Origin of the sequence: Nonomuraea sp. NPDC049607 (assembly GCF_040675375.1) — a bacterium.
Lineage (GTDB): Bacteria > Actinomycetota > Actinomycetes > Streptosporangiales > Streptosporangiaceae > Nonomuraea.
The window spans coordinates 557,006-610,517 of sequence record NZ_JBFAOV010000001.1; the positions used below are offsets into that span (position 1 = coordinate 557,006).

General features: G+C 70.5%; 60 protein-coding genes, 2 tRNA genes and 1 other RNA gene (2 of these 63 cut by a window edge). 31 read left to right on the forward strand and 32 right to left on the reverse strand.

The window, feature by feature from the left end:
• From AB0J97_RS02885 to upp, 4 genes are all read right to left on the reverse strand, one after another.
• Positions 1-24: the 5' end (the start) of a PH domain-containing protein gene (locus AB0J97_RS02885; RefSeq protein WP_125640563.1), read on the reverse strand. The gene continues 510 nt to the left of window position 1, outside the view; the window shows 24 of its 534 coding nt (coding positions 1-24); its start codon is at positions 22-24; its stop codon lies off the left edge, out of view.
• The gene (locus tag AB0J97_RS02890) at positions 21-179 is read right to left on the reverse strand and encodes a hypothetical protein (protein WP_352318444.1); all 159 of its coding nucleotides are present in this window, start codon (positions 177-179) and stop codon (positions 21-23) included. Before AB0J97_RS02890 ends, AB0J97_RS02885 begins: the two co-directional genes overlap by 4 nt.
• 97 nt (positions 180-276) lie before the next feature.
• Positions 277-501 (reverse strand): hypothetical protein, encoded by a 225-nt coding sequence (locus AB0J97_RS02895; RefSeq protein ID WP_352318442.1) that lies wholly within the window; start codon positions 499-501, stop codon positions 277-279.
• Between the two features lie 210 nt (positions 502-711).
• Positions 712-1,350 (reverse strand): uracil phosphoribosyltransferase, encoded by a 639-nt coding sequence (upp, locus tag AB0J97_RS02900; RefSeq protein ID WP_357693404.1) that lies wholly within the window; start codon positions 1,348-1,350, stop codon positions 712-714.
• Positions 1,351-1,499: 149 nt separating this feature from the next.
• Between upp and AB0J97_RS02905 the strand changes: the two genes are divergently transcribed.
• The 4 genes from AB0J97_RS02905 (at position 1,500) to AB0J97_RS02920 (ending at position 3,092) form a co-directional block, all read left to right on the forward strand.
• Positions 1,500-2,015 carry a tRNA adenosine deaminase-associated protein gene (locus AB0J97_RS02905; protein WP_364083668.1) on the forward strand — a complete coding sequence of 172 codons (516 nt, stop codon included), beginning with the start codon at positions 1,500-1,502 and terminating at the stop codon, positions 2,013-2,015.
• Between the two features lie 18 nt (positions 2,016-2,033).
• Complete coding sequence (locus AB0J97_RS02910; RefSeq protein ID WP_357693408.1) at positions 2,034-2,510, forward strand: tRNA adenosine deaminase-associated protein; 477 nt, start codon at positions 2,034-2,036, stop codon at positions 2,508-2,510.
• Between the two features lie 11 nt (positions 2,511-2,521).
• The gene (gene tadA, locus AB0J97_RS02915) at positions 2,522-2,992 is read left to right on the forward strand and encodes a tRNA adenosine(34) deaminase TadA (protein ID WP_357693410.1); all 471 of its coding nucleotides are present in this window, start codon (positions 2,522-2,524) and stop codon (positions 2,990-2,992) included.
• Positions 2,993-3,002: 10 nt separating this feature from the next.
• Positions 3,003-3,092 (forward strand) — tRNA-Ser (locus AB0J97_RS02920).
• 40 nt (positions 3,093-3,132) lie between these two features.
• Here the strand turns inward: AB0J97_RS02920 and AB0J97_RS02925 are convergent.
• The 4 genes from AB0J97_RS02925 to AB0J97_RS02940 all read right to left on the reverse strand — a co-directional run bounded on the left by AB0J97_RS02925 (position 3,133) and on the right by AB0J97_RS02940 (position 5,773).
• A complete protein-coding gene (locus AB0J97_RS02925) occupies positions 3,133-3,447 on the reverse strand; it encodes a hypothetical protein (protein ID WP_357693412.1) in 315 nt (104 codons plus the stop codon).
• A gap of 109 nt (positions 3,448-3,556) precedes the next feature.
• Positions 3,557-3,853, reverse strand: coding sequence for a type II toxin-antitoxin system VapB family antitoxin (locus tag AB0J97_RS02930; RefSeq protein ID WP_357693414.1), 297 nt, complete (start codon positions 3,851-3,853; stop codon positions 3,557-3,559).
• 45 nt (positions 3,854-3,898) lie between these two features.
• Positions 3,899-4,756, reverse strand: a complete 858-nt coding sequence (locus AB0J97_RS02935) for a neutral zinc metallopeptidase (protein ID WP_357693416.1) — start codon at positions 4,754-4,756, stop codon at positions 3,899-3,901.
• 54 nt (positions 4,757-4,810) lie between these two features.
• Positions 4,811-5,773: a neutral zinc metallopeptidase gene (locus tag AB0J97_RS02940; RefSeq protein ID WP_364083674.1), complete on the reverse strand. Its 963-nt coding sequence runs from the start codon at positions 5,771-5,773 to the stop codon at positions 4,811-4,813.
• An 88-nt stretch (positions 5,774-5,861) separates the two neighbouring features.
• Here AB0J97_RS02940 and AB0J97_RS02945 point away from each other — a divergent pair, with 88 nt between their 5' ends.
• A complete protein-coding gene (locus AB0J97_RS02945) occupies positions 5,862-6,503 on the forward strand; it encodes a LysE family translocator (RefSeq protein WP_364083677.1) in 642 nt (213 codons plus the stop codon).
• A 6-nt stretch (positions 6,504-6,509) separates the two neighbouring features.
• Here AB0J97_RS02945 and AB0J97_RS02950 read toward each other — a convergent pair whose 3' ends face one another.
• Together AB0J97_RS02950 and AB0J97_RS02955 are read right to left on the reverse strand one after the other, a co-directional pair.
• The gene (locus tag AB0J97_RS02950) at positions 6,510-6,986 is read right to left on the reverse strand and encodes a hypothetical protein (RefSeq protein ID WP_364083680.1); all 477 of its coding nucleotides are present in this window, start codon (positions 6,984-6,986) and stop codon (positions 6,510-6,512) included.
• A 55-nt stretch (positions 6,987-7,041) separates the two neighbouring features.
• Positions 7,042-7,965, reverse strand: coding sequence for a hypothetical protein (locus AB0J97_RS02955; protein ID WP_364083683.1), 924 nt, complete (start codon positions 7,963-7,965; stop codon positions 7,042-7,044).
• Positions 7,966-8,000: 35 nt separating this feature from the next.
• Here AB0J97_RS02955 and AB0J97_RS02960 point away from each other — a divergent pair, with 35 nt between their 5' ends.
• Positions 8,001-8,828 (forward strand): aldo/keto reductase, encoded by an 828-nt coding sequence (locus tag AB0J97_RS02960; protein WP_364083686.1) that lies wholly within the window; start codon positions 8,001-8,003, stop codon positions 8,826-8,828.
• Between the two features lie 80 nt (positions 8,829-8,908).
• Positions 8,909-9,328, forward strand: a complete 420-nt coding sequence (locus AB0J97_RS02965; protein ID WP_364083689.1) for an SRPBCC family protein — start codon at positions 8,909-8,911, stop codon at positions 9,326-9,328.
• 1 nt (position 9,329) lies between these two features.
• Here the strand turns inward: AB0J97_RS02965 and AB0J97_RS02970 are convergent, their stop codons facing one another.
• Both AB0J97_RS02970 and AB0J97_RS02975 read right to left on the reverse strand, forming a co-directional pair.
• Entirely contained in the window at positions 9,330-10,112 is a 783-nt protein-coding gene (locus AB0J97_RS02970; RefSeq protein ID WP_364083692.1) for a class I SAM-dependent methyltransferase, read from the reverse strand.
• A 101-nt stretch (positions 10,113-10,213) separates the two neighbouring features.
• Positions 10,214-10,301 (reverse strand) — tRNA-Ser (locus AB0J97_RS02975).
• Between the two features lie 106 nt (positions 10,302-10,407).
• Here AB0J97_RS02975 and ffs point away from each other — a divergent pair.
• Positions 10,408-10,503, forward strand: an RNA gene (gene ffs / locus AB0J97_RS02980) — signal recognition particle sRNA small type.
• A 31-nt stretch (positions 10,504-10,534) separates the two neighbouring features.
• Positions 10,535-12,847, forward strand: coding sequence for a DNA polymerase III subunit gamma and tau (locus tag AB0J97_RS02985; protein WP_364083695.1), 2,313 nt, complete (start codon positions 10,535-10,537; stop codon positions 12,845-12,847).
• A gap of 25 nt (positions 12,848-12,872) precedes the next feature.
• Here AB0J97_RS02985 and AB0J97_RS02990 read toward each other — a convergent pair whose 3' ends face one another.
• On the reverse strand, positions 12,873-14,129 hold the full coding sequence (locus tag AB0J97_RS02990; protein WP_364083698.1) for a GAF domain-containing protein: 1,257 nt from the start codon (positions 14,127-14,129) through the stop codon (positions 12,873-12,875).
• A gap of 491 nt (positions 14,130-14,620) precedes the next feature.
• Here AB0J97_RS02990 and AB0J97_RS02995 point away from each other — a divergent pair, with 491 nt between their 5' ends.
• The 5 genes from AB0J97_RS02995 to AB0J97_RS03015 all read left to right on the forward strand — a co-directional run bounded on the left by AB0J97_RS02995 (position 14,621) and on the right by AB0J97_RS03015 (position 18,513).
• Positions 14,621-14,971 carry a YbaB/EbfC family nucleoid-associated protein gene (locus tag AB0J97_RS02995; RefSeq protein ID WP_125640519.1) on the forward strand — a complete coding sequence of 117 codons (351 nt, stop codon included), beginning with the start codon at positions 14,621-14,623 and terminating at the stop codon, positions 14,969-14,971.
• A gap of 2 nt (positions 14,972-14,973) precedes the next feature.
• Entirely contained in the window at positions 14,974-15,573 is a 600-nt protein-coding gene (gene recR / locus AB0J97_RS03000; RefSeq protein ID WP_357693436.1) for a recombination mediator RecR, read from the forward strand.
• Complete coding sequence (locus AB0J97_RS03005) at positions 15,566-16,096, forward strand: DUF5063 domain-containing protein (RefSeq protein ID WP_352362187.1); 531 nt, start codon at positions 15,566-15,568, stop codon at positions 16,094-16,096. Before recR ends, AB0J97_RS03005 begins: the two co-directional genes overlap by 8 nt.
• A gap of 87 nt (positions 16,097-16,183) precedes the next feature.
• Complete coding sequence (locus AB0J97_RS03010) at positions 16,184-17,458, forward strand: aspartate kinase (RefSeq protein WP_357693438.1); 1,275 nt, start codon at positions 16,184-16,186, stop codon at positions 17,456-17,458.
• The gene (locus AB0J97_RS03015; RefSeq protein WP_357693440.1) at positions 17,455-18,513 is read left to right on the forward strand and encodes an aspartate-semialdehyde dehydrogenase; all 1,059 of its coding nucleotides are present in this window, start codon (positions 17,455-17,457) and stop codon (positions 18,511-18,513) included. The genes AB0J97_RS03010 and AB0J97_RS03015 overlap by 4 nt, the downstream gene beginning before the upstream one ends.
• Before the next feature lie 127 nt (positions 18,514-18,640).
• On the opposite strand, the gene AB0J97_RS03020 is transcribed toward AB0J97_RS03015, so the two are convergent.
• Positions 18,641-19,549 carry a hypothetical protein gene (locus AB0J97_RS03020; protein WP_364083704.1) on the reverse strand — a complete coding sequence of 303 codons (909 nt, stop codon included), beginning with the start codon at positions 19,547-19,549 and terminating at the stop codon, positions 18,641-18,643.
• Between the two features lie 157 nt (positions 19,550-19,706).
• Here AB0J97_RS03020 and AB0J97_RS03025 point away from each other — a divergent pair, with 157 nt between their 5' ends.
• The 4 genes from AB0J97_RS03025 to AB0J97_RS03040 all read left to right on the forward strand — a co-directional run bounded on the left by AB0J97_RS03025 (position 19,707) and on the right by AB0J97_RS03040 (position 23,244).
• Positions 19,707-20,375: a TetR family transcriptional regulator gene (locus AB0J97_RS03025; protein WP_364083707.1), complete on the forward strand. Its 669-nt coding sequence runs from the start codon at positions 19,707-19,709 to the stop codon at positions 20,373-20,375.
• A 66-nt stretch (positions 20,376-20,441) separates the two neighbouring features.
• Complete coding sequence (locus tag AB0J97_RS03030; RefSeq protein WP_364083710.1) at positions 20,442-21,407, forward strand: LLM class F420-dependent oxidoreductase; 966 nt, start codon at positions 20,442-20,444, stop codon at positions 21,405-21,407.
• On the forward strand, positions 21,407-22,825 hold the full coding sequence (locus AB0J97_RS03035) for an amidase (protein WP_364083713.1): 1,419 nt from the start codon (positions 21,407-21,409) through the stop codon (positions 22,823-22,825). The genes AB0J97_RS03030 and AB0J97_RS03035 overlap by 1 nt, the downstream gene beginning before the upstream one ends.
• 65 nt (positions 22,826-22,890) lie before the next feature.
• Positions 22,891-23,244, forward strand: a complete 354-nt coding sequence (locus tag AB0J97_RS03040; RefSeq protein WP_364083716.1) for a YkvA family protein — start codon at positions 22,891-22,893, stop codon at positions 23,242-23,244.
• Here AB0J97_RS03040 and AB0J97_RS03045 read toward each other — a convergent pair.
• From AB0J97_RS03045 to AB0J97_RS03060, 4 genes are all read right to left on the reverse strand, one after another.
• Positions 23,241-24,437, reverse strand: coding sequence for an amidohydrolase family protein (locus tag AB0J97_RS03045; RefSeq protein WP_357693452.1), 1,197 nt, complete (start codon positions 24,435-24,437; stop codon positions 23,241-23,243). The two genes, AB0J97_RS03040 and AB0J97_RS03045, sit on opposite strands and share 4 nt — an antisense overlap.
• Before the next feature lie 157 nt (positions 24,438-24,594).
• Complete coding sequence (locus AB0J97_RS03050; RefSeq protein WP_364083720.1) at positions 24,595-25,338, reverse strand: tyrosine-protein phosphatase; 744 nt, start codon at positions 25,336-25,338, stop codon at positions 24,595-24,597.
• Between the two features lie 9 nt (positions 25,339-25,347).
• The gene (locus AB0J97_RS03055; protein WP_357693456.1) at positions 25,348-26,151 is read right to left on the reverse strand and encodes an SURF1 family protein; all 804 of its coding nucleotides are present in this window, start codon (positions 26,149-26,151) and stop codon (positions 25,348-25,350) included.
• A 49-nt stretch (positions 26,152-26,200) separates the two neighbouring features.
• Positions 26,201-26,680 (reverse strand): helix-turn-helix domain-containing protein, encoded by a 480-nt coding sequence (locus AB0J97_RS03060; RefSeq protein ID WP_357693457.1) that lies wholly within the window; start codon positions 26,678-26,680, stop codon positions 26,201-26,203.
• A 58-nt stretch (positions 26,681-26,738) separates the two neighbouring features.
• Between AB0J97_RS03060 and AB0J97_RS03065 the strand changes: the two genes are divergently transcribed.
• Genes AB0J97_RS03065 through AB0J97_RS03075 form a run of 3 tightly spaced genes read left to right on the forward strand, consistent with a single transcriptional unit; the run spans position 26,739 to position 28,858 of the window.
• Positions 26,739-27,251, forward strand: coding sequence for a GNAT family N-acetyltransferase (locus AB0J97_RS03065; RefSeq protein WP_364083725.1), 513 nt, complete (start codon positions 26,739-26,741; stop codon positions 27,249-27,251).
• The gene (locus AB0J97_RS03070; RefSeq protein WP_364083728.1) at positions 27,248-27,847 is read left to right on the forward strand and encodes a TetR/AcrR family transcriptional regulator; all 600 of its coding nucleotides are present in this window, start codon (positions 27,248-27,250) and stop codon (positions 27,845-27,847) included. Before AB0J97_RS03065 ends, AB0J97_RS03070 begins: the two co-directional genes overlap by 4 nt.
• Before the next feature lie 33 nt (positions 27,848-27,880).
• Positions 27,881-28,858, forward strand: coding sequence for an NAD(P)-dependent oxidoreductase (locus tag AB0J97_RS03075; protein WP_357693463.1), 978 nt, complete (start codon positions 27,881-27,883; stop codon positions 28,856-28,858).
• Here the strand turns inward: AB0J97_RS03075 and AB0J97_RS03080 are convergent.
• Entirely contained in the window at positions 28,830-29,132 is a 303-nt protein-coding gene (locus AB0J97_RS03080) for a hypothetical protein (protein ID WP_357693465.1), read from the reverse strand. The genes AB0J97_RS03075 and AB0J97_RS03080 overlap by 29 nt on opposite strands.
• 124 nt (positions 29,133-29,256) lie before the next feature.
• Here AB0J97_RS03080 and AB0J97_RS03085 point away from each other — a divergent pair, with 124 nt between their 5' ends.
• A complete protein-coding gene (locus AB0J97_RS03085) occupies positions 29,257-30,669 on the forward strand; it encodes a methyltransferase (RefSeq protein ID WP_364084239.1) in 1,413 nt (470 codons plus the stop codon).
• Between the two features lie 257 nt (positions 30,670-30,926).
• On the opposite strand, the gene AB0J97_RS03090 is transcribed toward AB0J97_RS03085, so the two are convergent.
• The 3 genes from AB0J97_RS03090 to AB0J97_RS03100 form a co-directional block, all read right to left on the reverse strand.
• On the reverse strand, positions 30,927-33,926 hold the full coding sequence (locus AB0J97_RS03090; RefSeq protein WP_364083733.1) for a BTAD domain-containing putative transcriptional regulator: 3,000 nt from the start codon (positions 33,924-33,926) through the stop codon (positions 30,927-30,929).
• Positions 33,927-34,180: 254 nt separating this feature from the next.
• Positions 34,181-34,825: a GNAT family protein gene (locus tag AB0J97_RS03095; RefSeq protein ID WP_352318377.1), complete on the reverse strand. Its 645-nt coding sequence runs from the start codon at positions 34,823-34,825 to the stop codon at positions 34,181-34,183.
• 141 nt (positions 34,826-34,966) lie between these two features.
• Positions 34,967-36,253, reverse strand: a complete 1,287-nt coding sequence (locus tag AB0J97_RS03100; RefSeq protein ID WP_364083736.1) for a pyridoxal phosphate-dependent aminotransferase — start codon at positions 36,251-36,253, stop codon at positions 34,967-34,969.
• 79 nt (positions 36,254-36,332) lie between these two features.
• On the opposite strand from AB0J97_RS03100, the gene AB0J97_RS03105 reads away from it, so the two are divergent.
• The 3 genes from AB0J97_RS03105 to AB0J97_RS03115 are packed head-to-tail and all read left to right on the forward strand — an operon-like array spanning position 36,333 to position 38,947.
• Complete coding sequence (locus AB0J97_RS03105; RefSeq protein ID WP_357693473.1) at positions 36,333-37,268, forward strand: LysR family transcriptional regulator; 936 nt, start codon at positions 36,333-36,335, stop codon at positions 37,266-37,268.
• A gap of 9 nt (positions 37,269-37,277) precedes the next feature.
• Positions 37,278-37,949, forward strand: a complete 672-nt coding sequence (locus tag AB0J97_RS03110; RefSeq protein ID WP_364083740.1) for a ribonuclease HII — start codon at positions 37,278-37,280, stop codon at positions 37,947-37,949.
• A 17-nt stretch (positions 37,950-37,966) separates the two neighbouring features.
• Entirely contained in the window at positions 37,967-38,947 is a 981-nt protein-coding gene (locus tag AB0J97_RS03115) for an LLM class flavin-dependent oxidoreductase (RefSeq protein ID WP_364083743.1), read from the forward strand.
• A gap of 35 nt (positions 38,948-38,982) precedes the next feature.
• Here AB0J97_RS03115 and AB0J97_RS03120 read toward each other — a convergent pair whose 3' ends face one another.
• From AB0J97_RS03120 to AB0J97_RS03130, 3 genes are all read right to left on the reverse strand, one after another.
• Positions 38,983-39,369 carry an SCO5389 family protein gene (locus AB0J97_RS03120; RefSeq protein WP_357693479.1) on the reverse strand — a complete coding sequence of 129 codons (387 nt, stop codon included), beginning with the start codon at positions 39,367-39,369 and terminating at the stop codon, positions 38,983-38,985.
• Positions 39,370-39,446: 77 nt separating this feature from the next.
• Positions 39,447-40,376 carry an ArsA-related P-loop ATPase gene (locus AB0J97_RS03125; RefSeq protein ID WP_364083747.1) on the reverse strand — a complete coding sequence of 310 codons (930 nt, stop codon included), beginning with the start codon at positions 40,374-40,376 and terminating at the stop codon, positions 39,447-39,449.
• A gap of 100 nt (positions 40,377-40,476) precedes the next feature.
• A complete protein-coding gene (locus AB0J97_RS03130; RefSeq protein WP_364083750.1) occupies positions 40,477-41,808 on the reverse strand; it encodes an LCP family protein in 1,332 nt (443 codons plus the stop codon).
• A 178-nt stretch (positions 41,809-41,986) separates the two neighbouring features.
• Between AB0J97_RS03130 and AB0J97_RS03135 the strand changes: the two genes are divergently transcribed.
• Together AB0J97_RS03135 and AB0J97_RS03140 are read left to right on the forward strand one after the other, a co-directional pair.
• Positions 41,987-42,715, forward strand: a complete 729-nt coding sequence (locus AB0J97_RS03135) for a class I SAM-dependent methyltransferase (protein ID WP_364083753.1) — start codon at positions 41,987-41,989, stop codon at positions 42,713-42,715.
• Between the two features lie 41 nt (positions 42,716-42,756).
• The gene (locus AB0J97_RS03140; protein WP_357693487.1) at positions 42,757-44,187 is read left to right on the forward strand and encodes an MFS transporter; all 1,431 of its coding nucleotides are present in this window, start codon (positions 42,757-42,759) and stop codon (positions 44,185-44,187) included.
• Here the strand turns inward: AB0J97_RS03140 and AB0J97_RS03145 are convergent.
• From AB0J97_RS03145 to AB0J97_RS03155, 3 genes are all read right to left on the reverse strand, one after another.
• Positions 44,165-44,725, reverse strand: a complete 561-nt coding sequence (locus AB0J97_RS03145) for a hypothetical protein (RefSeq protein WP_364083756.1) — start codon at positions 44,723-44,725, stop codon at positions 44,165-44,167. The two genes, AB0J97_RS03140 and AB0J97_RS03145, sit on opposite strands and share 23 nt — an antisense overlap.
• Before the next feature lie 48 nt (positions 44,726-44,773).
• The gene (locus tag AB0J97_RS03150) at positions 44,774-45,448 is read right to left on the reverse strand and encodes a hypothetical protein (protein WP_357693491.1); all 675 of its coding nucleotides are present in this window, start codon (positions 45,446-45,448) and stop codon (positions 44,774-44,776) included.
• A gap of 84 nt (positions 45,449-45,532) precedes the next feature.
• A complete protein-coding gene (locus tag AB0J97_RS03155) occupies positions 45,533-46,516 on the reverse strand; it encodes a polyprenyl synthetase family protein (RefSeq protein WP_364083759.1) in 984 nt (327 codons plus the stop codon).
• Between the two features lie 129 nt (positions 46,517-46,645).
• Between AB0J97_RS03155 and AB0J97_RS03160 the strand changes: the two genes are divergently transcribed.
• Positions 46,646-47,596, forward strand: a complete 951-nt coding sequence (locus AB0J97_RS03160; protein ID WP_364083762.1) for a serine hydrolase domain-containing protein — start codon at positions 46,646-46,648, stop codon at positions 47,594-47,596.
• A 5-nt stretch (positions 47,597-47,601) separates the two neighbouring features.
• Here the strand turns inward: AB0J97_RS03160 and AB0J97_RS03165 are convergent, their stop codons facing one another.
• The gene (locus AB0J97_RS03165) at positions 47,602-48,555 is read right to left on the reverse strand and encodes a zinc-binding dehydrogenase (protein WP_364083764.1); all 954 of its coding nucleotides are present in this window, start codon (positions 48,553-48,555) and stop codon (positions 47,602-47,604) included.
• 83 nt (positions 48,556-48,638) lie between these two features.
• Between AB0J97_RS03165 and AB0J97_RS03170 the strand changes: the two genes are divergently transcribed.
• Positions 48,639-49,226 (forward strand): helix-turn-helix domain-containing protein, encoded by a 588-nt coding sequence (locus AB0J97_RS03170; RefSeq protein WP_364083767.1) that lies wholly within the window; start codon positions 48,639-48,641, stop codon positions 49,224-49,226.
• A 348-nt stretch (positions 49,227-49,574) separates the two neighbouring features.
• Here the strand turns inward: AB0J97_RS03170 and AB0J97_RS03175 are convergent, their stop codons facing one another.
• On the reverse strand, positions 49,575-50,162 hold the full coding sequence (locus AB0J97_RS03175) for a helix-turn-helix domain-containing protein (protein ID WP_364083770.1): 588 nt from the start codon (positions 50,160-50,162) through the stop codon (positions 49,575-49,577).
• Between the two features lie 95 nt (positions 50,163-50,257).
• Here AB0J97_RS03175 and AB0J97_RS03180 point away from each other — a divergent pair, with 95 nt between their 5' ends.
• Positions 50,258-51,181 carry an NADP-dependent oxidoreductase gene (locus tag AB0J97_RS03180; protein ID WP_364083773.1) on the forward strand — a complete coding sequence of 308 codons (924 nt, stop codon included), beginning with the start codon at positions 50,258-50,260 and terminating at the stop codon, positions 51,179-51,181.
• Between the two features lie 321 nt (positions 51,182-51,502).
• Here the strand turns inward: AB0J97_RS03180 and AB0J97_RS03185 are convergent, their stop codons facing one another.
• Positions 51,503-52,372, reverse strand: coding sequence for a LysR family transcriptional regulator (locus tag AB0J97_RS03185; RefSeq protein WP_357693502.1), 870 nt, complete (start codon positions 52,370-52,372; stop codon positions 51,503-51,505).
• A gap of 71 nt (positions 52,373-52,443) precedes the next feature.
• On the opposite strand from AB0J97_RS03185, the gene AB0J97_RS03190 reads away from it, so the two are divergent.
• Entirely contained in the window at positions 52,444-53,322 is an 879-nt protein-coding gene (locus AB0J97_RS03190) for a 4-hydroxy-tetrahydrodipicolinate synthase (RefSeq protein WP_364083777.1), read from the forward strand.
• Here the strand turns inward: AB0J97_RS03190 and AB0J97_RS03195 are convergent.
• Positions 53,284-53,512, reverse strand: partial view of an NAD(P)/FAD-dependent oxidoreductase gene (locus AB0J97_RS03195; protein WP_364083780.1) — the end only. It continues 917 nt past the right edge of the window; the window shows 229 of its 1,146 coding nt (coding positions 918-1,146); its start codon lies off the right edge, out of view; the stop codon is at positions 53,284-53,286. The two genes, AB0J97_RS03190 and AB0J97_RS03195, sit on opposite strands and share 39 nt — an antisense overlap.

A 53,512-nucleotide genomic window follows, 5' to 3' on the forward strand; every position in this document is an offset into this window, starting at 1 on the left:
GTCCCCGTGGGTCACCAGTCTCATGCGAGATTGTTCACAAATTGGGCCAGAGAGTCGGCCGCGTTGAACACCGTGTCGAACGCTCCCTTCACCGCGTCTGCGGCATCAGCTGGTCGCGCGAACAGGTAGTACGCCACAAACGCGATACCACCGTATGTGAGGACTTTTTTGACCTGCACTGTCGCCTCCGTGCCACTAACCCACTCCACCCGCCGTATACATTACCCACCCGCTAGCCGGGGTAAAGGTAACTTGGCGGGTTAGTTTTGATCTTGCTTAGCCACGTTCGCTGGCGACCAGCGCCAGGACGTGAAGGTGCTTCCGGGCGATGCGTTCCACAAGGCTCGGATGCGCATAACCGGTGACTTCCAGCGCGCCGTAGTGCGCTGCTTCCACACAGCGCGTTACGGTGGTCGAGGAGTGCACGCCGGCGAACTCGTCGCGGAGTGCGGCCTCCACCTCCGCGTACGGAGTCGGGTCCGCCTCGGTGTGCTCGCTCATGCGCCCTCCTGTGCTGGTCGCATGAGACGGGGCACTGCTGTTGCCGGGTGCTCGCTCATTCACGAGGACCCCTTGACACCGGGCATGTCGCTCATCGTGCTTCCCCCACGCGCATGCGGAAGTTCCCTTCCTGTCTCTTCGTACCCACCCAACCACAGTATGTAACGAAGTGACGACCCAGCGTAAGGAGAAGGGGAGCCGATGGAAGGGTCAGACCACGCCGTAGAGGCGGTCGCCGGCGTCGCCGAGGCCGGGGACGATGTAGCCGTTCTCGTTGAGCCGCTCGTCGAGGGCGGCGGTGACCACGCGGATGGGCTTGCCGGAGTTGGCGAACACCTTGTCCATGTACGCCAGGCCCTCGGGGGCGGCCAGCAGGCAGATGGCGGTGACGTCGACCGCGCCCCGGTCGAACAGGAACTGCACGGCCGCGGCGAGCGTGCCGCCCGTGGCGAGCATCGGGTCGACGACGAAGCACTGACGCCCGGACAGGTCGTCGGGCAGGCGGGTGGCGTACGTCTCGGCCTGGAGGGTGGACTCGTTGCGGATCATCCCGAGGAAGCCGACCTCGGCGGTGGGCAGCAGCCGCGTCATGCCGTCGAGCATGCCGAGCCCGGCGCGCAGGATGGGCACGACCAGCGGCTGCGGCTTGGCCAGGCGCACGCCGTGGGCGGGGGAGACCGGGGTCTGGACGGTGACGTCGGTGACCCGTACGTCGCGCGTCGCCTCGTACGCCAGCAGCGTCACCAGCTCGTCCGCGAGCCTGCGGAAGGTCGGCGAGTCGGTGCGGACATCGCGCAGCGTGGTGAGCTTGTGGGCCACGAGCGGATGGTCGACGACGAGGGTTTCCATAGAGGCCAACGGTATCCGGTGGACGGAGTGGTGGCATCTCGGGCCTTTGGTTTTGATCACAATTTGGTCGGAGAGGCACACGCCGCGTGGCCTGTTCTGGAACGATTGGGGCCTGGTGCGAACCTGTCGTGTCAGAGGCTCGGGTGGGGATGACGATGACAGACGAAGATGCGCTCGACTTCGCCATCGTGATTTATCGCGAGGACGAGCGGTGGCACGCGGAGTTGTTGCCCGTCACGCTCACGTCCGACCTCCAGGGCCTGATCCAGGCCCTCAGGCAGCAGCCGAGCGAGAGCGGCACGATCGGCCTGGTCGCGGTCGGCGACGAGTTCTTCGTGGCGCTGCGCGTCCTCGGTGACCGGGTCGACGTCTTCCTGTCCGACATCGCCGCCTCCTGGGACTTCCCGCTCGCCCGCCAGGTGCTGCGCTACCTCGACGTGCCGGTCCCCGACGAGGAGGAGCTCGACGAGATCCTCCAGGACGAGGAGACCGTGCTGCCGGCGGGAGATCTGTCGATCTTCGCCGATCTCGGGTTGGACGAGATGGAGCTGGGCATCCTCTCCGGCGACATCGATCTCCTCCCCGAAGATGTGCTGTCCAGCATCGCCGCGCGGCTCGGCTTCTCCGAGCCGTTCGAGCGTGCCATCGAAACGGTCTTCGGCTGACCCCCCTGGAGTGCGGGCATGGCGTCCAACACCTTCTCTGCGGCTTTTGTCAGGACTTCCGACGGCTGGACCGGTGCAGAGGTCGACCTGCGCCACGCGGAGATCGTCGACGACTTCGGCGATGCCGTCATCGAGGCCCTGGGCCTGACGGGCGACGAGCTGGCCCTGCTCTGCGTCGAGGTCGAGGACGAATGGTTCGCCATCGCCCGCTACCGCGGCGAGGACGAGCCCCGGGTGTTCCTGTCGGACGTGCACGCGATCACCTCCAACGGCATGGGGGAGCTGTTCGCCGAGTTCGCCGGCGTGGCCCCCGACAAGGAGGGCAACGGCCTCGGCATCCGTCCCGCCGGTGACTTCGAGCTGCTCAGCGACCTCGGCGTGAGCTCGGAGGAGCTGCTGGAGCTGAGCATGGAGGAGGGCCTGCTGCCCGCCGACGTCCTCTCGGTGATCGCCGAACGGCTGTCGTTCGCCGACGAGCTCGACCGGTTGCGTTGACCCACGAGAAAGTGACCCACGAGGAAGCGGCCCACGAGGAAGCGATGCGCCTGGCCCTGGCCGAGGCCGTCGCGGCCGGGGGCAGGGGCGAGATCCCCGTCGGCGCCGTCGTCCTCGGGCCGCTCGGCGAGGTGCTGGCCGCGGCGGGCAACGATCGCGAGTCCGCCGCCGATCCCACCGCGCACGCCGAGGTGCTCGCGCTCAGGCGGGCCGCCGCGCTGCGCGGGCAGTGGCGGCTGGCCGGCTGCACACTGGTGGTCACCCTGGAGCCCTGCACGATGTGCGCGGGCGCGGCCGTGCTCGCCCGGGTCGACCGGATCGTGTACGGCGCCGTGGACGAGAAGGGCGGCGCCGTGGGCTCGCTCTGGGACGTCGTACGTGACCGGAGACTCAACCACCGGCCCGAGGTCGTCATGGGTGTCTTGGCCGAAGAGTGCTCCGCTGTCCTTAAGGAGTTCTTCGCCACTCGCAGAATCCGGTAAGCTCGTCCGCGGTGGTGTCGCCTAGTGGCCGAGGGCGCACGCCTCGAAAGCGTGTGATGGGGCAACTCATCCGTGGGTTCAAATCCCACCACCACCGCCATCGGGCCTCCGACGACCTCGGAGGCCCTTTTCTTTTGCCCTCAGGGCTGCTGGGTGGGCCCGTCGGACGGCGGGTTCAGGTTGAGCTGGATGTCGGGCGGGCTGTCCTCGACGACCTGCGTCTGGACCGTCTCGCCGGCGCGGGACTCCGGGCGGCCGTCGTCGGTCAGGACGAAGAACAGGGCGCCGCAGGCGCTGAGGAGCAACAGCGGCAGCCCGATCGCCAGCAACACGATCAGGTTGCGATTGTCGATGGGCCCCGGCTCCTCGAAGTACTCCTGGACCGGCTGGTGGGAGTAGTGCGGCGGGCCGTATCCGGGTGGCGGCCACGGCCCATGTGGCGGTGGATACGACACGGCATTCTCCAAAGGATGTCGAAAGACGCGGACGTGACGCACGGCACGTCGATCAGGTTGACACATGAAAAAGGGAGCCGCGAATGACGGCTCCCTTTTCCGGCGCGTTTCAGCTGGGCAGATCCAGGACTCTGGCGTGCAGGATCGACCGTTGGTGCAGGGCCGCGCGCAGGGCCCGGTGGAGGCCGTCCTCCAGATAGAGCTCGCCCTTCCACTGCACCACGTGCGGGAACAGGTCGCCGTAGAAGGTGGAGTCGGCGGCGAGCAGCGAATGCAGGTCCAGCATGGCCTTCGTGGTGATCAACGAGTCGAGTCGGACCTGCCTGGGAGGGATCTGCGCCCACTCTCGGTTCGTCAGACCGTGTTCGGGATAAGGGCGTCCGTCGCCGACGAGCTTGAAGATCACCCACCTCATTTTAGGAGAGAATTCGACCCCGTGCGTTCTCCGGGGCTATCGGCCCAGCTCAGACTGTTCACAGTCGCCGGGCCGGCCGTTTTGGTAGCCGCGCTGGAAGGCGTTGACGCGTTGCTCGGACGAGCCGTGCGTAAACGATTCGGGATCGATTCTGCCGCTCGTGCGTTGCTGGATTCTGTCGTCGCCCACGGCGGCCGCGGCGTCCAGGGCCTCGGCGATTTCCGACTGGGTGAAGGGCTTTTCGTAGAAGCCCGTCTTGACCGCGTTCTGCGCCCAGACGCCGGCGTAGCAGTCGGCCTGGAGCTCGACGGGGACCGAACTGCCGGTGTCGGACTGGAGGGCGCCGCGCAGGTCCTGGACGTGGTGGCCGTATTCGTGGGCGATCACGTAAGCCTGGGCGAAGGGGCCGCCCTTGGCACCGAACTGGCTGTGGAGCTGGTCGAAGAAGCTCAGGTCGAGGTAGACACGCTGGTCACTGGGGCAGTAGAACGGGCCGACGGCGGAGCTGGCCGCGCCGCAGCCGGTACGGAGGCTGCCGGAGTACAGGACCGTCTTCGACGTCCGGTAGCCGGAGATCTCCTGCTTCCAGTAGTCCTGGATGCTGTTGACCACGCCCACGACGCGGCACTTCTCCGACTGATCGGCGTCCTTGCCCGTCTTGCACTCCTGGGAGAGCTTGGCCGGAGGCTGCTTCTGCGCGGGCTCGCCGTCGCCACCGCCGCCGCCCAGGTTGTTGAGCACGAACACCAGCACTAAGGCGATCAGGCCGACGATCCCGCCGCCCCCGAGGACCATGCCGCCGGGGAAGCCGCCGCCCGAGAACCCACCGCCACCGCGACCACCGACGTCCTCGACCTGCGACGAATCGAGGTTGACGTCGTCCTTGAAATCCATATCTGACGTCCCTTCTGGGGTGCTGCCCGCTACAGAGCTTCCCCAACTGGCCGCCTAGATGCCATTCGAGAAGGTGTCACATCTCTCCGGGACGCCGGTGTCGTACCCGACGCCGAACCACTTCTCGCGTTGCTGCGAGGTGCCGTGGGTGAAGGCGTCGGGGGTGACGCGGCCCTGGGAGCGGCGCTGGATGCTGTCGTCGCCGACCGCCGCGGCGGCGTCGAGGGCCTGGTTGATGTCGGCCGGGGTGAAAGGTTCGCGGTAGAAGCCGGTCTTGACCGCGTTGTGCGCCCAGACGCCGGCGTAGCAGTCGGCCTGCAGTTCCAGGCGCACGGACGCGCTGTTGGCGCCCGGCCTGCTGTTGTTGCCGACCTTGTCCATGGTGCCGAACAGGTTCTGGACGTGGTGGCCGTACTCGTGGGCGACCACGTACGCCTGGGCGAACGGGCCGCCCTCGGCGCCGAAGTCGCGCTGGAGGGTGTCGAAGAAGGCCAGGTCCAGGTAGACCTTGCGGTCGCTCGGGCAGTAGAACGGGCCCACGGCCGAGTCGGCCGGACCGCAGCCGGTGTTCACGGCCCGCGAGAACAGCACGGTCTTGGCCGGCGTGTACTCCTTGTCGCGCTCCTTGAACGCCTGCCGCCAGTAGGACTGGATGCTGTTCACCGTGCCGACGATCCGGCAGTCCTCCGCCTGGTCGGCGTCGGCGCCCGTACGGCAGCGTTCGGCGAGGTTGCCGCTGGGGGAGAGCTGGCCGGGGGCGCTCGGGTAGCGTCCGCCGCCCTGCTCGCCGCCCTCGTCGCCGCGGAAGGGCGAGGGGGCGAGCTTGAACAGGAACAGCCCGGCCACGGCCAGGACCAGCAGCAGGCAGCCGCCGCCACGGCCGCCGATGGGCAACATGCAGCCGCCGCCCGGCATCCCGCCCCAGCCACCGCCGCCGCCGCGGCCGGGCTGGGAGCCGGAGGCCCGGACGTCCTCGACCTGTGAGGGGTCGAGTGGGGTGTCATCGTCGAACTGCATACCCTGCTTCATCCCCCGTAGTCAGGTGATTACGCAGAGCACTATGTGCGAGCGTGATTTTTCCGCATTTGTCGGTTAATCTGCCGCCATGACGGGTGGGTTGATCGGGATCGCGCTGGTGTCCCTGGGCATGGTTCTGACGCCGGGGCCGAACATGATCTATCTGGTGTCCCGCTCGATCAGCCAGGGGCCCCGCGCCGGGCTGATCTCGCTCGTGGGCGTCGCGCTGGGGTTCATGACGTACCTGACGGCGACGTGCCTCGGACTGACGGCCGTGTTCGCGTACGTGCCGGTGGCCTACACGGCGCTGAAGCTGGCCGGGGCCGCGTACCTGCTCTGGATGGCCTGGAACGCGATCAGGCCGGGCGGCGCGTCGGTCTTCCAGCCACGGGAGCTGGAGGTCGAGCGGCCGCGGAAGCTGTTCGCCATGGGCTTGCTCACCTGCCTGCTGAATCCCAAGATCGCGATCCTGTACCTGTCGCTGCTCCCGCAGTTCATCGACCCGGCCTTGGGTCACGTGCTGCTGCAGAGCCTCGCGCTCGGCTCGGTGCAGATCGCGATCGGCACGCTCGTCAACGCACTGATCGCGGTCTCGGCCGGCGGCCTCGCCGCCTTCCTCGCCAGTCGTCCGGTGTGGCTGCGGGTGCAGCGGTACGCGATGGGCACGGTGCTCGGCGTCTTCGCCGTACGCATGGTCGCCGACCGCTCGAAGGCCCTCGTGCCGGCCTGACGGGCTCTACCGGCTCACCTGGGCCCTGAAGCGTTCGTGGGCCGCCTGTTTGGAGATGCCCATGGCCTCGCCGATCTCCGTCCAGGAGGCGCCGTTCTCGCGCGCTCCGGCGACGGCCTGGTCGAGCAGTGTGCGCTGCCAGCTCTCCAGCTGGGACAGCAGGGTGAGCGCGGCCAGCGGACGATCAGCGGAGAGCTTCACGACCTGCTCGCACAGCAGGTTCGACTTGGTCACCAGCCAGGCGGGCGGGGCGGCGGCGAGCAGTGGCGGCGTGTGCCTGCTCCACCACCGGTACTCCGCCTCCTTGGCCCCCTCGGGCGTCGCCGGATACCGCCGCCGATCGGCCCACCCGCACGAACACGCGGCCTGGTATCCGACGTACGACCTGGTGAAGGCGCTGGACGTCGAGGCCAGCTCCCCGTCGGGCAGGACGGGCGCGGCGAAGCCCTCGTGGCCGGGAAGATCGGCGATGCTCAGAGTCATGACCGTCAAGATATCCTGACGAATTCCGTTCTTGCCACCCGTTCCGAGGATCGCGTCATTCCGTCCAGGTTTCCTCGGCGCAGACGACCCGGGCGGCCTCGTGGGGTTCGGCGTCCCGGACGTGGCGACGCCCGTCCTCGGTGTGGAGCACCGTCACGATGCCCGAGGCCAGCACCCGGCCCTCGTGGACGTCACGCAGGTGCACGATCCTGCCCGTCCGAAGGTGTCCGTCCGGCGGGCGGCCGTCGGCGGTCCACGTCTCCCAGCGCCACATCCGGTAGGTCTCGCCCGGGTTCCGGTCCGAATCCACGGAAGCCGGGAAGGTGGGCACGTGATCGGGGTTCAGCGCACGTGAGACCGGATCCTGCTGAAGCAGGCTGAACTTGCGGGCGATCGGATCGGCGCCGAGAAGATCCTGCGCCGGGGCCGTCCACGACACGCTTTCCTGCGGGGACCTGAACCTGTCCTGCCGCATCGCCGCCCACTGCCCGGCCTCCGTGACGGGAACGGGCACCCGGCGGTGCTCCAGCGCGGCTCCGGCCGGTTCCTTCGGCCTCATGTGCACGAGCGGGTCGAAGACATCCCGGATCGGCCAGAACCGGAACACCCAGCGCAGCATGTTCGCGCTGTGGACGTGCACGGTCAGGCCGTACTCGAACCAGGGCGGACCGATCAGGAAATCACCGCCATTGCCGTCCAACACCCCCATCTGAACGACTCCGGTCGCGGCCGTGAAGCCCGTCTGCTCGATCGCTCTCCAGTCGGGGCCCGGCTCCGGCGGCTCGACGTCCCATGCCTCCAGGCGGACGGTCACCGTCTCGTGGGTGGCCTCCGACTCGTCGTCGCTGAACTCCGGGATCTCGGTGCCGCCGTACAGGCAGAGCCTTCCGTAGAACAGGCGAAGCTCTTCATCGAGGTGGCGAAGCATGCGGGCCACGGGTGTGTCCTTCGGGTCGGGGATGCCGGAGCGCTTGATCACGCCGGGCTGGACCAGCGTAAAGAAGGCCGTTCGGCTTGGGGGGACCGCTCTCTACCCACACGAAGTGCGACCTCCGGCCTGCAGGGAATTGGACTCCAGACACTTGTCGCGGGCCGTCGCGCGAGGCAAGCCCGCCACCTTGGGCTGTTCGAGCACGGCCGCCCGAACCGGATGCTCGACGAATGGACCGCTCCCGCCACCGAACGTCGATCGAGGACAGCCTCAAGCGACTGGGCGTCGACCGGCTGGACATCGTCTGGGTGCACGATATCGTCCAGGACTTCCACGGCGACGTGTGGCTGCAGAAGTTCGAGGAGGCCCGTACCCGGGCGTTCCGGGTGCTGGCCCGGCTGCGAGACGAAGGCGTGATCCGGGGCCGGGGCCTGGGCGTCAACCGCACCGAGCCGATCGAGCTGACCCTCGCCCTGGACGAACCCCAGCCCGACGGCTTCCTGCTCGCCGGCCGCTACACGCTCCTCGACCACGAGCACGCCCTGCAACGGCTGCCGCCGCCCATGGCCGAGGAGCAGGACGTCAGCATGGTCGTCGGCGGGCCCTACAGCTCCGGCGTCCTCGCCGGCGGCACCCATTTCGAGTACCAGCAGGCGCCACCGGAGATCGTCGAGCGCGTCGGCCAGATCAAGGCCCTCGCCGAGCGGTACGGCGTCAGCATCAAGGCGGCCGCCCTGCAGTTCTCCCTCGCCCATCCGGTGGCCGTGGCCGCTGTGCCAGGGGCCACCCGTCCCAGCCGGATCGCCGAGGACGTCGCCGCGCTGAACGAGACCGTGCCCGCCGCGTTCTGGGAGGAACTGCGCGCCCTCGGCCTGGTCAGCCCGGCCGCCCCGCTCCCCGGCGGCGCCTGACCTCGCCCGTACCGCCACGATCCAGGAGAACGACCACCAGGAGAACGACCACCAGGAGAACGACCACCAGGAGAACGACCATGGCAACGACCTCGGTCAGCCGCGTCCTGCCCGCCTCCCCGGAGCGGGTCTGGGATCTCATCGGAGGGTTCCACGCCCTGATCGACTGGCTTCCGTACATCCCCGAGAGCACCATGCTCGAAGGCGGCCGCGTCCGCCGGCTGACCAACCCGGACGGCGAAGTGATCGTCGAACGCCTCATGGACTTCAGCGAGGCGGAGCGCCACTACACCTACGCCATCGTCGAAGCGCCCTTCCCCGTCACCGGCTACCTCTCCACCCTGCGCGTCCACGCCGTTCCCGGCCGCGAGGACGCCTCCGAGGTGCAGTGGTCGGGATGCTTCACGCCGGTGGGGGTGAGCGAGGGCGAGGCGGTCGACCTGTTCACCACCATCTTCCGCGACGGCCTCGAAGCCCTGCACAACGTCCTGGCCACCTGAGTCAGCGCCCGGGCCGCCTGGCGACCAGCACCTCGGTGGTCAGTCGCTGCTCCCACCGGCCTGTGGGATTGTCGTCGAGGAGCGCTTGTCGCAGTGCCTTGACGAAGGCGGGCAGACGGTCGCCGAGGCGGGCGGGCGAGCTGTAGGAGTAGGAGAGCTGGAGGCCGATCAGGCCGTCCACATCCCAGGTCAGCCTTCGGGTGAACACCTGGGACCCCAGGATGCTGAAGGGGGAGGCGGCCAGGACGTCGTCGTGGTGCTCGCCGGTGGCGTGGAAGGAGTTGGCGGCGGTGTGGATGTCGAGCCCGAACTCCTCGCAGACCCGCCTCTCGACCGGCTGCCACGGTTGCGCGTCCGGCTGCCACGGCCCTCCCGGTCGCCGCGCCGGGCCGACAAGCGCCACCGCGCCGCCGGGTGGCAGCAGCTCGTCCAGGTCCACCAGTACGGACCTGCGGTCCATCCAATGGAACGACCGGCCCATCACCACGTGCTCGAACGGCGGCAACGCGCGCAGTACGGTCGAATCGCCGTGCAGCCAGGTGATATTGGTGACCCCCTCGGCCCGCCGTCTGCCCTCCGCGAGCATTTCCAGCGACGGGTCCACGGCGACTACCGCCTTCATCCGGCGGGCCAAGGGGATCGCGATGGTCCCGGGGCCGCAACCGAGATCAAGGACGCGCCCGTCCGTCCCGAGCGTCGTCGCCAGGTGCTCCGTCGTCGCCGGGCCGTGGTCCGGGCGGTATCTGGCGTAGTACGGCGCAGCGCTTCCGAACAGGTCCTCCATGAACGGAACCATAGAAGAACACCAGAACCTCGAAGCCGCCCCCAACCGGAGCCGGAAAGCCGGAAGGGGTGTGCCGTGATCACGGCACACCCCTTCCGAACTGGCGGAGGATAGGGGATTTGAACCCCTGAAAGGTTGCCCTTTACACGCTTTCCAAGCGTGCGCCCTCGGCCACTAGGCGAATCCTCCGCCGACGAGCTTACCGGACTTCCAGCACTGTGGTGACCGCGATTTTTCCGGGACGCTCTTGGCCCGAACCGTGGAGCGAGCACTGCTGAGGCCGGTTAGACTGTCCAGGGACCCCTCGCGCGGCGTCATCCTGTGAACCTCCCCAGGGCCGGAAGGCAGCAAGGATAAGCGGGCTCTGGCGGGTGTGCGGGGGGTCTCTTCGTTGAGAGCCCCCTCGCAGGCGGGATGGTCGCATGAGCCTTGCGCTTTACCGCAGGTATCGACCCGGGACCTTCGCCGAGGTCAAGGGTCAGGAACACGTCACAGATCCGCTGCGGCAGGCGTTGCGTACGGGCCGCATCAACCACGCTTACCTGTTCAGCGGCCCCCGTGGATGCGGCAAGACCTCCAGCGCGCGGATTCTCGCCCGCTCTCTCAACTGCGAGCAGGGCCCGACGCCCGACCCCTGCGGCACCTGCGAGTCGTGTGTCGCGCTCGCCCCGACCGGCCCCGGCCACCTCGACGTCATCGAGATCGACGCGGCCTCCCACGGTGGCGTCGACGACGCCCGTGACCTGCGCGAACGCGCCTTCTTCGCGCCCGTGTCGGCGCGCTACAAGATCTACATCATCGACGAGGCGCACATGGTGACCCGCGAGGGTTTCAACGCGCTGCTCAAGCTCGTCGAGGAGCCTCCGCCGCACCTGAAGTTCATCTTCGCGACGACCGAGCCGGAAAAGGTCATCGGCACCATCAAGTCGCGTACGCACCACTATCCGTTCAGGCTGATGCCGCCGGCGACGCTCAAGGTGTTGATGGAGGAGATCCTCACCTCCGAGGGCGTGCCCTTCGAGCCGCCCGCCCTGCCACTGGTCGTACGCGCGGGCGCCGGCTCGGCACGTGACTCGCTCTCCATCCTCGACCAGCTCCTCGCCGGGGCCGAGGAGGACGGCATCACCTACGCCAAGGCCGTCTCCCTGCTCGGCTACACCGACGGCGACCTGCTCGACGAGGTCGTCAACGCGTTCGCCGCGCGTGACGGCGGCCAGGTGTTCCAGGCGGTCAACCGGGTGATCGAGGGCGGCCACGACCCGCGCCGCTTCGCCTCCGACCTGCTGGAGCGCTTCCGCGACCTGGTGATCCTGGCCAATGTGCCCGAGGCGGCGTCGAGCGGGCTGCTCGACCGTCCCGCCGACGAGCTGGAGCGGCTGGTGCAGCAGGCGTCCTCGATGGGACCCGCCGAGCTCACCCGCGCGGCCGAGATCTTCAACGCGGGGCTCACCGAGATGCGCGGCGCCACCTCGCCGCGCCTGCTGCTCGAACTCATGTGCGCGCGCGTCCTGCTGCCGGGCGCCTCGCAGGGTGAGGCGTCCCTGCTCGCCCGGCTCGAACGCCTGGAGCGCGGCGGCACGGTCGCCCAGATGGCCTCCAGGGCGGGCGCGGTGACGATCCCGCGTCCGGCGGCTTCAGGCGGCCATGACGTGCCCGTTCCCGCCGTCGCTCCTCCGGCCGTCCAGGTCGCCGCGCCCGTGGCCGCCGGTCACGACGCGGTGGCTCAGGAGCCCGCGACGCCCGTCGACGGTCCCGCGCCTGTGAGCGGAGGGGCCGACGACTGGCCCGAGCCCGTACGTCCCGGCTCGGCGGCGGCCCAGGTCTCCGGCGCGCCCGCACCGGCCCCCACCGCTCCGGCTGCGGCTCCGGTCGCGTCCGGCCCGGTCGCGGGCGGGGCGGGCGGCATGCAGCAGCAGTGGCCCGCCGTGCTGGCCGCGCTCAAGCAGCGCAGCATCGTGGTCTGGGCCAACGTCAGCACGAACGCGCAGGTCGTAGGCGTCGAAGGCAACCTGGTCACGCTCGGGTTCAGCCAGGTCGGCGCGATGAAGAACTTCACGGGCGGCGGCAAGGACGCCGTCGTGGCGACCGCGCTCGGCGACGTGCTCGGCGGCACCTGGCGGGTCGAGGCGGTGGTCGGCGGCTCACCGGCGCCCCAGGCCACCCGCGGCCCCGCACGCCAGCAGCAGCCGTCCGGCGGCCACGCCGCCCCCGCGCCGCAGGCGGCCCCGGCCGCCGGTCAGGCGACGACCAGTCCGCAAGGCGGGGCCGGCGTCCAGGCGACCTCCCAGGGGCGATCCGGCTCCCACGGCGGCTCCCAGGACGACCAGGCATCCCCGGACCCGGGCCAACCTCCGGCCGCCGCGTCCGCGCCCCCGACCACCGACGAGTCCTGGCCCGACGCGCCCGACGACCTCAGCCCCGGTTCCCCGCCGAGCCCCGACCCCACCCAGACCGTGACCGCCCGGCAGCCCGCCGGTGCGCCGGCCGGAGCGGGCCTGGCCGCCGCGCGGTCGGCTGCCAAGGCGGCCGCCCAGGCGGGGCCACGTGCCCCCGCCTCGCGCGCGGGCGGCGCGGCGGCGTGGCCGAGCGCCATCCCCGGTCGTGACAAGGCCGCCGACGCCGACGAAGTCGACCCGCTGAACGACGCCGACGCCGACGTGGACGCCGTCTCCGGCATGGCCCTGCTGCAACGCGAACTCGGCGCCCAGGTCATCGGCGAGATCGACCACACCTGACGACGGCCGCCCGGGACCGGCGTGGTCAGGGGAAGAGACGGGCGCGGGCGGCGGCCGAGCGCGGGTCCGTCGGTGGCAGGGCCGACAGGCGTTCGAGCACCTGGTAGTCGTCGCGGCCGTTGGGAGTCTGGGCGTACGTCCACAGGTCCTCGGGGGAGCCGTGGCGCAGGAGGCACGCGCGTACCTGGGCTTCGAGTTCCTCGCGTTCGCGCCGGATGTCCGGCGACTCCGAGCGCGGCAGGAGCGGGCCGGGGTAGGAGCGGGCCAGGGCGGCGGTGTCGCCCGACGCCAGCAGCCGGCGAAGGCCGAGGAAGTCGGCCTCGACCGGGCACACCAGCCGGTACGGCTTCGCCGCCAGCACCTCCCCGAGCTGGCTGCGCAGCCGATGGATCTCGGCCCGGATCGTCACCGGGTTGCCGTCGTCGCCGTACAGGTGGAACGAGAGCTGGTCGGCCGACAGGCCCTGGGGGTGCAGGGCGAGAAGGGCGAGGATCTCGGCGTGGCGCAGTGAGAGCGGGTGCGCGCGGTCGCCGAGGTCGGCCGTCGGGGGGCCCTCGCCGAGGCAGGTCAGGCGGAGGGTGGGCGGCGTCGCGGACGGGGTGTCGCGCAGGAGGTAGCCGTCGCAGAAGGGTTCAAGGAAGGCGACGCTCCCGTCGCGCAGGATCATGCGCTGGCCGGACAGGGACAGGCGGGTGCCGAGCCGGCCCATGGGATCGCCCGAGATGACCCGGCCCGTGGGGGACAGCAGAATGCCTCCCCGGTTGCGCAGGGACTCGTAGCGGCGGCGCAGGCGTTCGTCGCGCTCGTGCATCCGTACGGCGAGCTGCGACTCGGCGAGCTTGGCCGTCGCGCTGACCAGGGCGACCGTCGCCGGATGCAGGGAACGCGCGATGCCGCTGACGTCGACGCAGCCGATGACGTCGCCCGACTCCGGATCGCTGATCGGCGCCGCGCTGCACGACCAGACGTGCAGCACCCGCATCAGGTGTTCCTCGGAGTAGACGTGGACCGGCCGGCCGGTGGCGAGCGCCGTGCCGATGCCGTTGGTGCCGGCCATGCACTCGCCCCAGTGGTGACCGTCGGCCAGGCCCACCTGGTCGGCGTCGCGCAGGATGCCGCCTTTGCCCTCCCGCCAGAGGACCCGTCCGTCACGGTCTGTGACGATCATGACGTGGTCGGTCTCGTCCGCCAGGCCGGAGAGGGTCTGGGCGAGCAGCGGCAGCAGCGGTTGCAGCGGATGAGCCTCGCGGATCTCGTCGATGTCGGCGGACTCGCAGACCAAAGGAGCACTCCGGCCATCCGGGTCGATCCCCGCCGCAAGCGATCGCCGCCAGGACGCCGTGATCAGAGTGCGAGGCGAATCGGGGGAACTCTGTCCCGTAGTCGCCGCTTCGTGTGCTCCGCGTAGAAGGCGGGAGTACGCATCGAGATGGCCGTAACTCATCGGTCACTCCAAGTAGTCAACAAGAGCATCCGTCCTGGCGGCGATATGCGCAAGCCGTTCAGGGGGATTGCGAAGGGTGATTGAATGAACGCAACGTGTGTGCAACGTTGGTCGCACTAGCGTTCCGAAACACGCGTCGGCGTGGTGCGGCCGCTCCGTCCGACGTGATGGCCGGGTCTCGGACACTGGAGGGGGGCCGAGATCCGGCCATGACCAAGGACCGTGACGTGTCTGGAGGGAAACATGGGGAGCCCTCCCAGTACATGACGCCGCCCAAACACCGTAGGCTCGTGGCAGTCAAGAACCGGAGCCACGAGGAGCGCACGACGGTGAACCCAGGGGATGTCAACCTGCAGCAGCTGCTGGAGCAGGCTCAGCTCATGCAGCAGCAGCTTGTGAGCGCCCAGCAGGAGCTCAACGACGCGCAGATCGAGGGCTCGTCAGGCGGCGGCATGGTCACGGCCGTCGTCAACGGCTCAGGTGAGCTGCTCGAACTCAAGATCGACCCGAGCGTGATCGACGCGGCCGACCCGCAGGACACCGCCGACACGATCGCCGACCTGGTGATCGCGGCCGTCCGCGACGCGGTGCGCGCCGCCGCCGACCTGCAGCAGGAGAAGCTCGGCCCGCTCGCCCAAGGTCTGGGCGGCGGCGGACTCGGACAGCTGCCAGGGTTCTAGGCATGTACGAAGGGGTCGTCCAGAACCTGATCGACGAGCTCGGCATGCTGCCCGGGGTCGGTCCCAAGAGCGCGCAGCGCATCGCGTTCCATCTGCTGTCGGCCGACCCGGCCGACGTCAAGCGGTTGGCGCACGCGCTGCTCGAGGTCAAGGACAAGGTGCGCTTCTGCCGGGTGTGCGGCAACGTGGCCTCCGAGGAGGAGTGCCGCATCTGCCGCGACCCGCGGCGCGACACGCACGTCATCTGCGTGGTCGAGGAGTCGAAGGACGTCGTGGCGATCGAGAAGACGCGCGAGTACCGCGGCACGTACCACGTGCTCGGCGGCGCGATCAGCCCGATCGACGGTGTCGGCCCCGACGACCTGCGCATCCGCGAGCTCATGACGCGCCTGGCCGACGGGCGGGTCACCGAGCTCATCCTCGCCACCGACCCCAACCTCGAAGGCGAGGCGACCGCTACCTACCTCGCCCGTCTGGTCAAGCCGATGGGCATCAAAGTGACACGACTCGCCAGCGGCCTGCCGGTGGGCGGTGACCTCGAGTACGCCGACGAGGTGACCCTGGGCCGTGCTTTCGAAGGACGGAGGCTCCTGGATGTCTGATATGTGGGATGTGCTCGCCGAAGAGATCGCCGCGCACGCGCAGAACTACGTCGACGGCCTGACCAGGGTCGCCGGCGGCGAGGGCGGCGACGCGATCTGGTCGCTGCTCCTGGTGGAGGTCGCGCAGGTGAGCCTGGCCGGGGCCAAGCTCGGCGCCAACCGCGACGTGATCCTCTCGGGCAACTACGAGCCGCCGATGAGCGAGGACCCCGACATCGACGGCGTGCGCACGGCGCTGGCCGAGCGGCTGGAGGCGGTCGACGACTACGCCGAGGTGTTCGACCCGTACAAGGACACGTCGGTCACGCCGTACCGGCTGTCGGACGATCTGACCGCGGTGGCCGCCGACCTCATCCACGGGCTGCGTCACTTCCACGCCGGCCGTCCGCACGAGGCGTTGTGGTGGTGGCAGTACTCCTACTTCAACACTTGGGGCAACCATGCGGGCGCGGCGATGCGCGCGCTGCAGGCCCTCGCCGCGCACTCGCGGCTCGACGTGGCGGAGGAAGCCACCACCGTGTGATGATCATCCACATAGTGGTATGAACCATCAGCCCCATGAGAGGCCCCCAGTAGACTGGCAGTTCACAGTCCAGACCGGGAGACTCTCGTGGCGCTCGTTGTGCAAAAGTACGGTGGTTCGTCCGTCGCCGACGCGTCCTGCATCAAGCGGGTCGCGCAGCGGATCGTCGCGACGAAAAAAACCGGCAACGACGTGGTCGTGATCGTCTCCGCGATGGGCGACACGACGGACGAGCTGCTCGACCTGGCCGAGCAGGTGTCGCCGCTGCCTCCAGGCCGCGAGCTCGACATGCTGCTGACCTCCGGAGAGCGCATCTCGATGGCCCTGCTGGCCATGGCGATCGCCAACCTCGGCCACGAGGCCCGTTCGTTCACCGGCTCGCAGGCCGGCGTGATCACCGACTCCACCCACGGCAAGGCCCGCATCATCGACGTGACGCCGGGCCGCATCCGTGAGGCGCTCGACCAGGGGCACATCGCGATCGTGGCCGGGTTCCAGGGCGTCTCGCAGGACACCAAGGACATCACCACGCTGGGCCGCGGCGGCTCCGACACCACGGCCGTCGCGCTCGCGGCGGCCCTGGAGGCCGACGTCTGCGAGATCTACACCGATGTCGACGGCATCTTCACGGCCGACCCGCGCATCGTCCCCGTGGCCCGCAAGATCCCCAGGATCTCGTACGACGAGATGATGGAGATGGCGGCCTGCGGCGCGAAGATCCTGCATCTTCGCTGCGTCGAGTACGCTCGGCGGTTCGACCTGCCGATCCACGTACGCAGCTCGTTCAGCACCAGGGAAGGCACGTGGGTCGTCTCCGACCCTTACACCGAAGGAACCGAGATGGAGCAGCCGATCATCTCCGGCGTCGCGCACGACCGGAGCGAGGCCAAGATCACTGTTGTCGGGGTCCCCGACAAGGTCGGCGAGGCTGCCTCGATCTTCAAAACGCTGGCCGAAGCCGAGATCAACATCGACATGATCGTCCAGAACGTCTCGGCGGCGGCCACGGGCCGTACCGACATCTCCTTCACGCTGCCCACGGCCGACAGCCAGGTCGCGCTGACGGCGCTGAAGAAGATCCAGGGCCGCATCGGCTACGAGTCGCTGCTCTTCGACGACCAGATCGGGAAGGTGTCGCTGATCGGCGCGGGCATGCGCTCGCACCCCGGCGTCACGGCGACGTTCTTCGCGGCCCTCGCCGACGCGGGGGTCAACATCGAGATGATCTCCACCTCGGAGATCCGCATCTCAGTGATCGTCGAGCAGGACGGTGTCGACGCGGCCGTGGCGGCCGCCCACCGAGCCTTCGATCTCGACGCCGACCAGGTCGAAGCCGTGGTGTACGGAGGTAGCGGACGATGAGCAGGCCCAATCTCGCACTGATCGGCGCCACCGGCGCCGTGGGCACCGTCATGCGGGACATCGTGTCCAGCCGGGAGGACATCTGGGGCGAGATCCGTCTCGTCGCCTCCCCGCGCTCGGCGGGCAAGGTGCTGCGCGTGCGCGGCGAGGACGTCGTGGTCCAGGCGCTGGCGCCCGAGGTCTTCGACGGCATCGACATCGCCATCTTCGACGTGCCCGACGAGGTGTCGGCCGTGTGGGTGCCGATCGCGGCCGAGCGTGGCGCGATCGCGATCGACAAGTCCGGCACGTTCCGCATGGAGCCCGACGTGCCGCTGGTGGTGCCGGAGGTCAACCCGCTCGACGCGCGCGAGCGGCCCAGGAACATCATCTCGACCCCCAACTGCACCACGCTGTCGATGATGGCGGCCATGGGCGCGCTGCACGCCGAGTACGTGCTCACGGAGCTCGTCGTCGCCTCCTACCAGGCGGTGTCGGGCGCGGGCGTGGCGGGCTCGGCGCGGCTCTACGACGAGGTCGAGGCGCTGGCCGGCGACCGTTCGGTCGGCCAGACGGCCGGCGACGTGCGCAACGTCCTGGCCGACAAGCTGCCCGGGGAGTCGCCGTTCCCGGCGCCCATCGCGTTCAACGTGGTGCCGTGGGCGGGCTCGTACAAGGACGGCGGCTGGGCGTCCGAGGAGCTCAAGCTCCGCAACGAGTCACGCAAGATCCTCGGCATCCCCGGCCTGAAGGTCTCCGCGACCTGCGTCCGCGTGCCGGTCATCACCACGCACTCGCTGGCCGTGCACGCCCGCTTCGAGCGGGAGATCACGGTCGAGGACGCGCACCGAGTGCTGTCGGCGGCGCCGACGGTGGTGCTGATGGACGACCCGGCCAACGGCGTCTTCCCGACGCCGCTCGACGTGGTGGGCAACGACCCGACCTACGTGGGCCGCGTCCGCCAGGCGATAGACTTCCCGAACACGCTCGACCTGTTCGTCTGCGGCGACAACCTGCGCAAGGGGGCCGCGCTGAACGCGGCGGAGATCGCCGAACTGGTGGCCTCCGAGCTGTAGGCCCGGCCGACTCCGTGGGGACGCCGTGCCAGTCGCGGCGTCCTTCGCCTTTTCACGGAGAGTCGCCTGTCACGGAGAGTCGCCTTCTCAAGGAGAGCTCCGGCGGCGCGACGGCGGGCGGGGCCTGTCACCGGAACAGGATGTCCCAGTGGCTGTTCTCGTTGGCGAAGACGGTTCCGGTGGCGGAACGGTAGAGCGCGGCGCCGTCACCGCGGACCCCCGTCTTGCGGTGGTTCCTGGTGATGTAGCGGTCGATGCACGCGTTGTGCGTGATGTCGAGCTTGTAGCCGTTCCCGTGGCTGTACTGGCCGGGTGCGTGGCCCGTCTCCGTGCCGCCGGTCACCATGACCGGGCAGCCGCTGTCATGCTTGAGGTCGATGATCCGGGCGATCGTGCCGGCCCTTACGGAGTCGAGCGAGGTGCAGTGGTGCATGTGGCGGCTCGTACAGTGGCCCGACGACTTCGTGCGCAGGCCCGAGCTCTTCAGCCAGCGGGCGGCCAGGGCGTGGGTCATGTGCATCGCCGCCTGCCTGGGCACCGTGCGCGCCAGATCAAGCTGAGATCGCTTCTGCGCCCTCTGTGGCCGGAACTGAGGCACGACGGCCTCCTCGACGCTCGCGGGCCTCGTGGCGGCCTCTGAGCGCTCGGCGCGATCCTGGGCGTACGTCTGCTCGACGAACGCCTCCTCGGCGTCGGCCCAGGCGTCCTCCGCCTCTTCTGAGTCCTCCCTCCCCAGCTGCGACTCGGCGGCCGTGGGGTCCGCCTGGTGGTGCTCAACCTGGTATGTCTCCGCCATGGCTGCCTCGACGGCGGCCTGCCGGATGTTCGTCCACGGCCCGTCGATCCCCTCCGGGAACCACAGGGACAGGTCGATCCCCCCGGTCTCGTCAGGACGGTTGAACGGTGTTGGCGCCTGAGCCCGCTCTCCACCTGATGGGTGGGAGGCGGCGGAAGCGGCCGACGCCAGCGCGATTATGGTGATCTGAATGCCGAGGAGCGCCACCACGAAGGTGCGCGCTGTTCCACGTATCCACATGTCGATGCCTTTTCGCGGAAAAGAGCCCTTCCGCCTGAAACGACAATCCCACCATTCCCAGGAGATAACTCATGTCTCATAGCCATCTTTGCCCTGTGGCGGCGATCACCGTGCCACTCCATGACCCACCGCGCTTTCAAGACGTAAAGTGACGAACGTGTCCGAAGCCCGAAACAGAGGATCGGAGAGCACCCGAGAGGTCATCGTCGAGACGGCCTTGCGACTGTTCCGTGAGCGTGGCTTCGACGCGACGACCATGCGCGCCATCGCCGCCGAGGCAGGGGTGTCAGTGGGCAACGCCTACTACTACTTCGAGAGCAAGGAGGCGCTGATCCAGGCCTATTACGACCGCGCGCAGGCCGAGCACGAGCAGGCCTGCCGGGAGTTCCTGGCCACGGAGAGGTCGTTCGCCGCGCGGCTGAGCGGGGTGCTGTGCGAGTGGGTGCGGGTGTCGGAGCCGTACCACGAGTTCGCGGTGAAGTTCTTCAAGCACGCGGCCGAGCCGACGAACCCGCTGAGTCCGTTCAGCGCCCAGTCGTCGCCGGCGCGGGAGGCGTCCATCGGGATCTACCGCGACGTGGTCGAGGGGTCGAAGGACCGGATGAACGCCGAGCTGCGGGCCGAGCTGCCCGAGCTGCTGTGGTTGTTGTCGATGGGCATGGTGCTGTTCTGGGTGCACGACACCTCGCCGGGGTGCGTGCGCACGTACCGGCTGATCGAGGTGACGGTGCCGCTGGTGGATCGGCTGGTGGGGTTGTCGCATCTGCCCGGGTTGCAGGGGATCACGAAGGACTTCATCGCGGCGGTGCACGAATTGCGGGCCTGAGGGGCTCCTGGTAGCGACATACCGCTTGGTATGGTCGGCTCACCGTCATCGAACCGGAGGCCCTGAATGACGCCGAACTGGGGCATGACCATCCCCTTCTACGACCGTTCCCTGGCGAAGTCGCAAGAGCTGATCGCGGAGCTGCCGGGCCTCGGCTACACCGACGCCTGGTCGGCCGAGGTCAACGGGAACGACGGGTTCGTCCCGCTGGCGCTGGCCACGCAGTGGGCTCCGGGGTTGCGGCTCGGGAGCGCGATCGTCCCGGTCTCCACGCGGGGGCCGGGATTGCTGGCGATGTCCGCGGCCACCTTGGCCGACCTGGCGCCCGGCCGGTTCGTGCTCGGCATCGGCTCCTCCTCGCCGGCGATCGTCGAGCGGTGGAACGCCGGGGAGTTCGCCAAGCCGTACGCGCGCACCCGAGACACGCTGCGCTTCCTCAGAAGGGCGCTGGCGGGGGAGAAGGTCTCCGAGCGGTACGAGACGTTCGAGATCAAGGGATTCAGGCTGGAACGGGCGCCGAAGACCGCCCCCAGGATCGTGCTGGCCGCGCTGCGGCCCCGGATGTTGCGCCTGGCCGCCGAGGAGGCCGACGGCGCGATCACCAACTGGCTCGCCCCCGAGGACGTGCCCAAGGTGCGCGCCGAGATCGGCCCGGACACCGAGCTGATCGCCCGCCTGTTCGTCTGCGTGAGCGAGGACGCCGACAAGGTGCGCGAGATGGCCCGGCGGATGCTGGCCGGCTACCTGACCGTCCCCGCGTACGCCGCCTTCCACGACTGGCTGGGCCGGGGCGAGGTGCTGCGTCCCATGCACGAGGCGTGGGCGGCGGGCGACCGCCAGGCCGCGCTCAAGGCCATCCCGGACGAGGTGGTCGACGCCCTCGTCGTCCACGGCGACGCCGCCACCTGCCGGGCCAGGATCCGCCGGTACGTCGACAACGGGCTCGACACGCCGGTGCTCGCGCCCATCCCCGGCGGCGAGGTGCCGATCGAGCAGGCCGTACGCGACCTGGCCCCCATCCGGGAGGGCTGATGGACGACGTGCTGCGGCTCGACGCCGTCGGCCAGGCCCAGGCGGTCAGGGACGGGCAGGTGTCGGCCCGCGAGCTGGCAGAGGCCGCCATCGCCGCCATCGAGGCCCACGACGGCGAGCTCAACGCCGTCGTCCACCGGCGGTTCGAGCGGGCGCTGGCCGAGATCGACGCCCTTCCGGCGGACGCGCCCTTCCGCGGCGTGCCGATCCTGCTCAAGGACCTGGGCTGGCGGCAGGCGGGCGAGCCGTACGGCGCGGGCTCGCGGGTGCTCGACGGCCTGGACGACGCCCAGGACGGCCACGGCGTCGTCCGCCTGCGCCGGGCGGGATTCGTGCTGCTGGGCCGGACGAACACCCCCGAGTTCGGCAGCACGGTCACGACCGAGCCGGCGGCGTTCGGCCCCACCCGCAACCCCTACGACCCGGCGTACTCGGCGGGCGGGTCGAGCGGCGGCTCGGCGGCGGCGGTGGCCGCCGGCATGGTCGCGCTGGCCACGGCGAGCGACGGCGGCGGTTCGATCCGCGTCCCCGCCTCGCTGTGCGGTCTGGTCGGGCTCAAGCCGACGCGCGGCCGGCTGAGCATGGGCCCGTCCGCGGGCGAGGGCTGGAGCGGCTTCTCCTGCCCGGGGTTCGTGAGCAGGTCCGTCCGCGACACGGCGGCCGCGCTCGACGCGGTCTCCGGCTACGAGCCGGGCGACCCCTACGACGCCCCGGCGCTGCCCGGCCCGCTGACCGCCGAGCTGGACGCCGACCCCGGACGGCTGCGCGTCGGCTTCCTGACCGCCCACCCGCGGCAGGACGTGCCCGCCGATCCCGACCTGGCCGAGGCCGTCACCAGGGCGGCGGCGCTGCTGGAGAGCCTCGGGCACGACGTGGCCCCCGGCGGCCCGCGGGCGCTCGCCGAACCGGAGTTCGCCCGGCACTTCGGCGCCATCGTCGCCAACAACCTCGCCGCGCACGTGCTGAGCCTGGGCGCGGCCCGCGGCAGGCCGGTGGAGCCGGACGAGCTCGAACCGCGCAACGCGGCCATGGTCGCCGCGGCCCGCGCCAACAGCGCGGCCGACCACATCCTGGCCACGCAATGGGTGGACGGCTTCCGCCGCCGCATGGCCTCCTGGTGGGCCGAGGGCAACGACCTGCTGCTGATGCCGTCGTCGGGGGCGGCGCCGTTCCCGCTCGGCTGGATCCCGCCCGCCGACCTGAGCACCGCGTTCGGCAGGACCGCGCAGGTGGTGGCCTACACCTCGCCGATCAACGCGACCGGCCAGCCGGCGATCTCGCTGCCGCTGCACAGGAACGCGGCGGGGCTGCCGGTCGGCGTGCAGCTCGTGGCGGCGGCGGGCCGGGAGGATCTGCTGATCCGGGTGGCCGCGCGGATCGAGCAGGTCAGCCCGTTCGTGCATGCCGCCATGCGGTGACCGTCAGGAACCCCTCACCCGGCTGACGCGTTATGTCGTGAGAAGCCGGGGGTAGGAGGTTCCTCATGATGGCGAAGGCAGCACGGGCAGCGGCGGCGTGGCGGACGTACCGCGAGGTGACCAAGCCTGGCACGCCGGGAATGATGACCAGGGTGCGGGCGATCCCGCGCATGATCGGCGCGGTCACGCGCGGCCGCTACGACGGCATGGGCAAGGGCAGGCTCGCCCTGATGGCGCTCGGCGTGGTCTACATCCTGTCGCCGATCGACGTCATCCCCGACTTCCTGGTGCTCATCGGGGTGGCCGACGACTTCGGCGTGTTCCTGTGGCTGATCGCCTCGCTGCTCGGCGAGAGCGGTCGCTACGTCGAGCACGAGCGCAAGGTCATCCAGGCCAGGCTGGTCGAGGACGAGGGTTAGATCTCCTCCATCCGCAACCAGGCGCGCGAGGGCAGCGGATGCCCGAACAGGCGGGCGGCGTTGCCGTAGGCGACCCTGGCGATGTCGGCGGGCGGGAGCGCGCCGAGGTTGCCGGCCACGGCCTTCTGGGTGTCGGGCCACGTCGAGTCGGAGTGCGGATAGCCGCTCTCCTGCAGCACGTGGTCGAGCCCGACCGCGAGGCGCACGCCGGACAGCGCGTGGTCGTCGAGCGTGCCGAAGAAGAAGTTGCGGCGCAGCACCTCGCTGGGCTTCAGGCCGCCGTCCCAGGCGGCCTCGCCGGCGACCGGGTGGTCGAGCGCGTAGTCGGCGCGCTCGGCCAGCATCGGCAGCCAGCCGACCCCGCCCTCGACGATGAGGATGCGCAGCCCGGGGAAGCGCAGCGGCAGGCCCGACCAGAGCCAGTCGGCGCAGGCGAACATGGCGCTGGTGGGCATCAGCGTGGTGATCGCCTCGATGGGCGTGTCGGGAGAGGGCACGGGCGACCAGGAGGAGTCGCCGGTGTGCAGGGCCACGACCGTGCCGGTCTCCTCGCAGGCGGCGAAGAACGGGTCCCAGTGGCCGGTGTGGATCGACGGCAGCCTGAGCCGGGTCGGGAACTCGGGGAAGACCACGGCCTTGAAGCCGCGGGCGGCGTTGGCCCTGATCTCCTTGGCGGCGATGTCCGGATCGGGCAGCCAGGGCAGTTGCAGGCCGATGATCCGCTCGGGGTAGGTGCCGGCCCAGACGTCGATGTGCCAGTCGTTCCACGCCTTGACCAGGGCCAGGCCGAGCTCCTGGTCGCGGGTCCTGGCGAACGGCATGCCCGCCTGGCCGGCCAGCATGCCGGGGAAGCAGAGCGCCGCCCAGATGCCGGCGACGTCCATGTCCTGGACGCGGGCCTCGATGTCGTGGCAGCCGGGACGCATCTGCTCGAACCTGACCGGATCCAGGGTCCACTGCTCGCGCGGCAGCCCGGCGCCCACGTCGATGCCCGCGCACGGGTACGTGGCCCCGCCGTAGCGCCAGACCTGGTGACCGGCGTCCGTCTCCACGACCTTGGGCGCGACGTCGGCGTATTTCTCCGGGAGCCTGTCCTCGAAGAGGTCAGGAGGCTCGATCAGGTGATCGTCGGCAGAGATGATCACATAGTCGCGCCGCCGGGGATCAGGGTCGGGGAGCAGCGGCGTAGTCACGCAGGTAACCGTACGACGACGGCATAACGTCGAACAAGCTGCGACGTATCCGTTGGGTATCCATACGTTCGTACCCGGGACCGCCTGGAGGGGGATGGCGGCGGTCCCGGGCCGTGGGGTCCTTGAGGATGCTGCCCCTTGCGGACCCCGGCGGCTTCTACCCGCGGGAGATCGAATCAGTCAGGAGATTTCGGCGAAGTTCGGCGATGGTGGACCGCTCGACCTGGAGGACGCCGGTGACGTAGCGCTCGACGGAGCCGTGCCGCTCGATCAGGTCGTCCAGGAACAGGCGCATGGCCTGGGCGGGGGCCTGGCCGAACCCCGGCCACATCAGGGCGTCCGGATGCCTGGTGTGCCGGTCGGCGATGAAGCGCTCGGTGGCCAGGCCGGTCAGGGCGTAGTCGGCGACGATGTCGTCCTCGGCCACGCCGGCCAGGGAGAGGATCAGCGCGGTGAGCAGGCCGGTGCGGTCCTTGCCCACCGCGCAGTGGACGACGACCGGCGCGTTGTCGTCGACGGCGATCGTCTCCACGGCGGTGCGCAGGTTCGCCACGCCGTCCTCGGTCATCTCCAGGTACCGGTCGGCGAGGTAGCGCTCGACGCCGAGCTCCTCGCTGAACTCGGCGATGTTCCAGGCGCGGCCCTCGATCGGCAGGTTCCGGTAGGTCAGCCCTTCGGTCTCCGGCACCCGGCCGGACCTCTCGACCTCGGAGGAATGCCGCAGGTCGATGACAGTGCGCACGCGCAGCGCGTGGAAGGCGGCCAGGTCGTCGCCGGACAGCCAGCCCAGGGAGTCGGCCCGGTAGAGCCGCTGCCACCGGACGGTACGCCCGTCTTCGGTGGCATATCCACCTACGTCACGAAAGTTGCGGAGATTGGTGAACTCAATGTGGCGGATCACCCTTCAACCTTAGTTGGCGGCGGTTTCCGCCTCCGGGGACGCCACGGGCTCGCCGGAGGCCTTTCCGGCCTTCCGCTCGGCCACCTCGCGCCGGATCAGCATGATCCAGCCACCGATGGCGATGCCGATGAACAACCACCACTGGACCCCGTAGGCCAGGTTGAGCCCGCCGCCGGAGCCGACGTCGGGCGCGGGCACCGGCGCGGGTGCCGAGCCGGACGCCGGCTGCTGCCCGGTGAGCTCGACATAGCCGCCCACCAGCCGGTACGGCCACCGCTTCCCGATCTTGTCCGCGTCGATCAGCAGCACCTGGCCGTCCGGCAGGCCGGACCGTTCGCGGATGCCGGTGGAGTCTTCGGTCTCGTTCAGACGTAGCCGTCCGGTGACAGTTACCTGTCCGGTGGGCGGGGCGGGGACCGGGGGAGCCGCGTCGGCGCTGGCGGCGGCCGGGATCCAGCCGCGGTTGACGATCACCGCGGCGCCGTCGCCGGTGACGAGGGGGGTCAGGACGTAGAAGCCGTTCTGGCCCTCCTGCGGGCGGCGGCGTACGAGCAGGCCGTTGGCGGCGTCGTACGTGCCGGAGGCGACGACCGTGCGGTAGCGGTCGGCCTCGCCGACCTGCCGGCCGGGAGCCGTGAGCCGGTCGAGCGGGGTGGGGGCGGCCTCGATGTTGGAGGTCACCCTGTCCTTGTTGTCGGACCGCTCCTCGAAACGCCCGAACTGCCACCTGCCCAGGAACACGAACGAGGGGATGACCAGCAGCACCACGACGTGGAGCGCCAGCCACCGGGGCGTCAGCAGGAACCGGTACACGCTTCAAGGTTAGGCACCGGTGCGGGTGCTCCCTCACGCGGCCGTCCGGCTAGACGCTCCGCAGCCCGGGGCCCGGGCCGGGCACCGGCGTCACCTCGCGCGGACCGGCCACCTCGTGGCCCTCTGCGCAGCGGAAGCGCAGCTCGACGGGGGCGCCGCAGTCGCGGTGGGTGAGCCGCACCGGCGGGCCCTCGTCGTCGGCCAGGTACTTGTCACCCCAGTGCATGAGCGCGACCAGCAGCGGATAGAGGTCGCGGCCCTTGTCGGTGAGCCGGTATTCGTCGCGCTGGCGCTGGCCGGGCTCGCGGTAGGGCTCCTTGCGCAGCAGGCCCTCGTCGACCAGCCGGGCCAGGCGGGCGCTGAGCACCTGGCGGGGGGCGCCGGTGATCGCCTGCATGTCGGCGAACCGCCGTACGCCGCGGAACGCCTCGCGCAGCACCAGGAATGTCCACTTCTCGCCGACGATGTCCAGGGTGCGCTCGATCGAGCAGTTGTCCACCCGGAAGCCCAATCGGAACGGCACGTTCATCTCCCCATCATATCTGAGTTCAATTGACAGACCCAGCTGTGAAAGGCACGCTGAGTCTATGCACGGAACTCAGATCCGCCCGGTCCGCCCGGACGACGAGGAACGGATCAGACGCTTCCTGACCGGGTTGTCTCTGCACACGCAGACGTTGCGGTTCTTCACCGGCCTGGCCGTCCCGGCCGCCCACCTCGTACGCACCCTGCTGACCCTGGACGAACGCCGCGACGCGCTCGTCGTCACCGCCGGGGACGAGATCGTCGGGCACGCCATGAGCTACCGGGGCGGCTGCGCCGACGTCGAGATCGCCGTCGTCGTGGCCGACCGCTGGCAGGGGTGCGGGCTCGGCCCGTGGCTCGTCGACGCCTTGCTGCTCAGGGCCGCCGGGCGGGGCGCGCGTACCGTGGGGATGGACGTGCTGGGCGAGAACCGGCGGGTGCTCGGGCTCGTCCGCAGGCTGTGGCCGGACGCCAGGATGAAGGTCGCGTCCGGGACGGTCGAGGTGACCGCTATGATCGATCTGGCCGGAGTATTTGCGGAACAAGGTTCTGGTAGCACACCATTGACAGTGTGAAGAGTGTCAAGAACGGACGCGACGGCCGCACCCGCATCATCGAGGGTGCCCTCCGCCGCTTCAGCCAGGACGGTGTCTCGGCCACCACGCTGGCCAGTCTGCGCGAGGAGAGCGGTGTAAGCGTCGGCAGCTTCTACCACCACTTCGCCAGCAAGGAACATGTCTACGGCGTTCTGTACGCCGAGATCCTCGACGCCTACCAGCAGGCGTTCCTCGCCGAGCTGGTCGGTCACGACGACGCCCGCGCCGGCATCGAGGCCGTGGTCGCCTTCCACATGCGCTGGGCCGGCGAGCACCCCGAGCGGGCCAGGATCCTGGTCAGCGAGCGCCCGCCGCGCAAGCACGAGCCGGGCGGCGCGGAGGTCGCCGAGGCCAGGCGGGCGTTCTTCCGCCAGGTCTCCGACTGGTGGAAGCCGCACATGAAGAACGGCCGGCTCCAGCCCGTCCACGCCACCATGTGCTACGTCCTGTGGCTCGGTCCCGCGCAGGAGATGTGCCGCCTGTGGTTCGCCGGGGCGCACACCCCGACAGAGGAAGAGATCAAGGGCCTGGGCGAGGCGGCCTGGCAGAGTCTCCGCCAGCGCGGGGAGCAATGATCTGAGTACCGTCTGTGGTGTTATTGTCCAAATGTGAGAAGACCTCGGGCTCTGGTACTGCCCGACCTGCCGGAGAGCGCGCTCGCCCGCCTGGGCGAGGTCGCCGACGTGGCCGAGGCTCCTCCGCGGCCCAGCGTCGGCTTCACCGACGAGCAGCTCGCCGACCTGGTCATCGAGACCGGCGCGAACGTGCTCATCACCGACGGCGACCAGGTTCGCACCTCGGTACTCGGACTTCACATCGACATCGTGGCCAGCCTGGGCGCCCCCACGGGCGTGGACCTGCGCCTGGCCGCCGAACGCGGGGTCACCGTCCTGCACGCCCCCGACCGCGACCCGGAGGCGGTGGCCGAGCTGACGCTCGCGCTGCTGTTCGCGGTCAGCAGGAACATCGTCACCGCCGACCGTGAGGTGCGCAGGGGCCGGGCGCACCGCGGCAGGGTGCCCCCGGCCCAACGCCACCGCGGCAGACGGCTCACCGGCCGCACGCTGGGCATCGTGGGCCTCGGACGGATCGGCCGGGCCATGCGCTGGCGCTGCCAGGGGCTGGGCATGCGGGTGGTCACCTGCGACCCGTTCGTCCCCGAGGCCACGCACACCCTGCCCGCGCTGCTGGCGGAGGCCGACGTGGTGTCGCTGCACGTGCCGCTGACCCCGGACACGAGGGGCTTCTTCGGCTACAGCGAGTTCGGCGCGATGCGCCACGGCGCGATCTACCTCAACACCTCACGCGGAGCCCTGCACGACCTGACCGCCCTGGTGGACGCGCTGCGGCAGGGCCAGGTCGGCGGCGCCGGGCTCGACCACTTCGAGGGCGAATGGCTCGATCCGGCCCACCCGCTGACCAGGCTGCCGAACGTCGTGCTCACGCCCAGACTGGGCGAGGCCACCGGGGAGAGCCTGGAGGAGCTGGCGGAGGCGCTGGTGGAGGACATCGCGCGGCTGCTGCGGGGCGAGCCGCCCGCCTACGCGTGCGCGCCGGTCAGGCCGGTTGCCGGATCCGCGTCCTGACCTGCCAGCGGGAGCGGTCGAGGGAGATGTCCAGCCGCAGGTCGCCGCGCTGCCTGCGCAGGCCGGGCACGCGCACCCGGTCGTGGACGTCGAACCTGCCGCGCGAGGGATAGCCGAACCCCAGCTCGCCGGGCAGCACCCGCAGGTCGTCGCGGTTGCCGCAGCGCGGGCAGGTCCACGAGACGAGGTCCAGGCCACGGTTGTAGTCGGAGCAGGCGTTGAAGTACTCGTCGGGCCCGAATCGCGATTCGCAGGCCAGGCAGGGGATCAGCATGGTGGCGCGCTCCTCGGTGCGGCGTCTTGCACCCTTAGAGATACCGCCACCCACTTGTCCATGGCTTGCAGAACGCTTGGGGGTGTACGTAACAGTATGAGCACTGTCGGTGGCTGGTGAAAGGATGGTGTCCGTGGAACGACTGCGCCATCACCTCCTCGAAACCGGCTACACGATCGACGGCGTCCGCGACCGGCTCGGCGCCATGGCGGCCTCGGCCCTGGCGCGGGAGGAGCTCGTCCCGGCCCTGCGGGCGACCGCCGACGGCGACCCCCTGGCCACCCTGATCAGGCTCTGGTGGCTCGGCGTGCCGGTCCCGGCCAGGGCCGTGCCGGCCGCCGTCCTGGAGTCGGGCCTGGTGTCGGCCGACGGCGACCTGATCAGGGCGACCGTGCACCTCCAGCCCTGGGAGACCGGCGGCTACGTGGTCTCCGACCGCAAGGTCCGGCCCGGCGACCCGGCGCTGCGGGCCGACCACGTCGTGGGGGCGGGCGGCGCCTCGGCCAACCTGGCCCAGCTCGTCACCAGGCGTGCCGTCCCGCGCGCGCTCGACCTCGGCACCGGCTGCGGCGTCCAGGTGCTGCACCTGGCCGGCCGCGCCGAGCAGGTGGTGGCGACAGACCTCAACCCGCGCGCCGTCGAGCTGGCCCGGCTGAGCTGGGAGCTGTCCGGCGTGCCGGGTGTCGACGCCCGGGTGGGGTCGATGTTCGAGCCGGTCGAGGACGAGCTGTTCGACCTGGTCGTCAGCAACCCGCCGTTCGTCATCGCCCCCGGGGCCGAGCGCACGCTGACCTACCGCGAGTCCGGCGGCGAGGCCGACGACTTCTGCCGCGACCTCGTCCGCCGCACCCCGCGCCACCTGGCGCCCGGCGGACAGGCCCACTTCCTGGCCAACTGGCTGCACGTCGAGGGCGAGGACTGGCACGACCGGGTGGGCGGCTGGCTGCGCGAGACCGGCTGCGACGCCTGGGTCGTCCAGCGCGACGTCCAGGACCCGGCCGAATACGTCGAGCTGTGGCTCAAGGACGCCGCCGAGCAGGGCACCAAGGGCTACACCGACCACTACGACCGGTGGCTGGCCTGGTTCGACGAGCGCAAGGTCGAGGGCATCGGCTTCGGCTGGATCACCATGCGCAACTCGGGCACGCTCGACCCGGTCGTGCGCGTGGAGCACCTTCCCCACCAGGTGGCCCTCCCGGTCGGCGACTACGTCGACGACGTGCTCGACGCGATCGCCGCCGCCCACCGGGCCGCCGACCTCGACGGGGCGCTGCTGCGCACGGCAGAAGGGGTGCTCGACGAGCGCGTCGGCCTGCCCGGCGCCGAGGACCCGATCCGGATCGTGCTGCGCCAGACGCAGGGGCTGCGGCGCAGCAGGGAGGTCGGCACCGTCGAGGCCGCGCTGGCCGGCGTGTGCGACGGCGACCTGGCGCTCGGGCCGCTGCTCAACGTGATCGCCGAGCTGGTCGGCGACGGCGAGATCCCCAACGCCGACGCGATCCGGCCGCTCATCGCCGAGGGTTATTTCCTGCTTTGATTCACCGTTGATCCGACGTTGACCCCCCGGGTGGAAGCTCTTGACCGAGACGCGGGCCTGGGGGGTTCAAAGGTCCCGTGTCGAGTCCGGCCGGTCGTCTGATGTGAGGCGGCTAGCCGTCACGCGAAGCATCCGGATGACCGGGCCCCCTGGCGACGCGTGGCGGTCAGGATGACCGGCCGGGCTGCCATCGGCATTGACGAAGGACAGCTGTGATCAACCATGTGTGGATGACACGTCTGGACGACGAGCTGTACTCAGGACTCGACGACGGACCGTTCGACGGCGAAGCCGTCCAGCAGGAGTTTCAGGTCGCCGGCTTCGGGGGCGCCGAGCCTGGTGAAGACGTCGTAGGCCTGCCGGAGGCAGTCCAGGCTCCGCCCGGTGCTGCCAAGTCCGCGTAGCGCCCGGCCGAGCACGGTGAGCGAGAGCGCCTCGCCGTACGGGTGGCCGATCTCGCGCGAGACCACGAGGGCCTGCTCGGCGTGGCGTACGGCGTCGGGGTAGCGCCCGGCGGCGATGAACGTCTCGGCCAGCCGGGAGCACACGCGCTGCTCCCAGACGCGCTGCTTGCTGGAACGGAAGAAGGCCAGGCACTCGGCGTGGTGGTGCACCGCCTCGGTGAGCCGGCCGACCCGGCTGAGCACGATGCCCAGGTGGTAGCGGGCGCGGGCGGTGCCGGCGCCGCTGCCGATCTCGGTGAAGATGGCCAGGCCCTTCTCCGCCGCCGCGATGGCGTCGTCGGCGTGGCCGAGGCCCAGGTGGTCGCGGGCCGAGTAGCTGAGCACCAGGGCCTCGCCGGCGGGCACGCCGTTCTCGCGGTAGTAGCGGGAGGCGGCGTCGAACAGGGCCAGGGCCTCGGTGTGGCGGCGCTGCCGGCCGACGACGACGGCCAGCGCGTTGAGCACCTCGCCGGTGACGATCTTCTCGTGGCGGGCGTCGGAGAGCTCGTACACGCGGCGGAAGTGCGTCTCGGACTCCGAGAGCCGGTTGCTCGCGAACAGCACGCGGCCCAGCACGTAACGCGAGCGCAGCTCGCTCGCCTCGTCGTCCAGGCTCAGCGCGGCGGCGAGCACCGCGCGGGTGCCCTGGTCGAACTCGCGGGTGTGGGTACCGGCCTCCAGCAGCGGTTCCATGGCCACCAGCATGTCGGCGGCCGGTAGCAGCTGCTCGCCCGTGGGGGATGCGGTCGCGGCCTGGTTGATGGCCGCGAACAGCGAGTCGCCCTCGGAGATCAGCCAGGCCACGGCCTCGTCGACGGAGGTGAAGGTGAGCCCGCTGCCGACCACGGCCAGGTTGTCGGGGATCATGCTGCCCTCGTAGGCCAGCTGATGGGCGGACCGGGACGAGGCCAGGTAAAAGCCGAGCAGCCGGCGCAACGCCAGCGACTTGTCCTCGGGACGCTCGGTCTTGTCCAGGACGCGCCTGGCGAACAGCCTGAGCAGGTCGTGGAAGCGGTAGCGGCCGGGCGCGGTGGCCTCCAGGAGGCTCATGTCGACCAGCGACTCCAGCAGCTCCTCGGCCTCGTACATGGTCATCGCCAGCACGGCCGCGGCGGCGCCGATCGAGATGTCGGGGCCCTTCGGCAGGGACAGCAGGCGGAACGCGCGGGCCTGGGCGGGTTCGAGCTGGCCGTAACCGAGCGCGAACGTGGCCTCGACGGCCAGGTTGCCCACGCGCAGCTCGTCGAGGCGGCGCTGCTCGTCGGCCAGCCTGGGCACCAGCGAGGCGACCGTCCAGGAGGGGCGGGCGGCCAGCCGCGCGGCCACGATCCGGACGGCCAGCGGCAGGAATCCGCAGGCGGCGACCACGTCCATGGCGGCGCCGTGCTCGGCCGCCACCCGCTCGGGACCGGCCACGGTGGAGAACAGCGACAGCGCCTCGTCCGGCTCCATGACGTCGAGGTCGATCAGCCTGGCCGCGGGCAGGTCGGCCAGCTTGGCCCGGCTGGTGACGATCGTGGCGCAGCCCGGCGAGCCCGGCAGCAGCGGGCTGACCTGGTCGGCGTCGCGGGCGTTGTCCAGCAGCACGAGGATGCGCCGGTCGGACAGCAGCGAGCGGTAGAGCGCCGAACGTTCGGCCAGGCCGTCGGGGATGACGTCAGGGGGGACGCCGAGCGCGCGCAGGAAGCCGCCGAGCGCCGACTCCGGCGCGGTCACCTCGTCGCTGTGACCGCGCAGGTCGGCGTAGAGCTGGCCGTCGGGGAACAGGTCGTCGGCCGTGTGCGCCACGTGGACGGCCAGCGTGGTCTTGCCGACGCCGCCGATGCCGCACAGCGCCACCACCGGCACGCCCTCCGCCGACGACTGCGAGGACAGCAGGGTGTGGACGCGGACGGCCACCTCCTTGCGCCCGGTGAAGTCGTTGACCGCGGCGGGGAGCTGCGCGGGACGCGGCAGTTCGAGCGCGGGCGGCTCCTCGGCCTCGTGCTCGTCGGCGGCCTGCTCGGCCGCGGACGGGGGAGGCGTGAGGGCGAGCGCCGGGTCGGCGGCCAGGATGCGCTGGTGGAGCGTGGTCAGCTCGCTGCCGGGCTCGATGCCCAGCTCGTCGATCAACGCCTCGCGCGTCTCGGTGAACACGTTGAGCGCGTCGCCCTGCCGTCCGCACCGGTAGTAGGCCAGCATGAGCTGGGCGCGCAGCCGTTCGCGCAGCGGGTGCTCGGCGGTGAGCGCGATCAGCTCGGACACGACCGCGGCGTGGTCGCCCAGCTCCAGGTCGAGGTCCATGAGGGTCTCGATGACGCTGACGCGGCGTTCGGCCAGGCGGTCGCGCTGGTGCTCGGCGTACGGGCCGACGGCTCCGGCCAGCGGCTCGCCCTCGAACAGGGTCAGCGCGGCCCGCATGCCCTCGGCGGCGGCGGAGAGGCGGCCGGACTTGCGCGCGGACTCGGCCTCGGCGATGCCACGTTCGAAGCGGGTCAGGTCGAGGGCGTCGTTGGGCAGACGGAGCGCGTAGCCGCGGCCGATGGAGGTCAGCAGCTCGGGGCGGGAACGGGCGGGCCTGTCGGGTTCGAGGACCGTGCGCAGGCGGGAGACGTACGTGCGCAGCGCGCCCAGGGCGCGGGGCGGCGCGTCCTCGCCCCAGACGGCGTCGATCATCTCGGCGGGCGTGACCGCCCGGCCCTCCCGCAGGAGCAGCATGCCGAGGATGGAGCGTTGCAGCGGGGTGCCCAGGTCGAGTTCCTGCCCCTCGCGCCACGCGCGGACGGGACCGAGCACGGCGAACCGCAGCCCGCCCTCAACGCTCTGACCAGCCATGCCGTCTGTCTCCTGGGCAATGGAACGATTTGTGTCCAAATGATAGATCCAGCACTACTCACCACCTAGAGCTGGGCTGATCACCGAACGACCCGTTGATCCGCCTTTGATCCGGTGTTGACCGCGCCTCCGCATGCTGATGGTGGGCCGGACATGACACACCGACACGGGGGCGTGTCATGTAGAGCCGATGGGGACGCAGAAAAATACAGGCCCCGCCCGGAAAAGTATGGGCGGGGCCGTTGCCGATGTTCCTACGCTGCCTCTACCAGTCCGAGCCGCATGGCCAGCCGTTCTCGGACGAGCGGCCATTCGGAGTTCAGGATCGAGTAGAAGGCCGTATCTCGGACCGTGTTGTCGGCGCCTCGGCTATCCGCTCGCCGCACCCCGTCGAAGTGTGCGCCGAGGGCCTCGATGGCGGCCCGGGATCGGACGTTCCTGACATCTGCCTTGAGTGTGATGCGGTGGACGTTCCAGGTCTCGAAGGCGAGCGAGAGCATGAGGAACTTGCTCTCCCGGTTGACGCCCGTGCCCTGGGCGCAGGCGCCCAGCCAGGTGTAACCGATGTCCGCCACGGACGGGATGTCGCCCACCGCACCCCGTGTACCCGGAGGCCAGGGCATGGGGCCCTGCCAATACTCCAGGTGCATGAGACGGGTGGCACCGACCACGCGGTCGGTGTTCAGCCACCGGATGGCGAAGGGCAGCGTGCGGCCCTCCGCCTGCTCAGCCATGGCGGCCTCCACATAGGAGACCATCTCGTCCCGGCCGTCCGGGACGCGAGTGAAGGCGTAAGTGGAGCGGTCTTCACTCGCCGCGGCGACGAGATCGTCGATCACCGCGTGGCTGAGAGGTTCCAGGCGCACGGAGCGCCCGGACAAGGTGACAAGAGCGGGCATGAGCACATGATGAGGCTCACGCGGGGCGCGTGTAACCAGGCTCTCGGCACCATCTTTCCCGGGTTTCTTGATGTGCGGTGTTTCCGCAGGTCAGAGGGCTGATTTGGTGGATGGTAAACCAGCTCTTGGGGAAAGATTCGCCTAACCGTGACATGGCGCCGGGACCAGCGCCGGGTGCCGTTCACCGACGACGCCGTGACGGACCAGGGACAGCTCCTTCAAGCCCATGGACAGATGGTTCAGATTTGCCGCGATCCACGGGAGTTGAAGGGGATCGGTGCTGGTCAGGGCGGTCATGCGCTCTTCGGGCGTGTCGCCGTAGAGCAGGCTCACCGCCACGCGTACGCGGGCGGCCGACGGGTCGTCACCGAAGGCGTGTCCGGGAAGGACGCCGATGCCGTGCTCGTCCAGCAGGATCCTGGTGAGGTCGGCGGAGCCGCCCAGCCTGAGATGGCTCAGGTCGGGATAGAGGTAGAAGCCTCCCTGAGGTCGCGGCACCGAGGCGCCGATCTCCGTGAACCGCTCGTGGACGGCCCGCGCCACGATGCCGTGCAACCGGCGGCTGGCGGCGACGCGGTCGGTCAGCTCGCGCGGCTCCTCGAAGGCGTAGGTCGCGGCCTCCTGGACGGGCGCGGCCGGCGCCGACCAGATCTCGCTGGCCACCGCCAGCAGCCGGGTACGCAGCGCGTGCGCGCCCTCGGGCAGCCGGGCCACGCCGATCCGCCACCCGCCGAGCGCCAGGCTCTTGCTGAGCCCGGTGGTGATGATCGTGCGCTCGGGCGCGAGGTCGGCCGGCGAGGTGTAGACCGCCGACTCGTCGTGGACGAGGTCGCGGTAGATCTCGTCGGAGATCACGATCAGGTCCAGCTCGCGCGCCACGGCCGCCAGGCGGGCGACGGTCTCCGGCGTCGCCAGCCGGCCGGTGGGGTTGTCGGGCAGCGTGACCAGCAGGGAGCTGACGGTCCTGCCCTCAGCCCGCGCCCGGCGGACCGCCGTGACGACCAGGTCCGGGTCGGGGACCCCGCCCTCTCCTGGCGGTGCGGGCACCAGGATGGGGCGGGAGCCCACCAGATCGGCCTGCGCGGCGTAGCTGACCCAGCTGGGCATGGGCAGGACGATGTCGCCGCCGATCGCCAGGAGCAGGCCGTACAGCAGCGATTTGCTGCCCGGCCCGCAGACGACCAGCTCGGGCTCGGTCAGGAGCCCCCGTCGTGTCCAGTAGCCCGCTGCCGCGGCCCGGAGCCCGGACGCCCCCGCGACCGGCCCGTAGCCGTTGCGCTCGGAGGCGGCGGCCAGCTTGTCGCGCAGCGCCGGGTGGACGGGCAGGCCGGCCTCGCCGAAGGCCAGGTGCAGCACGCGTTCCCCGGCGCGTCGTCTTCGTTCGATGTCTTCGTTCGCCGCCAAGGTGGCGGACAAGGTCACCGTCATGTTTGTCACGTTCCCAGGGTGGTTGTATGAAGGCATCAGGACAAGCGAGGCTTTTTGTGGGTAGGCATAAGGAAGTCTGATGCTCGAATTCCGGCGTTTGGCACTGATCTGCGAGTTCGCTCGCCGTGGCAGCATCGCGGCCGCCGCCGAGTCCCTGGGCTACAGCCCGTCGGCCGTCTCCCAGCAGCTCGCGGCGCTGGAACGGGAGACCGGCACCGCGCTCATCGACAGGACCGCGCGCAGCGCGGAGCTGACCGATGCGGGACGCCGGCTCGTCCAGCACGCCGAACGCATCCTGTCAATGGTCGAGGAGGCCGAGTCCGACCTCTCCGCCCATGCGGGCACCCCTTCGGGGCGCGTCGTCGTCACCGCCTTCCCCACGGCGGCCGTGGCATTCGCGCCGGCGCTCGCGCGTTCGCTGCGCCGCCACACCGAGCTGACGCTCCGACTGGGCCAGAGCCGGTCAGGCCGGGGGATGCGGGAGGTCCAGTCGGGCGAGGTGGACATCGCCCTGGTGGACGACTGGTACGGCGCGGTCCGCGAGAGCGAGAGCCTGCGGGTCTTCCCCCTGCTGCGCGACCCCATCGTGCTCGTCGTGCCGCGCAGGCACCGGCTGGCCGACCCCGACGTGCCGCTCGACCTGCGCGAACTGCGCGACGAACCGTGGATGGCCACCCCCGACGGCGAGCCCTCGCGCCTGGCGGTGGACCGGCTGTTCCAGGACGTCGGCGGCACCCGGCCGACGCCCTGGGAGTTCGAGGGGCTGGGGACGATCCTCTCGCTCGTCGCCAAGGGCATCGGCATCGCGGCGGTGCCCGCGCTCGCGCTGGCCGCCGGGGTGCGGGGGCTGTCGGTGCGGGAGTTCCCCGGCAGCCCGGTCGGCCGCGACGTGCACGCGGTGGCCCGCAGGTCCAGCGTGCACCGGCCGTCGGTGTCGGTGACGTTGCGGGCGATCCACGTGGCCGCCCGGTACATCGCGGGCGATCTGGAACCGGTGACCCCGGCCGAGCGGTAGCGTCTGCGCATGGCGCCGACGTACGAGATCGAGCAGCTCCTGCTGTCCATGCCGAGCACCCGCACGGTCGCGGGCGTCGACGAGGTGGGCAGGGGCGCGTGGGCGGGGCCGGTGACGGTCTGCGCCGTCGTGACCGACCTGTCCGAGCCGCCGCCCGGCCTGACCGACTCCAAGCAGGTCTCGGCCGCCAAGCGGGGGCCGCTCGCCGACGAGCTGACCGCGTGGGCGGCCGGCATCGGGTTCGGCGAGGCGAGCCACGCCGAGATCGACGCGCTCGGCATGACCGAGGCGCTGCGCAGGGCCGCCCGCCGGGCGCTCGAAGCCCTGCCGGTGCGCCCCGACGCCGTGATACTCGACGGCAAGCACGACTACATCGGCGCTCCCTGGCCGGTCCGCCTGGAGATCAAGGGCGACGCGGCCAGCGTCTCGGTCGCGGCGGCCTCGGTCCTGGCCAAGGTGCGGCGCGACGCGTACATGGGGCTGATCGGGCATGAGGAGTACGGCTTCGCGGAGAACGCCGGATATCCCTCGCCCGCACACCAGGAGGCCCTGGCCCGGCTCGGCCCCACGCCGCACCACCGGCTCTCCTGGTCCTACCTGGACGACCTGCCGCAATGGCGGCATCTGAAGCAGGTCAGGGATCCGCTCGTGGGTGAAGGGCAGGCCGCGCTGTTCGGCTGAGCCGTAGGATCGGGGGAGTGCGGATCGGGATCTTCGTCATCGCGGCGTGCTTTCCCGGCCAGGATCCCGGGCGGGTCCTGCGGAACTCGGTGGAGCTGATCGAGGCCGCCGAGGCGGCCGGGTTCCACGACGCCTGGATCGCCGAGCATCACTTCATGTCCTACGGCGTGTGCCCGTCGGCCGTCACGCTGGCCGCCGTGGCCGCGGGGCGTACCAGCCGGATCGGGCTCGGCACGGCGGTGAGCGTGCTGTCCTCGCAGCATCCCGTCGCGCTGGCCGAGCAGGCGGCCATGCTGCACCACCTGTCGGGCGGGCGGTTCACGCCCGGCGTCGGCCGGGGCGGCCCGTGGGTCGACCTGGAGGTGTTCGGCACCGGGCTCGACCGGTTCGAGCGGGGGTTCGCCGAGTCGCTCGACCTGCTGGTCGAGGCCCTGTCAGAGGGGTCGGTGGCGGCCGAGGGGGAGTTCTTCCGGTTCAGGGAGGTCGCCCTGGTGCCACGGGCCCGGCTGCGGCCCGTGGTGGCCTGCACGTCGGGCTCGACGGTGGCGCTGGCGGCCGAGCGCGGGCTGCCGATGCTGCTCGGCATGCACATCGGCGATCGGGAGAAGGCCCAGCTGGTCGCCGAGCACGTCGCGCGCGGCGGGAGCCCGGCGGGGCACCTGGCGGCTGGGGTGGCCCACGTGGCCGACACCACCGAGGCGGCCGTCCGCGAGCTGAAGGAGTCGATGCCCGCGTGGCTCGGCCCTGGGCTGGCCGGCTACCTGCCGGTGGACGACCGGCCGCGCCCGGCACGGGACGTCGCCGCCTATGTCGACCTGCTGACGCGCATCCACCCGGTGGGCTCGCCCGCCCACTGCGCCGAGGTGCTGCTGCGCACGGCCGGGAGCACCGGCATCGAGCACGTCATCCTGACCGTCGAGGGCATCGGCGACCACCGGCGGGCCCTGGAGGACGTGCGCCGCATCGGCGCGGAGGTCCTGCCCCTGCTGAGGGGCTGACGGGCGAGCCGGGACGGCCCGGCTCGCCCGTGGGTTCAGCAGTCGACCAGCTCCGGTTTCTGGTTGAGGATCTGGGCCCGCGGGGTCACGAACTCGTCGAGGGCCTTGGTGGCCGACGGGTCGAAGACGGCGACCCGGTGGCAGTTCTGGAAGGCCAGCCGTACGCCGAAGTGGCGTTCGAGCGCGCCGCGCATCGCGTCGCTCGCCAGACACCGCAGGAGCTGGCCACGGGCCTCCTCGGACGGCGGTGGCACCTGGTTGTCGGCGAACTCGGCTCCGCTGCGCTCGCGCTCGGTGACCAGCTCACTGATCATCGACCACGCGTAGGGGAGCGAGTCGCGGACGCAGGCGACGAACGCGGCGTCGTCCACGTCTCCGGCTCGGGCCTGGTCCAGCAGATCGTTCGGGACGGTCAGCGACATGCTGTCTCCTCTCGAAGGGGATCGAATCTGACGTTATGCGGGGGAAGAGGGTCGCTCCAGATGCCTGGAGGTGTGGTTTACGGGCCGTAGACGAAGTCAGGATCGATCTGCTCGGCCAGGTCGGCTCCCGTACGGGCGTTGGCCCACGCGCGGGCGTTGCGCAGGTGGAACTCCGCGGTCTGGCGGCCGAAGCGCGCCCAGTCCTTCTCCTGCCCGTCGAGCGTCTTGCACAGGACGGCGAGCGCGTCGAGGTTGGCCGGCTCCAGGTCGTCGAGGGTGAAGTGGCGGCCCTGCTCCATGGCGCGCACCGCCGAGGAGTGCTCCATCCAGGTCAGCAGGTCGTCGCCGACGTGCTCGCGCAGGAACTCCACGTCGGACGGCCCGTGGACCTTGTTGCCGACCACGGCGAGCGCGACGTCGTACTTGGCGGCGTGGTCGCGGTACTGCTGGTAGACGCTCACGCCCTGCCTGGTGGGCTCGGCGACGAGGAAGGTCAGGTCGAAGCGGGTGAACAACCCCGAGGCGAAGGAGTCGGACCCGGCGGTCATGTCGACCACGACGTATTCGCCCTGGCCGTCGACCAGGTGGTTGAGCAGCAGCTCGACCGCGCCGACCTTCGAGTGGTAGCAGGCCACGCCGAGGTCGTCGTCGTCGAACGGGCCCGTGGCCAGCAGGCGCAGGCCATGAGGGGTGGTCACGGCGTAGTCGAGCGCGGCCAGGTCGTCGAAGCGCAGCAGGCGCGAGCCGCGGCCCGGCGGGGTGGTCTTGACCATGGTCTCGGCCGAGGCGATGCGCGGGTTGTCGCCGCGCAGCAGGTCTTTGATCGCGGTGAGGTGGGCCCCGAGCGGCTCGGGCTGGGCGTCGAGGCCGAGCACCAGGGCCAGGTGCTGGTTGATGTCGGCGTCCATGACGACCACCGGGTCGCCCTGGCTCGCCAGGTGCCGTGCGAACAGCGCCGAGATCGTCGTCTTCCCGCTGCCGCCCTTGCCGACGAATGCCACTCTCACGTGCGCTCCCTGAAATGACGATGAAAATCGTTTCCGTTGGGCCCGGGCACCATCATGCCACACTCCGTACACGGGTGATGGCTGTCGGGAAGGTGAGGGTTCAGCCGCAGGCGGCGTCGAGGCTGACCGGGCTCTCCGGGTCCTGGGTCGGCTCGGCGGAGTGGTGCGCGCTCGCCGACCGGTTGGCGGGGCGCTCGTCCAGGGACTCGGAGACCTTGCGCCTGATCAGGTACCAGTCGGGCGTGACGGTGCTGATCAGCGGCGGGACGAAGCTCAGGCTCCTGATCCTGGCGTCCTTCACCTTGTCCGACAGCTCGATCAGGGCCGGCAGCAGGTCCTGGGGCACGTCGCTGGAGATGGCCCGCTTGGTGGCCGCGGCCAGCTTCTCGAAGCTCTTGAGCACGGTCATCGGGTCGGCCTGCTTGGCGACCGCGTTGAGCAGGCACTTCTGGCGGCCCATGCGGACGTAGTCGTCGCTGTCGGTGCGCGACCGGCCGTACCAGAGGGCCTCCTCGCCCGAGAGTTTGCGGGTGCCCGCGGGGAGCAGGCCCTCACGGTACTTGCCGTACACGATGGGGTACTTGACGGTGACCCGGACGCCGCCCATCGCGTCGATGATCTCGGCGAACCCCTTCATGTCGACCATGGCGTAGTAGGGGACCGGGATGCCGAGGATGTCGCTGACGGTGCGCTTGAGCAGCGACGGGCCGCGCTTGCCCTTGGGGACGCCGGGGACCATGTCCGGGTGGTCCTCGGCGTACTGGAAGATCTCGTTGAGCAGGCCGGGGGTGTTGGGGCCGTCGCCGGTGAAGCCGAAGGGGAAGCGGCTCCGGGCCGGGCCGTGCGGGAGCTGGACCTTCTGCAGGTTGCGCGGCAGGCCGAACAGGGTGGTGGCGCCGGTCTCGGTGTCCACGCTGGCCACGGTCATGCTGTCGGTGCGCACGCCGGGACGGCCGGGGGCGGCGTCCGCGCCGATGAGGAGGAAGTTGACGCGCTTCGCGCCGTGCCACGGGTCCTGGGCGACGATGGGGGCGCTGTTGTCGGTGGGGGTGGAGAAGACGCTGCTGACGACGTCGCGGGACAGGTAGGCCAGGCGGGCCGCGTACGCGGTGGGGGCCAGGACGAGCGCGCAGAGGGCGGCTGCGAGCGTGGTGGTCAGGAAGCGTCCGGCGATGTCGGAGGAGTCGGGGCGGACGAGCAGGAACGAACGGATGATCACCGCGGTCCAGGCGAGCGCGATCACGACCAGCGCCACGGTGAGCAGGGTGAGCCAGCCGGGCTGGACCGCCAGCGACAGCAGGCGCGTGCTGAACGCCGTGAACACCGTGAGGATGCCGGCGAGCATCAGGACGTAGGCTGCCATCAGGGCGATGCCCATCCGATGGCGGTGGGTGGCCAGGTGCGCCACCCCCCAGAGGGCGGCCGACGCCACCGTCAGCGCAATGCTCGCGCCTAGGCCGAATTCGCGATGTTTCCCTGTCATGCCTGGTCAAACCCCCAATGCCAGCCCATCCAAGTCACCATAGTCATTGCGTTGCGGCTCAATTGAGGGTGAAGGGGCAGTGTTTGCTCAATTCCCGGTCAAGACCATCTTGAGATATAACGTGAGAGTGAGCACTCGACACGGTAGCTACGGATTCGACGCACCGTGGGCCCTCGGCGGACTGTCCTTCGGAGCGATCGTCCTGCTGGCTCTCGCGGTGGTCTCCTTCATGCTGGACATCCCCGCCGCCGGGATCGCCTTCGCCTTCGGCGGGCTCTACACGCTGGCCAGCGCGGCCAGCTACCTCTACACCACCCGCCGCGGCAAGTTCGCCGTCTGGGGCGAGCTGCTGGAGCCGCTCGAAGGCGGTGAGCGGGTGCTCGACCTCGGCTGCGGGCGCGGCGCGGTGCTGCTGACGGCCGCCGCCCGGCTCACGTCCGGACGGGCCACCGGGGTCGACCTGTGGAGCCCGAAGGACCAGTCGGGCAACGCCGCGGCCGTCACCCTGGCCAACGCCGCGGCGGAAGGCGTCGCCGACCGGGTCGACCTGGTCACGGGCGACATGCGCGCCCTGCCGTTCGAGGACGGCGCCTTCGACGTCGTCGTGTCGAGCCTGGCGATCCACAACATCCCCTCCGCCGAAGGTCGCGAGCAGGCCGTCCGCGAGGCCCATCGGGTGCTGCGGCCCGGCGGGCTCATGCTGGTCGCGGACTTCCGGTACGTGCCCGCCTACGAGGACGTCCTGCGCGGACTGGGCGTGATCGACATCCGCGTGCGCGACCTCGGCGCACGCCTGTGGTACGGCGGCCCCTGGTTCGGCACCACCCTGGTCGAGGCCAGAAAAGCCGCCTTGTAGGGAACGTTTGCCGTTCGTTTACCGGGTACCCAAGTGCCCTTATGAGCGACGTGGAAACCGGCACGGTAACTACCAAAGTGCCCGCACGGCTGGACCGGCTGCCGTGGTCCCGCTGGCACTGGATGATCGTCATCGGTCTCGGGACCGTATGGGTCCTCGACGGGTTAGAGGTCACCATCGTCGGCAACCTGTCCGGGCAGCTCGCCAAGCCCGGCAGCGGCCTGGACATCACCCAGGCGCAGGTCGCCGGCTTGGCCGCGGCCCTTTATGTCGCCGGGGCCTGCGTGGGGGCCCTGTTCTTCGGCTGGCTGACCGACAGGTTCGGCAGGAAGAAGCTGTTCCTGCTGACGCTCGTGGTCTACCTCGCGGCCACGCTGATGACCGCCCTGTCCTTCGACGCCTGGTGGTTCTTCCTGTTCCGGTTCATGACCGGTTTCGGCATCGGCGGCGAGTACGCGGCCATCAACTCCGCGATCGACGAGCTGATCCCGAGCCACCACCGGGGACGCATCGACATCATCATCAACGGCAGCTACTGGCTCGGCGCGGCGGGCGGCGCGCTGCTGACCGTGCCGCTGCTGAACGACCTGCCGGTCAACATCGGCTGGCGGGTGGCGTTCGGGCTCGGCGTGGTGCTCGGCCTGGCCATCCTGCTGGTACGCAGGAACGTCCCGGAAAGCCCCCGATGGCTGTTCATCCACGGACGCGACCGCGAGGCCGAGCAGCTCGTGGACGACATCGAACGCCGGATCGGCGGCGACCTGCCCGAGCCGCGGGAGTCGATGACCATCCACCAGCGCAGGTCGATCGGTTTCCTCAGGATCGCGCACACGATGGTCGCGCTCTACCCCAAGCGAACGGTGCTCGGCCTCTCGCTCTTCATCGGCCAGGCGTTCCTGTACAACGCGATCACCTTCGGGTACGCCCAGATCCTGACCACGTTCTTCAAGATCGACTCGCACACCGGCTACTACTTCGCCATCATCGCGGTCGGCAACTTCCTCGGCCCGCTGCTGCTCGGCAGGCTCTTCGACACCGTCGGCCGGGTCCCGATGATCACGGCGACCTACATCGGCTCCGGGGTGCTGCTGCTCGGCACCGCCTGGCTGTTCGGCCAGGGCGCGCTGACCGCGATGACGCTGACCCTCTGCTGGTCGGCGGTGCTCTTCGTGGCCTCGGCGGGGGCGAGCGCGGCGTACCTGACGGTCAGCGAGATCTTCCCGATGGAGACCAGGGCGATGGCGATCGCGTTCTTCTTCGCGATCGGCACGGCCGCCGGAGGCATCGCGGGCCCGCTCGTGTTCGCCTCGCTGGTCGAGAGCGGCGCGCCGGGCGACACGGCGCTGGCGTTCTCCATCGGCGCGATCGTGATGATCGTCGCGGGGCTGGTCGAGCTGGTCTTCGGGGTCAAGGCCGAGCGCAAGGGCCTGGAGGAGATCGCCGCGCCGCTCACCGCCGCGCGGGCCGCATGACGCGCAGCACCTGGGTGCTGTCGGCCAGGTACAGGTGCGGAACGTCCACGAACACCCGCATCGGGCCCCGGTCCAGCTCCAGGCCGCGGGCCATGGTCGCGTGCACCTCGGCGAGCGGCAGGTAGTTGAGGTAGCTGGTGAAGGCGTTCTGGGAGCGGAAGGTGGCGGTCATGACGAGCGCGCCGTCCCGGATCCGGAACGCCACGCCGATCAGGCACGGCACCGCGTCGTACGGCTCGCCCGGGGTGGTCAGCGAGATCCACGCGCTCTTGCTGTACGGCTTGACCCGCAGCAGGTCGGCGGCCCAGGCGAGCTGCCCCCTGATCCGCGCGCCGTAGCTGTACCTGAACGGCGGCACGACCACGTCCTCGCTGAACTTCCTGCTGTACAGGGCCACCCTCTCGGCGTCGCCGTACCGCGCGATGATCGGGTCGTCGCCCCTCACCTCGGCGATCTCGAACAGCACGGACGGCGCCTCGATCACGGGGCCGCGGTCGTCGTCGGCGAGGGTGCCCGCCGTCCAGACATGTCGCATCATCCACATCCACGCCTCCCCACATGACGCCCATGACGCAGGGCCGGGCATTCAGGTCTCCTGATTCGGGAACTCGTAGGGGTTGTGCGGGAGCCGGCGTCGCCTGGTCACGTTGCAGCGCACGTAGTAGACGGCGTAGTGGACCAGCGCGACCAGGAGGACGCCGAAGGTGAGCATGAGCAGGTTGGGCGCCTGCCCGCAGAGGCCCGTGAGGCCCACCGTCAGGTAGGTCGAGTTCGCCAGCGCCAGTGTCATCACGTTGATCCCGGGCCAGGCCAGCGGCGCGTACGTCTCCGGGAAGCGCGGGTCGGTCGGCAGGTTCGGGCTCCAGCCGAGCCGGTCCTTGAGCCTGGAGGCGTAGAGCAGGCGGAAGTTGTTGATCGCGCGGGCCGTCCTGGCGTGCGCGTCGACCGCCTCGATCAGCCGCAGGAACGGCAGCACGCTGAGCACCCCGAACGCCGTGACCAGGGCGAACAGGTACCACGGCACGCGCTGCCAGTCCGTGAGGCTCTGCGGGTCCACCACCTTGGCGCTGGTCAGGGCGATGGCCGCCAGGAACGGCCCCGACAACAGGCTCAACGCGAGCCTGGTCATCTTCAGCCGTTCTTCCTTCGCGGCCAGGTGGACCGCGTAGATGCCGGTGAAGTCCACGGCGGCGAGCTGGAGGAAGTGACTGGACTCAAGCCCGTCGTCCCGGATCATCATGCGAGGGGGGATCTTTCGCATGTGCGCTCCTGTAGTGCGTGACTCCAGTATTAGCGCGATTTGCCGGGTTGTGGAGGCGATTACTACCAATTGTTCCAACAAATCTCAACCGACGCCCGTCAACTGCGACGACATCCTCGCGACGTGGTCGATGTAGGCCGTCGGGAGGCCGTACAGGAGGGGCGCGATCTCCTTGTCGTGGATCACCGGCAGGGCGGCCAGCGCGTCGGAGGCCAGGCCGCGGCAGAACTCCAGCGTGTTGGGCACCAGGTCGCCCGCGCGCAGCCTGCGCAGCGCCTCGGCCACCTGCTCGTCGGTCATGTCACGGCCGAGCAGGTCGCCCAGGTCGGTGCCCGACAGCAGCAGCGGCAAGCTGTAGACGCCCTGCCGCAGGTCGTTGCCGGCCGGCTTGCCGAGCTGGGCGCTGGAGGCGGTCAGGTCGAGCAGGTCGTCCAGCACCTGGAAGAGCAGCCCGAACTTCTCGCCGTACGCCGCCACGCGGGCCCGGTCCTCGGCGGAGGCCCGCGCGCAGACGGCCGCCACCAGGCAGCCGGCCCGGAACAGCGCGGCGGTCTTGCCGGTGATCGAGCGCAATGCGCTCTCCCGGGTCCTGGCCGGGTTGAACAGCTCGCTCGTCTCCAGGTACTGGCCCTCGGCCAGCTCGACCACGGTGGCCGCGAGCACCTCGGCGACCGGCCTGGAGACCGCGGTAATGGCCGCCAGGCCCGCCCTGGCCAGCATGAAGTCGCCGATCACCAGCGCCTTGCCCTCGCCCAGCTCGGCGTTGAGCGTACGGGTGCCGCGCCGCTCGGTCGCCCGGTCCATGAGGTCGTCGTGCACGAGCGAGCCGGCGTGGATGAGTTCGACGCAGGCGGCGGCCGTGATCACCCGGCGGTCGGGGGCCCTGCCGAGGGCGAGCGAGGTCGCCAGCGTCAGCGCCGGACGCAACCGCTTGCCTCCGGCGCCGACGATCCGCCCGGCGCCCGCGTTGATCCCCGGCAGCGCGGACGAACCGCTGAGCCGCCTGATCCTGGCCTCGACCTTGAGCAGACCTTCGGCGACGGCGGGGCTGTTCACGAGTTGCTCCATGGGATCAAGCCTGCTCCTGAGCCGCTGTGCCGCGCCTGAGAGACGCTGAGGACGCTCTCAGCCCGAGGGTTGACCCTGACATCGTGTGAGCCGGTACGACAGGATGTCCCCCGGGCTTAGGAGGACATCATGGGAATGGCGGAGCGGGTCGAGGCGGCCCTGAACGCCGGCACGGCGCCCAACCTGCACGCGGTCGTGGTCATGCGGGGCGGCGAGGTCGTCGTCGAGCACTACGGCGCGGGCGTCGACCAGCGGATCACGGAGGAGCCCCGGCACGTCGTGTTCGACCGGGACACGCCGCACGACGTGCGGTCGGTCACCAAGAGCGTGGTCGCCCTGCTGTACGGCATCGCCCTGCGCGACGGGCTGGTGCCGCCGCCGGACGCCCGACTGGTGGAACAGTTCCCCGAATATCCGGATCTGGTGGCTGATTCCGAGCGGGCTCACCTCACCGTCGAGCACGCGTTCACCATGACGCTCGGGCTCGACTGGAACGAGGACCTGCCGTACACGAGCCCGGCCAACAGCGAGCTCGCGATGGAGCTCGCCCCCGACCGGTACCGGTTCGTCCTGGAACGCCCTGTGGTCGAGGAAGCCGGGAGGCGGTGGCGGTACTGCGGCGGCGCCTCGGCGCTGATCGGCGGGCTCATCGCGCGGGGCGCGGGCGAACCGCTGGAGGAGTACGCCACGAAGGTGCTGTTCGAGCCGCTCGGGATCATCCGGTCCGAGTGGACCAAGGGCGCGGACGGGGTGGCGATGGCCGCGTCCGGGTTGCGGCTGCGGCCCCTCGACCTGGCCGCACTCGGACGGCTCGTGCTCGGCGGCGGGCTCGGCATCGTCCCCGAGCAGTGGGTGCGTGAGATGACGCGGCCCCGCGTCGTCATCGACGGCACCTTCCGCTACGGCTACCAGTGGTACGTCAGCACCGGCGACCGGCCGTGGACCGAGGCCATCGGGAACGGCGGCCAGCGGCTGCTCGTGCTGCCCGGCGAGGAGCTGGTGGTGGCGGTGACGGCCGGCGACTACAACGGGGAGCAGGTGAGCGCCACGGCCGTGCTGGACGCCGTCCTCGACCGGTGAGCCGGTCACGGGACCAGCAGGACGCGGCCCGTGGCCGCCCGCGACTCCAGGAGGCGATGGGCCTCGGCCGCCTCGGCCAGCGGCAGGGTCCCGTGGACGGAGGCCCGGCTGCGACCTGAGCCGAGCCGGGCGAGCATCTCGGGGTAGTGCGTGCCGAACACCTGGCCCGCCCAGCCGGGGCCGCTGCAGCCCACGACGGTCAGGCCGCGCTCCATCAGATCGGCGGCCGTGACGGCGGCGGGCTCGCCGCTGAGCATGCCGTAGAACAACATCCGTCCGGTGCCGGGGACGAGCCGGTCGAGCACCCGCCGGGCCGACGCGCCGCCGATCGACTCGAAGACCACGTCGATGTCCGGCAGCGCGTCCGGCCAGGCCGGGTCGCCGTGGTCGACGGCCTGGTCGGCGCCGAGGTCGAGGGCCCGCCGCAGCTTGGCCGGCGAACCGGCGGTGGCGATCACCCGGGCCGCTCCGAACTCCTTGGCGTGCGCCACCACGTGCCCGCCGACCGCGCTCGTGCCCGCCTCGACCAGCACGGTCTCCCCGCCGCCGAGCCGGGCCCGGTGCAGCAGGGCGAGGGCGATCGCGCCGGGCGCGGCCCCGGCCAGGGCCTCCAGGGGCGTCACGTCTTCGGGGACGGGGCAGGTCATGGCGGCGGGCATGGCCACGTACTCGGCGTAGGCGCCGAGGCCGCCGGTCACTCCCACGCGGACGGTGCCGAGCAGGCCGCCATCCACGCCCTCGCCCACCTCGACGACCTCGCCGACCGCCTCCGCGCCGAGCACGGCGGGCAGCGGCAGCGGGAACGGCAGCGCGCCCGAGCGGATCTGCGTCTCGGCATGGCTGACGCCGATCGCCTGCGCGCGGACGACGACCTGGCCCGCGGCGGCGCGTGGGCGGGGCAGATCCACGGGTCGCAGGGCCTCGGGGCCGCCGGTCGCGTCGAGCTGGATGGCGAGCATGATTGTTCCTCCCATATCTGAACCGCTGGTCCAGTTAATATATGGACCTCTGGTCAACTTTGTCCATGGGAAACAATGACCGGATGGAACGTCGAGAGCGGGCCGACGCCGCGCGCAACAGGCGGGCGATCCTGCGGGCGGCCGAGGAGCTGCTGCGCCTGCACCCGCCCGAGCAGGTCTCCGTCGAGCGGGTCGCGGTGGCCGCGGGCGTGGGCAAGGGGACGGTGTTCCACCGCTTCGGCAGCCGTACGGGCCTGATGCGGGAGCTGATGAGCGAGCGGGCCCACGAGCTGGACCAGGCGGTGGCCGAGGGGCCGCCGCCGCTCGGCCCCGGAGCGCCGCCCGTCGAACGGCTGGTCGCCTTCCTCGGAGCGGTGGCCGAGCTGGCGGCGCGCAACGGCAACCTGGTCGCCGCGCACGAGCACGCGGTGGCGACGAGCAGGTCCGAGCCTCGCGAGGCCAACCCGATCTACGTCGGCTGGCACCGGCACGTCACCGCGCTGATCACCGAAGGACGGCCGGACGTGGACGCGGACGAGATCGCCCACCTGCTGCTCGGGTCCCTGCACATGGAGCCGATCGCGAGCCGGCTGCGCGCCGGGGACAGCGCGCGCCTCGCCCGCAGCTTCGCCGCCCTCGCCGAGGGGCTGCTCGGCAGGCCCGCGCCTTAGAGCCTGCTGACAAAGGCTTTAGCGCTCGTGGCTATGGGACCGTCGAGGGCTGGCCAGATCTTGTTGATGTCGCCCTGGTGAGACCATTGAGACGGCTGGACTCGGGAAGCTGTTGACGTTCTCGATCCCGAGGGTCTCGGCCGCAGCGACCAGATCCTTCGTCAGCAGGCCCTCAGGTTCATCTTGAGGAACCTTCGGTTCGCCTGAACTCTGGAATCTCCGCGGGGTCGACCAGCGTCGGAACAAAACGCGTAAGGCGGTCGCCTCGGCTGACCTTGGTGTTTCGTTCCGTCCCGATGTGTCTCCCACCCCTTCGGCAGCCATTCGCACACGCTCGGTGGGCGACAGTCATGCCGGGCGGCTCGTCGCCAGGTTGTGGATTCCTGTTCTGATGCGCTCGCGGGTCATCCCCGGAACGGTCAGGAGATGGTCGATGACGTCGGCGCGTAGTGCCGTGAACACGGCGTAGGCCAGGTACTTGGCGTCGACGTCGGGGGTGGTCGCGGCGAGTCGGCGGGTCAGTTCGGCGAGCCAGAAGCGGCTGGCGTTGTTGGCGTAGTAGGCGTCTGGTCCGAGGTACTCGAAGGCCCGGATGAGCGCCCGGTTGCGCCATACGAAGTCGAGCAGTGCCTCGACGTAGGTTTCCAGCGCTTCGGCTGGCGGGGCCCCTGGCCCGAGGGGTGGGGGACCGCTCTCAACCGCTTCGCGCAGTTGCGCGGCGCGGGGCTCCAGGATCTCCTGGATGAGGCCCGAGCGGTCGCCGAAGTGTCGGAAGATCGCTGCCTTGCTGACACCCGCCGCCTGCGCGATGTCCTGCACCGAGACGTTCGAGATGTCCTCTCGCGCGAACAGGGACGTGGCCGCGGCGAGGATCGCCGCGCGGTTTCTCGTCGCGTCCGCGCGGGCCTTGTTGGTCGGCAGCATGATCGTCCCCATTTGAAAATCGAACCGTCGGTTCGTATGCTACTGGAGCTGAAACAAACCATCGGTTCGTTTAGTTCAAAAGCAAGCCTCGATTCCGAAAGGCTCCGATGCCAGACAGCTATCAGGCAGTTGTGTTCTCCCGATATGGGGATGCGGAGGTCCTTGACCTCCTCGAGCTCGCCGTGCCCAAGCCAGGATGCGGGCAAGTACGTATCGGCGTCCGCGCCGCTGCCGTGAACCCGATCGATTGGAAGATCCGCTCCGGCGCGCTGGCCGACGTGATGCCCGTCGAGCTGCCACACGTACCCGGCATCGACGTGGCCGGCGTGATCGAGGCCGTCGGCGAGGACACACAGGGATTCGCCGTCGGCGACGAGGTACTGGGCAAAGCGCTCGCCGGCAGCTACGGCGAAAAAGCGCTGGCCCAGGTGGACCGGATCGCCGTCAAGCCGACGGGGCTCTCCTGGGAGCTTGCGGCCGCACTACCCGTTGCCGCAACGACCGCTCACCACGCGCTCGACGTGCTCAACCTCAAGTCCGGCGAGACACTGGTCATCAACGGCGCATCAGGCGGGGTCGGAACGCTCGCGGTGCAACTGGCCAGGCGGCGGGGTGCCACGGTGATCGGGACGGGCAGTGAAACCAACCACGACTACCTACGGTCGCTCGGAGCCACGCCGGTTCGCTACGGCACCAGCCTCGGCGAGCGCATCGCCGCGATCGCTCCTGGAGGCGTCGATGCCGTCCTGGACACCGCCGGCCACGGCTCGCTGCCCGAACTGATCAGCCTGGCCGGCGACCCCGATCGTGTCGTAACGCTGGCCGACTTCTCGGCTGGGCAACTCGGCGCCCGGTTCATCGCGGAGGAGCCCGGCGACATGCCAGCGATCCTCGCCGAGGTCGCGGGGCTTGCAGCCGCCGACGCGATCACGCTCCCGCTCACTTCCTACCGCCTCTCCGACTCCGCGGCCGCCCACCGCGCCAGCGAAACCGGCCACGTCCGCGGCAAGCTCGTGCTGATTCCTGACTGACACCTCCATGATCCCTGCGACGATCGGTGCCTGAAGCAGCTCAGCGGCCAGGAGCCCGTGTTGTGGTTTACACGCTCGCGTCCGTGGGCGCCATTGGTTGTGCTTCACCGGGGTGTCGATGTCGTGGCCGAAAGCCGTCCTACCCGGCCGCCATCCTCGGGATCGAGAACGTCAATAGCTTCCGCGTCCAGCTGTCCCAGTGGTCCCACCAGGGTTACATCAACAAGATCGGACCAGCCCTCTATGGCCCCATGCCCACGAGCACTTAAGTCTTCGTCAGCAGGCTCTTAGACCGGGCGCCGATCGGAGACGGAAGGCCGGTCAGAGGGGGAGGGTGGTGGCGGCGGCGTGGAAGGCGGCGACGGCCGCCCGGACCGCCGGATGGTCGCCGTAGCCGCGGCGGAAGGCGGCCCGCGTGCGGCGGCTCAGGGGAAGGCGGGTCAGCGAGACGCCGCCGGGCGGGGTGAGCGCCGCCAGCCGGGGCACGAGCGCGACGCCCTGCCCCGCGGCGGCGAAGGCGAGCACGGTGTCGAAGTCGTCGATGTGGTGCCGGACCCGCGGCTCGAAGCCGGCCGCCTGGCAGGCCCTGATCGCCATGGTGTGGCAGAGCGTGCCCGGCTTGCTCAGGATCCACGGATCGTCGCGGGCGTCGGGGACGCAGGCGCGGTCGGTCAGGTACATCGGCTCGGTGAACAGCGGTTCGGTCTCGATGGAGGCGTCGGTGACCGGGGGCACGAAGTCGTACTCGTGCACGAGGGCTACGTCGAGCTCGCCCGCCCGCAGCGCCGCCGAGACGTCGGCGGGGTCGATCTCGGCGACCATCGGCTCAAGGCCCGGGTACGCGCCGGTCAGACGGGCCAGCGCGGGCGGCAGCAGCACGCGGGTGGCCGTCGGGAACGCGCCGATCCGCAGCGGGCCCGACGGCCCGCCCCGGGCGGCGGCGAGCGCGGCCGAGGCGCGTTCGAGCTGTTCGAGCACGGCCTGCGCGTGCTCGACGAGCAGCAGCCCGGCCGGGGTGAGGGTGACCGTGCGGCCGGTGCGTTCCAGCAGCGGCACGCCCGCCTCCCGCTCCAGCGCGCTGAGCTGCTGCGAGACCGCCGAAGGCGTGAACGTGACCGCCTCGGCCACGGCGGTGATCGTGCCGCGCCTGGCCAGCTCGCGGAGCAGGTGGAGCTTGCGAGGATCGAGCATAAGTTCATCTTAAGCTCGAACGAAGAAATCCGAACTGGACCTAACAGGTCGTCGGGCGGCAGGCTCGGAGCATGCTGAGAGGAATCCACGTACCGCTGGTCACGCCGTTCACGTCGTCGGGCGAGGTGGCCGCCGACGCGGTCGAGAAGCTGGCCGGGCAGATGCTCGACGAGGGCGCGGCCGGGCTGGTGGCGCTGGGGACGACGGCCGAGGTGGCCGCCCTCGACCCCGCCGAGCGGGCGCTGGTGGTCGAGACCTGCGTCCGCGTGTGCGCCGGACGCCGGGCGGTGCTGACCGTGGGCGTGACCGGGAACGACACCCGGACGACGGCCGCGGCGCTGCGCGAGCTGCCCGCCGGGGTGGACGCGGCCCTGGTGACCGTGCCGTACTTCCTGCGGCCCGGCGAGCGCGGTGTGATCGCGCACTTCGAGGCGCTGGCCGAGGCGTCACCCGTGCCGCTGGTGGTCTACCACATCCCCTACCGGACGGGACAGGCCGTGGGAGCCGAGACCCTGCGGCGCATCGGGGCCCATCCGAACGTCGCGGGCGTCAAGTACGCCGCGGGCGGCATCGACCAGGACACGATCGACCTGCTCGCGGACCTGCCCGCCGGGTTCGAGGTGCTCGGCGGCGACGACGCGTTCGTCTCGCCGCTGCTCGCCCTCGGCGCCTCCGGCGGCATCCTGGCCTCGGCGCACCTGCTGACCAGGAGCTTCGTCGAGCTGGTGGACGCCTGGCAGGCCGGTGACGTGGCCACCGCGCGTCCGCTCGGGCACCGGCTGGCGCAGGTCTCCCGCGCGCTCTTCGCCGAGCCCAACCCGACCGTGATCAAGGGCGTCCTGCACGCCAGGGGCCTGATCCCCACGCCGGACGTGCGGCTGCCGCTGCTGCCCGCCTCGGCCGCCGCGGTGTCACAGGCCGACCTGGTGGCGGTACATCCAGGCCAGTGACTCCTGGCTCGCGCTCCGCTTCAGGAACATCGGCAGCATCAGGTCGCGGAAGACCCGGGCGACCGGGCCCGCGGCCTTGCTGTTGCTGATCGTCCTGGAGTAGGCCACCACCCGCTCGACCCTGGGCCGCCGCTCGGCCTCGAAGCGCTCGAACGCCTCGCGGTGGCCCTTCGCCTCCCGCAGGCACCTG

Excerpts from the sequence above, each read along its gene's own strand:
- AB0J97_RS02895 (WP_352318442.1), bottom strand. The coding sequence starts at position 501 with ATGAGCGAGCACACCGAGGCGGACCCGACTCCGTACGCGGAGGTGGAG.
- upp (WP_357693404.1), bottom strand. The coding sequence starts at position 1,350 with ATGGAAACCCTCGTCGTCGACCATCCGCTCGTGGCCCACAAGCTCACC.
- AB0J97_RS02905 (WP_364083668.1), top strand. The coding sequence starts at position 1,500 with ATGACGATGACAGACGAAGATGCGCTCGACTTCGCCATCGTGATTTAT.
- AB0J97_RS02910 (WP_357693408.1), top strand. The coding sequence starts at position 2,034 with ATGGCGTCCAACACCTTCTCTGCGGCTTTTGTCAGGACTTCCGACGGC.
- AB0J97_RS02935 (WP_357693416.1), bottom strand. The coding sequence starts at position 4,756 with ATGGATTTCAAGGACGACGTCAACCTCGATTCGTCGCAGGTCGAGGAC.
- AB0J97_RS02940 (WP_364083674.1), bottom strand. The coding sequence starts at position 5,773 with ATGCAGTTCGACGATGACACCCCACTCGACCCCTCACAGGTCGAGGAC.
- AB0J97_RS02945 (WP_364083677.1), top strand. The coding sequence starts at position 5,862 with ATGACGGGTGGGTTGATCGGGATCGCGCTGGTGTCCCTGGGCATGGTT.
- AB0J97_RS02950 (WP_364083680.1), bottom strand. The coding sequence starts at position 6,986 with ATGACTCTGAGCATCGCCGATCTTCCCGGCCACGAGGGCTTCGCCGCG.
- AB0J97_RS02965 (WP_364083689.1), top strand. The coding sequence starts at position 8,909 with ATGGCAACGACCTCGGTCAGCCGCGTCCTGCCCGCCTCCCCGGAGCGG.
- AB0J97_RS02970 (WP_364083692.1), bottom strand. The coding sequence starts at position 10,112 with ATGGAGGACCTGTTCGGAAGCGCTGCGCCGTACTACGCCAGATACCGC.
- AB0J97_RS02985 (WP_364083695.1), top strand. The coding sequence starts at position 10,535 with ATGAGCCTTGCGCTTTACCGCAGGTATCGACCCGGGACCTTCGCCGAG.
- recR (WP_357693436.1), top strand. The coding sequence starts at position 14,974 with ATGTACGAAGGGGTCGTCCAGAACCTGATCGACGAGCTCGGCATGCTG.
- AB0J97_RS03005 (WP_352362187.1), top strand. The coding sequence starts at position 15,566 with ATGTCTGATATGTGGGATGTGCTCGCCGAAGAGATCGCCGCGCACGCG.
- AB0J97_RS03015 (WP_357693440.1), top strand. The coding sequence starts at position 17,455 with ATGAGCAGGCCCAATCTCGCACTGATCGGCGCCACCGGCGCCGTGGGC.
- AB0J97_RS03020 (WP_364083704.1), bottom strand. The coding sequence starts at position 19,549 with ATGTGGATACGTGGAACAGCGCGCACCTTCGTGGTGGCGCTCCTCGGC.
- AB0J97_RS03030 (WP_364083710.1), top strand. The coding sequence starts at position 20,442 with ATGACGCCGAACTGGGGCATGACCATCCCCTTCTACGACCGTTCCCTG.
- AB0J97_RS03035 (WP_364083713.1), top strand. The coding sequence starts at position 21,407 with ATGGACGACGTGCTGCGGCTCGACGCCGTCGGCCAGGCCCAGGCGGTC.
- AB0J97_RS03040 (WP_364083716.1), top strand. The coding sequence starts at position 22,891 with ATGATGGCGAAGGCAGCACGGGCAGCGGCGGCGTGGCGGACGTACCGC.
- AB0J97_RS03060 (WP_357693457.1), bottom strand. The coding sequence starts at position 26,680 with ATGAACGTGCCGTTCCGATTGGGCTTCCGGGTGGACAACTGCTCGATC.
- AB0J97_RS03065 (WP_364083725.1), top strand. The coding sequence starts at position 26,739 with ATGCACGGAACTCAGATCCGCCCGGTCCGCCCGGACGACGAGGAACGG.
- AB0J97_RS03080 (WP_357693465.1), bottom strand. The coding sequence starts at position 29,132 with ATGCTGATCCCCTGCCTGGCCTGCGAATCGCGATTCGGGCCCGACGAG.
- AB0J97_RS03085 (WP_364084239.1), top strand. The coding sequence starts at position 29,257 with ATGGTGTCCGTGGAACGACTGCGCCATCACCTCCTCGAAACCGGCTAC.
- AB0J97_RS03090 (WP_364083733.1), bottom strand. The coding sequence starts at position 33,926 with ATGGCTGGTCAGAGCGTTGAGGGCGGGCTGCGGTTCGCCGTGCTCGGT.
- AB0J97_RS03095 (WP_352318377.1), bottom strand. The coding sequence starts at position 34,825 with ATGCCCGCTCTTGTCACCTTGTCCGGGCGCTCCGTGCGCCTGGAACCT.
- AB0J97_RS03100 (WP_364083736.1), bottom strand. The coding sequence starts at position 36,253 with ATGACGGTGACCTTGTCCGCCACCTTGGCGGCGAACGAAGACATCGAA.
- AB0J97_RS03105 (WP_357693473.1), top strand. The coding sequence starts at position 36,333 with ATGCTCGAATTCCGGCGTTTGGCACTGATCTGCGAGTTCGCTCGCCGT.
- AB0J97_RS03110 (WP_364083740.1), top strand. The coding sequence starts at position 37,278 with ATGGCGCCGACGTACGAGATCGAGCAGCTCCTGCTGTCCATGCCGAGC.
- AB0J97_RS03120 (WP_357693479.1), bottom strand. The coding sequence starts at position 39,369 with ATGTCGCTGACCGTCCCGAACGATCTGCTGGACCAGGCCCGAGCCGGA.
- AB0J97_RS03140 (WP_357693487.1), top strand. The coding sequence starts at position 42,757 with ATGAGCGACGTGGAAACCGGCACGGTAACTACCAAAGTGCCCGCACGG.
- AB0J97_RS03145 (WP_364083756.1), bottom strand. The coding sequence starts at position 44,725 with ATGATGCGACATGTCTGGACGGCGGGCACCCTCGCCGACGACGACCGC.
- AB0J97_RS03150 (WP_357693491.1), bottom strand. The coding sequence starts at position 45,448 with ATGCGAAAGATCCCCCCTCGCATGATGATCCGGGACGACGGGCTTGAG.
- AB0J97_RS03155 (WP_364083759.1), bottom strand. The coding sequence starts at position 46,516 with ATGGAGCAACTCGTGAACAGCCCCGCCGTCGCCGAAGGTCTGCTCAAG.
- AB0J97_RS03160 (WP_364083762.1), top strand. The coding sequence starts at position 46,646 with ATGGGAATGGCGGAGCGGGTCGAGGCGGCCCTGAACGCCGGCACGGCG.
- AB0J97_RS03165 (WP_364083764.1), bottom strand. The coding sequence starts at position 48,555 with ATGCTCGCCATCCAGCTCGACGCGACCGGCGGCCCCGAGGCCCTGCGA.
- AB0J97_RS03170 (WP_364083767.1), top strand. The coding sequence starts at position 48,639 with ATGGAACGTCGAGAGCGGGCCGACGCCGCGCGCAACAGGCGGGCGATC.
- AB0J97_RS03175 (WP_364083770.1), bottom strand. The coding sequence starts at position 50,162 with ATGGGGACGATCATGCTGCCGACCAACAAGGCCCGCGCGGACGCGACG.
- AB0J97_RS03180 (WP_364083773.1), top strand. The coding sequence starts at position 50,258 with ATGCCAGACAGCTATCAGGCAGTTGTGTTCTCCCGATATGGGGATGCG.
- AB0J97_RS03185 (WP_357693502.1), bottom strand. The coding sequence starts at position 52,372 with ATGCTCGATCCTCGCAAGCTCCACCTGCTCCGCGAGCTGGCCAGGCGC.
- AB0J97_RS03190 (WP_364083777.1), top strand. The coding sequence starts at position 52,444 with ATGCTGAGAGGAATCCACGTACCGCTGGTCACGCCGTTCACGTCGTCG.